This is a genomic window from Bacillus sp. BS1807G30, from assembly GCF_040047675.1.
GTDB lineage: Bacteria > Bacillota > Bacilli > Bacillales > Bacillaceae > Bacillus > Bacillus altitudinis.
Window position 1 is genome coordinate 863,456 of sequence record NZ_CP157353.1, and the last position, 57,671, is coordinate 921,126.

55 protein-coding genes and 1 tRNA gene are annotated in these 57,671 nt (G+C 40.7%); 45 read left to right on the forward strand and 11 right to left on the reverse strand.

Annotated elements, in window-relative coordinates; translation table 11 throughout:
• The first annotated feature begins 152 nt into the window (after window positions 1–152).
• From ABG082_RS04405 to ABG082_RS04465, 13 genes are all read left to right on the forward strand, one after another.
• Window positions 153–308 carry an FbpB family small basic protein gene (locus tag ABG082_RS04405; protein WP_008349111.1) on the forward strand — a complete coding sequence of 52 codons (156 nt, stop codon included), beginning with the start codon at window positions 153–155 and terminating at the stop codon, window positions 306–308.
• Between the two features lie 162 nt (window positions 309–470).
• Window positions 471–1,238 carry an ABC transporter ATP-binding protein gene (locus ABG082_RS04410; protein WP_148780308.1) on the forward strand — a complete coding sequence of 256 codons (768 nt, stop codon included), beginning with the start codon at window positions 471–473 and terminating at the stop codon, window positions 1,236–1,238.
• A gap of 14 nt (window positions 1,239–1,252) precedes the next feature.
• Window positions 1,253–2,242: an aliphatic sulfonate ABC transporter substrate-binding protein gene (locus ABG082_RS04415; protein WP_046527432.1), complete on the forward strand. Its 990-nt coding sequence runs from the start codon at window positions 1,253–1,255 to the stop codon at window positions 2,240–2,242.
• A 44-nt stretch (window positions 2,243–2,286) separates the two neighbouring features.
• The gene (locus ABG082_RS04420; protein ID WP_262368836.1) at window positions 2,287–3,075 is read left to right on the forward strand and encodes an ABC transporter permease; all 789 of its coding nucleotides are present in this window, start codon (window positions 2,287–2,289) and stop codon (window positions 3,073–3,075) included.
• A 14-nt stretch (window positions 3,076–3,089) separates the two neighbouring features.
• Window positions 3,090–4,232 carry an FMNH2-dependent alkanesulfonate monooxygenase gene (gene ssuD, locus ABG082_RS04425; RefSeq protein WP_249670335.1) on the forward strand — a complete coding sequence of 381 codons (1,143 nt, stop codon included), beginning with the start codon at window positions 3,090–3,092 and terminating at the stop codon, window positions 4,230–4,232.
• A 302-nt stretch (window positions 4,233–4,534) separates the two neighbouring features.
• Window positions 4,535–4,657, forward strand: a complete 123-nt coding sequence (locus ABG082_RS04430; RefSeq protein ID WP_348936595.1) for a hypothetical protein — start codon at window positions 4,535–4,537, stop codon at window positions 4,655–4,657.
• Window positions 4,658–4,773: 116 nt separating this feature from the next.
• On the forward strand, window positions 4,774–4,986 hold the full coding sequence (locus ABG082_RS04435; RefSeq protein WP_003211695.1) for a hypothetical protein: 213 nt from the start codon (window positions 4,774–4,776) through the stop codon (window positions 4,984–4,986).
• 115 nt (window positions 4,987–5,101) lie between these two features.
• Window positions 5,102–5,848, forward strand: coding sequence for an ABC transporter ATP-binding protein (locus ABG082_RS04440; protein ID WP_008349096.1), 747 nt, complete (start codon window positions 5,102–5,104; stop codon window positions 5,846–5,848).
• Window positions 5,826–7,292: a hypothetical protein gene (locus ABG082_RS04445; RefSeq protein ID WP_073415892.1), complete on the forward strand. Its 1,467-nt coding sequence runs from the start codon at window positions 5,826–5,828 to the stop codon at window positions 7,290–7,292. Before ABG082_RS04440 ends, ABG082_RS04445 begins: the two co-directional genes overlap by 23 nt.
• Window positions 7,276–8,181, forward strand: coding sequence for a PqqD family protein (locus ABG082_RS04450; protein ID WP_008349091.1), 906 nt, complete (start codon window positions 7,276–7,278; stop codon window positions 8,179–8,181). The genes ABG082_RS04445 and ABG082_RS04450 overlap by 17 nt, the downstream gene beginning before the upstream one ends.
• Entirely contained in the window at window positions 8,178–8,459 is a 282-nt protein-coding gene (locus ABG082_RS04455; RefSeq protein ID WP_008349089.1) for a hypothetical protein, read from the forward strand. Before ABG082_RS04450 ends, ABG082_RS04455 begins: the two co-directional genes overlap by 4 nt.
• A gap of 79 nt (window positions 8,460–8,538) precedes the next feature.
• On the forward strand, window positions 8,539–9,219 hold the full coding sequence (locus ABG082_RS04460; RefSeq protein ID WP_008349087.1) for a hypothetical protein: 681 nt from the start codon (window positions 8,539–8,541) through the stop codon (window positions 9,217–9,219).
• Between the two features lie 127 nt (window positions 9,220–9,346).
• Window positions 9,347–9,420 (forward strand) — tRNA-Gly (locus tag ABG082_RS04465).
• A 96-nt stretch (window positions 9,421–9,516) separates the two neighbouring features.
• Here ABG082_RS04465 and ABG082_RS04470 read toward each other — a convergent pair.
• Window positions 9,517–10,113, reverse strand: a complete 597-nt coding sequence (locus ABG082_RS04470; protein ID WP_008349086.1) for a hypothetical protein — start codon at window positions 10,111–10,113, stop codon at window positions 9,517–9,519.
• An 83-nt stretch (window positions 10,114–10,196) separates the two neighbouring features.
• Here ABG082_RS04470 and queG point away from each other — a divergent pair, with 83 nt between their 5' ends.
• The 9 genes from queG to ABG082_RS04515 all read left to right on the forward strand — a co-directional run bounded on the left by queG (window position 10,197) and on the right by ABG082_RS04515 (window position 20,038).
• Complete coding sequence (queG, locus tag ABG082_RS04475) at window positions 10,197–11,345, forward strand: tRNA epoxyqueuosine(34) reductase QueG (protein ID WP_348936818.1); 1,149 nt, start codon at window positions 10,197–10,199, stop codon at window positions 11,343–11,345.
• A 61-nt stretch (window positions 11,346–11,406) separates the two neighbouring features.
• On the forward strand, window positions 11,407–12,309 hold the full coding sequence (locus ABG082_RS04480; protein ID WP_348936596.1) for an amidase domain-containing protein: 903 nt from the start codon (window positions 11,407–11,409) through the stop codon (window positions 12,307–12,309).
• A gap of 43 nt (window positions 12,310–12,352) precedes the next feature.
• Window positions 12,353–12,826: a tRNA (uridine(34)/cytosine(34)/5-carboxymethylaminomethyluridine(34)-2'-O)-methyltransferase TrmL gene (trmL, locus tag ABG082_RS04485; protein ID WP_348936597.1), complete on the forward strand. Its 474-nt coding sequence runs from the start codon at window positions 12,353–12,355 to the stop codon at window positions 12,824–12,826.
• 442 nt (window positions 12,827–13,268) lie between these two features.
• On the forward strand, window positions 13,269–15,164 hold the full coding sequence (locus tag ABG082_RS04490; RefSeq protein WP_017360374.1) for a PrkA family serine protein kinase: 1,896 nt from the start codon (window positions 13,269–13,271) through the stop codon (window positions 15,162–15,164).
• A gap of 140 nt (window positions 15,165–15,304) precedes the next feature.
• A complete protein-coding gene (gene yhbH / locus ABG082_RS04495) occupies window positions 15,305–16,468 on the forward strand; it encodes a sporulation protein YhbH (protein WP_007497035.1) in 1,164 nt (387 codons plus the stop codon).
• 363 nt (window positions 16,469–16,831) lie between these two features.
• Window positions 16,832–17,464, forward strand: a complete 633-nt coding sequence (locus tag ABG082_RS04500; RefSeq protein WP_007497037.1) for an HlyD family efflux transporter periplasmic adaptor subunit — start codon at window positions 16,832–16,834, stop codon at window positions 17,462–17,464.
• Between the two features lie 39 nt (window positions 17,465–17,503).
• Window positions 17,504–19,123 carry a DHA2 family efflux MFS transporter permease subunit gene (locus ABG082_RS04505; protein ID WP_017366903.1) on the forward strand — a complete coding sequence of 540 codons (1,620 nt, stop codon included), beginning with the start codon at window positions 17,504–17,506 and terminating at the stop codon, window positions 19,121–19,123.
• 17 nt (window positions 19,124–19,140) lie between these two features.
• Window positions 19,141–19,665 carry a flavodoxin family protein gene (locus ABG082_RS04510; RefSeq protein ID WP_008358701.1) on the forward strand — a complete coding sequence of 175 codons (525 nt, stop codon included), beginning with the start codon at window positions 19,141–19,143 and terminating at the stop codon, window positions 19,663–19,665.
• A 13-nt stretch (window positions 19,666–19,678) separates the two neighbouring features.
• Entirely contained in the window at window positions 19,679–20,038 is a 360-nt protein-coding gene (locus ABG082_RS04515; protein WP_017360371.1) for a hypothetical protein, read from the forward strand.
• 112 nt (window positions 20,039–20,150) lie between these two features.
• Here the strand turns inward: ABG082_RS04515 and cspB are convergent, their stop codons facing one another.
• Window positions 20,151–20,351, reverse strand: a complete 201-nt coding sequence (gene cspB / locus ABG082_RS04520) for a cold shock-like protein CspB (RefSeq protein ID WP_008349061.1) — start codon at window positions 20,349–20,351, stop codon at window positions 20,151–20,153.
• 211 nt (window positions 20,352–20,562) lie between these two features.
• On the reverse strand, window positions 20,563–21,654 hold the full coding sequence (locus ABG082_RS04525) for a diguanylate cyclase (RefSeq protein ID WP_272511338.1): 1,092 nt from the start codon (window positions 21,652–21,654) through the stop codon (window positions 20,563–20,565).
• A gap of 94 nt (window positions 21,655–21,748) precedes the next feature.
• Between ABG082_RS04525 and ABG082_RS04530 the strand changes: the two genes are divergently transcribed.
• Window positions 21,749–22,129: a hypothetical protein gene (locus ABG082_RS04530; RefSeq protein WP_008349057.1), complete on the forward strand. Its 381-nt coding sequence runs from the start codon at window positions 21,749–21,751 to the stop codon at window positions 22,127–22,129.
• Window positions 22,130–22,164: 35 nt separating this feature from the next.
• Here ABG082_RS04530 and ABG082_RS04535 read toward each other — a convergent pair whose 3' ends face one another.
• Window positions 22,165–22,581, reverse strand: coding sequence for a hypothetical protein (locus ABG082_RS04535; RefSeq protein ID WP_019743740.1), 417 nt, complete (start codon window positions 22,579–22,581; stop codon window positions 22,165–22,167).
• Window positions 22,582–22,734: 153 nt separating this feature from the next.
• On the opposite strand from ABG082_RS04535, the gene ABG082_RS04540 reads away from it, so the two are divergent.
• The gene (locus ABG082_RS04540; RefSeq protein WP_008349054.1) at window positions 22,735–23,241 is read left to right on the forward strand and encodes a YhcN/YlaJ family sporulation lipoprotein; all 507 of its coding nucleotides are present in this window, start codon (window positions 22,735–22,737) and stop codon (window positions 23,239–23,241) included.
• A 156-nt stretch (window positions 23,242–23,397) separates the two neighbouring features.
• The gene (locus tag ABG082_RS04545) at window positions 23,398–24,273 is read left to right on the forward strand and encodes a hypothetical protein (RefSeq protein ID WP_348936598.1); all 876 of its coding nucleotides are present in this window, start codon (window positions 23,398–23,400) and stop codon (window positions 24,271–24,273) included.
• A 29-nt stretch (window positions 24,274–24,302) separates the two neighbouring features.
• On the opposite strand, the gene ABG082_RS04550 is transcribed toward ABG082_RS04545, so the two are convergent.
• The gene (locus tag ABG082_RS04550) at window positions 24,303–24,947 is read right to left on the reverse strand and encodes a spore coat protein (protein WP_008349050.1); all 645 of its coding nucleotides are present in this window, start codon (window positions 24,945–24,947) and stop codon (window positions 24,303–24,305) included.
• Window positions 24,948–25,091: 144 nt separating this feature from the next.
• Here ABG082_RS04550 and ABG082_RS04555 point away from each other — a divergent pair, with 144 nt between their 5' ends.
• The 3 genes from ABG082_RS04555 to ABG082_RS04565 all read left to right on the forward strand — a co-directional run bounded on the left by ABG082_RS04555 (window position 25,092) and on the right by ABG082_RS04565 (window position 32,042).
• Window positions 25,092–28,454, forward strand: a complete 3,363-nt coding sequence (locus ABG082_RS04555) for a CheR family methyltransferase (RefSeq protein ID WP_348936599.1) — start codon at window positions 25,092–25,094, stop codon at window positions 28,452–28,454.
• Window positions 28,455–28,536: 82 nt separating this feature from the next.
• Entirely contained in the window at window positions 28,537–31,443 is a 2,907-nt protein-coding gene (locus ABG082_RS04560; protein ID WP_348936600.1) for a 5'-nucleotidase C-terminal domain-containing protein, read from the forward strand.
• Between the two features lie 32 nt (window positions 31,444–31,475).
• Complete coding sequence (locus tag ABG082_RS04565) at window positions 31,476–32,042, forward strand: class D sortase (RefSeq protein ID WP_076821983.1); 567 nt, start codon at window positions 31,476–31,478, stop codon at window positions 32,040–32,042.
• 34 nt (window positions 32,043–32,076) lie between these two features.
• Here the strand turns inward: ABG082_RS04565 and ABG082_RS04570 are convergent, their stop codons facing one another.
• On the reverse strand, window positions 32,077–32,979 hold the full coding sequence (locus ABG082_RS04570) for an RluA family pseudouridine synthase (RefSeq protein ID WP_317328963.1): 903 nt from the start codon (window positions 32,977–32,979) through the stop codon (window positions 32,077–32,079).
• A 108-nt stretch (window positions 32,980–33,087) separates the two neighbouring features.
• On the opposite strand from ABG082_RS04570, the gene ABG082_RS04575 reads away from it, so the two are divergent.
• The 3 genes from ABG082_RS04575 to ABG082_RS04585 all read left to right on the forward strand — a co-directional run bounded on the left by ABG082_RS04575 (window position 33,088) and on the right by ABG082_RS04585 (window position 35,954).
• Window positions 33,088–33,429, forward strand: coding sequence for a DUF5365 family protein (locus ABG082_RS04575; RefSeq protein ID WP_073415961.1), 342 nt, complete (start codon window positions 33,088–33,090; stop codon window positions 33,427–33,429).
• Between the two features lie 306 nt (window positions 33,430–33,735).
• Window positions 33,736–34,401, forward strand: coding sequence for an HAD family hydrolase (locus tag ABG082_RS04580; RefSeq protein ID WP_348936601.1), 666 nt, complete (start codon window positions 33,736–33,738; stop codon window positions 34,399–34,401).
• 14 nt (window positions 34,402–34,415) lie between these two features.
• Window positions 34,416–35,954 carry a bifunctional GNAT family N-acetyltransferase/carbon-nitrogen hydrolase family protein gene (locus ABG082_RS04585; RefSeq protein ID WP_007497061.1) on the forward strand — a complete coding sequence of 513 codons (1,539 nt, stop codon included), beginning with the start codon at window positions 34,416–34,418 and terminating at the stop codon, window positions 35,952–35,954.
• 45 nt (window positions 35,955–35,999) lie between these two features.
• On the opposite strand, the gene ABG082_RS04590 is transcribed toward ABG082_RS04585, so the two are convergent.
• Window positions 36,000–36,416, reverse strand: a complete 417-nt coding sequence (locus ABG082_RS04590) for a hypothetical protein (RefSeq protein ID WP_007497062.1) — start codon at window positions 36,414–36,416, stop codon at window positions 36,000–36,002.
• Window positions 36,417–36,582: 166 nt separating this feature from the next.
• Between ABG082_RS04590 and ABG082_RS04595 the strand changes: the two genes are divergently transcribed.
• The 11 genes from ABG082_RS04595 to ABG082_RS04645 all read left to right on the forward strand — a co-directional run bounded on the left by ABG082_RS04595 (window position 36,583) and on the right by ABG082_RS04645 (window position 50,101).
• A complete protein-coding gene (locus ABG082_RS04595; RefSeq protein WP_008349030.1) occupies window positions 36,583–36,999 on the forward strand; it encodes a VOC family protein in 417 nt (138 codons plus the stop codon).
• An 85-nt stretch (window positions 37,000–37,084) separates the two neighbouring features.
• Complete coding sequence (locus tag ABG082_RS04600; protein WP_144610780.1) at window positions 37,085–38,002, forward strand: AEC family transporter; 918 nt, start codon at window positions 37,085–37,087, stop codon at window positions 38,000–38,002.
• A 28-nt stretch (window positions 38,003–38,030) separates the two neighbouring features.
• Entirely contained in the window at window positions 38,031–39,623 is a 1,593-nt protein-coding gene (locus ABG082_RS04605; RefSeq protein ID WP_348936602.1) for a PucR family transcriptional regulator ligand-binding domain-containing protein, read from the forward strand.
• A 240-nt stretch (window positions 39,624–39,863) separates the two neighbouring features.
• Complete coding sequence (locus ABG082_RS04610; protein ID WP_348936603.1) at window positions 39,864–41,201, forward strand: aspartate aminotransferase family protein; 1,338 nt, start codon at window positions 39,864–39,866, stop codon at window positions 41,199–41,201.
• A 163-nt stretch (window positions 41,202–41,364) separates the two neighbouring features.
• Entirely contained in the window at window positions 41,365–41,919 is a 555-nt protein-coding gene (locus tag ABG082_RS04615) for a glycerol-3-phosphate responsive antiterminator (protein WP_348936604.1), read from the forward strand.
• A gap of 219 nt (window positions 41,920–42,138) precedes the next feature.
• Window positions 42,139–42,954: an MIP/aquaporin family protein gene (locus ABG082_RS04620; protein WP_008349011.1), complete on the forward strand. Its 816-nt coding sequence runs from the start codon at window positions 42,139–42,141 to the stop codon at window positions 42,952–42,954.
• A 15-nt stretch (window positions 42,955–42,969) separates the two neighbouring features.
• On the forward strand, window positions 42,970–44,466 hold the full coding sequence (glpK, locus tag ABG082_RS04625; protein ID WP_007497075.1) for a glycerol kinase GlpK: 1,497 nt from the start codon (window positions 42,970–42,972) through the stop codon (window positions 44,464–44,466).
• 139 nt (window positions 44,467–44,605) lie between these two features.
• The gene (gene glpD / locus ABG082_RS04630; protein WP_348936605.1) at window positions 44,606–46,267 is read left to right on the forward strand and encodes a glycerol-3-phosphate dehydrogenase; all 1,662 of its coding nucleotides are present in this window, start codon (window positions 44,606–44,608) and stop codon (window positions 46,265–46,267) included.
• Between the two features lie 144 nt (window positions 46,268–46,411).
• Window positions 46,412–48,157 carry a phospho-sugar mutase gene (locus tag ABG082_RS04635; RefSeq protein ID WP_057079760.1) on the forward strand — a complete coding sequence of 582 codons (1,746 nt, stop codon included), beginning with the start codon at window positions 46,412–46,414 and terminating at the stop codon, window positions 48,155–48,157.
• Between the two features lie 151 nt (window positions 48,158–48,308).
• On the forward strand, window positions 48,309–49,454 hold the full coding sequence (locus ABG082_RS04640; protein ID WP_250027060.1) for a GAF domain-containing sensor histidine kinase: 1,146 nt from the start codon (window positions 48,309–48,311) through the stop codon (window positions 49,452–49,454).
• On the forward strand, window positions 49,451–50,101 hold the full coding sequence (locus tag ABG082_RS04645) for a response regulator transcription factor (RefSeq protein ID WP_052321031.1): 651 nt from the start codon (window positions 49,451–49,453) through the stop codon (window positions 50,099–50,101). The genes ABG082_RS04640 and ABG082_RS04645 overlap by 4 nt, the downstream gene beginning before the upstream one ends.
• A gap of 187 nt (window positions 50,102–50,288) precedes the next feature.
• Here the strand turns inward: ABG082_RS04645 and ABG082_RS04650 are convergent, their stop codons facing one another.
• On the reverse strand, window positions 50,289–50,537 hold the full coding sequence (locus ABG082_RS04650; protein WP_008349000.1) for a YhdB family protein: 249 nt from the start codon (window positions 50,535–50,537) through the stop codon (window positions 50,289–50,291).
• 128 nt (window positions 50,538–50,665) lie between these two features.
• Between ABG082_RS04650 and ABG082_RS04655 the strand changes: the two genes are divergently transcribed.
• Window positions 50,666–51,049, forward strand: coding sequence for a YqzG/YhdC family protein (locus ABG082_RS04655; protein ID WP_348936606.1), 384 nt, complete (start codon window positions 50,666–50,668; stop codon window positions 51,047–51,049).
• Between the two features lie 45 nt (window positions 51,050–51,094).
• Here ABG082_RS04655 and ABG082_RS04660 read toward each other — a convergent pair whose 3' ends face one another.
• Together ABG082_RS04660 and ABG082_RS04665 are read right to left on the reverse strand one after the other, a co-directional pair.
• On the reverse strand, window positions 51,095–52,570 hold the full coding sequence (locus ABG082_RS04660) for a catalase (protein ID WP_144684746.1): 1,476 nt from the start codon (window positions 52,568–52,570) through the stop codon (window positions 51,095–51,097).
• A 160-nt stretch (window positions 52,571–52,730) separates the two neighbouring features.
• On the reverse strand, window positions 52,731–53,162 hold the full coding sequence (locus ABG082_RS04665) for an Rrf2 family transcriptional regulator (RefSeq protein WP_041507532.1): 432 nt from the start codon (window positions 53,160–53,162) through the stop codon (window positions 52,731–52,733).
• A 183-nt stretch (window positions 53,163–53,345) separates the two neighbouring features.
• Here ABG082_RS04665 and ABG082_RS04670 point away from each other — a divergent pair, with 183 nt between their 5' ends.
• Window positions 53,346–54,545, forward strand: coding sequence for a globin domain-containing protein (locus ABG082_RS04670; RefSeq protein ID WP_348936607.1), 1,200 nt, complete (start codon window positions 53,346–53,348; stop codon window positions 54,543–54,545).
• A gap of 76 nt (window positions 54,546–54,621) precedes the next feature.
• Window positions 54,622–56,037, forward strand: coding sequence for a SpoVR family protein (locus ABG082_RS04675; RefSeq protein ID WP_017360348.1), 1,416 nt, complete (start codon window positions 54,622–54,624; stop codon window positions 56,035–56,037).
• A gap of 50 nt (window positions 56,038–56,087) precedes the next feature.
• Here ABG082_RS04675 and ABG082_RS04680 read toward each other — a convergent pair whose 3' ends face one another.
• Window positions 56,088–57,452 carry an alkaline phosphatase gene (locus ABG082_RS04680; protein WP_348936608.1) on the reverse strand — a complete coding sequence of 455 codons (1,365 nt, stop codon included), beginning with the start codon at window positions 57,450–57,452 and terminating at the stop codon, window positions 56,088–56,090.
• Window positions 57,453–57,671 lie beyond the last annotated feature (219 nt).

Here is a 57,671-nt window from a genome sequence, read left to right on the forward strand (position 1 = left end):
ACAATAAATATAGTTGACATGTCGGAATAGTATGTATTAACATAAGCATACTGAAAATACCAACAAGAATCGCTGATCGGTCAACCGAAGGCTCGTTCACTCAGGCATGAGTGAAGGGCCTTTTTTTATTTTAATCAGGAGGGAAGTTGAAGATGGAGAAAAAGAAAAAACGAAAAAAATACAGAAAACATATGGATATCACATTAGACATTTTGATTGAGCGTAACAAATATGAGATTTACAGCAATCAAGAACGAATAGAAGCCATTTACGATCGTATTGATGAAAAACATACAAGGTCGAAATAACCATTTTATAAAATGTAGTTGATTTATAGGAATAATATGATTTAGGATGGTGCTAACAACTCAATATGAAAAGCTGATCGGACAAAACGAAGGCTCTTATCTCTCTTTTGGGATAAGGGCCTTTCTGTGTATCTATCTGATGACAAGAGGAGTGAACTTGCATTGACTATTTCCATTGATATTGTGGATAAGTCTTTTTGGAAAGACAAACAAACCATTCAAGTGCTTGAAAACGTAAGGCTCACCATCGTTCCTGGTGAATTCGTGACGGTGATTGGTCCGAGCGGTTGCGGGAAAAGTACATTGCTGAAGATGATTGGAGGGCTTGATACAGATTATGATGGGCAGATCGTGATAGGAGAAAGGCGTGTGACAGAACCAGGAATGAAACAGGGCTTTATTTTTCAAGAGCATCGCTTATTTCCATGGTTGACGGTCGAAGAAAATATCGCTGCCAATTTCAATTTAAAACAAGCAGCTGTTCGCCGCAAAGTGGATGAATTAATTGACATTGTTCGGTTAAAAGGCTTTGAACACGCCTATCCACATGAGCTTTCAGGCGGGATGTCACAACGTGTTGCTATTGCAAGAGCACTCCTGCGTGATCCGGAGATTTTATTGCTTGATGAACCTTTTGGTGCGCTAGATGCATTTACACGGAAACACTTACAGGATGTGCTGCTGGATATTTGGCAGGAGAAAAGAACAACGATGGTGCTTATCACTCATGATATTGACGAATCCATTTATTTAGCCAATGAAATTGTGCTGTTACAAGCAAGACCCGGCCGAATTCATAAAATCCTTCCCGTGAACTTACCATTCCCGAGGAATAGAACGTCAACAGCTTTTCAGAGCTTAAGACAAAAGGTGCTTTCAGAATTTGAGAAAACAGATGAGCTGTTACTGACGAATGGCTCAGGAATTTAAGGAGGTCAAATCGAATGAAAAGGCAAAAAAGGATCGTTCTCTTTCTGGGTATCCTCCTTGTATTAGCTGGGTGTGGTCAAGCAGCGAATGGATCAGAAGACAAGCCGAAAGAGGTTCGGATTGGGATTCAGCAAAGTCTAAGCCCACTTCTTTTAGCAAAGGAAAAAGGGTGGTTTGAGCAATCATTTGAAAAAGAAGGTATGAAAGTCAAGTGGGTGGAGTTCCAAAGTGGTCCTCCCCAATTCGAAGGGCTCGCCGCCAATCAATTAGATTTTTCACAGGTTGGTAATTCACCTGTTATAGCTGGTCAGGCAGCAGGTATTGATTTTAAGGAAATTGGTTTATCTCAGGATGGGTTAAAGGCGAATGGGATTTTAGTGAATAAGAACAGTGAGATTCAAAAAGTAGAAGATTTAAAAGGGAAAAAAATCGCCGTTGCCAAAGGAAGCAGTGGTTTTGACTTTTTATACAAAGTATTAGATCAGGCAGGTTTATCTGCAAAGGATGTCCAGATCATTCAGCTTCAGCCGGATGAGGCAATATCTGCGTTTGAAAATGGGTCAGTTGATGCTTGGTCGATCTGGGAGCCGTTCTTATCACTTGAAACGATAGAAAAGGGAGCAAAGCTACTGGTTAATGGAGAAGCGACCGATTTATATTCACCTGGATTCACACTTGTCAGAACCAAGTTTGCCGATGAGTACCCTGAACTAGTGGTGCAATTTTTAAAAGTATATGACAAAGCGGTGAAATGGCAGAAAGATCATCAACAGGAAGCCATTACACTTTATGCTCGTTTGAAACAATTAGATCAGAAGGTGGTGACACAAGTATTAAACAATACAGAGCCGCTCAATGAGCCCATTTCTAAGAAGATCATAAACGCCCAGCAGCATACAGCTGATTTTCAATATCAAACAAAGGCGATACAGCGGAAGATTGATGTCAATCAGGTGGTAGATAATTCGTTTATTGAAAAAATGCTGAAAGAGGAGAAGAATTGATGAAAGCTGCATCTAACCCAGCCCTTGTGACTAAAACCGAGCGAATGAAGAAAAAAAGGAGAAAAGCTTCATCCTTCATCATGTTAAAAGGACTTGTATTACCTGCTTTACTCATTGCGATTTGGCAGGGAGCTGCTGCTTCCCAAATCGTTTCTTCTACTGTACTACCTGCACCCACTGTCATTGCGGAATCTTTTCGTGAGTTGATTCGTTCCGGTGAGCTGTTTGGCCATATTTACATCAGTCTCTACAGAGCAATATGCGGGTTTTTACTTGGGGGAGGTTTAGGACTTGCGATGGGTTTGTGTGTCGGTTTTTCTAGGAAAACCGAGCAGTATGTAGATCCGACCTTGCAAATGCTGAGAACAGTTCCTCATTTAGCGGTGACTCCTTTATTTATTCTTTGGTTTGGTTTTGATGAATCAGCGAAAATTTTATTGATTGCACTTGGGGCTTTTTTTCCAATCTATATCAATACCTTTCTAGGAATTCGCAGTGTAGATAACAAGCTGTTCGATGTGGCTCGCGCTTTAGAGTTTAATCTGTATCAAAATATCACAAAGCTCATTTTACCTGCTGCCCTTCCTCATATTCTTCTGGGCGTGAGGCTTTCATTAGGCATTGCCTGGCTTGGTTTAGTGGTGGCTGAATTGATGGGGTCGAGTAGTGGAGTTGGCTACATGATTATGGATGCAAGACAATTCTCGCAAACTGATAAAGTGTTTGTAGGGATTATCATCTTTGCGGTAGTTGGTAAGATGACTGATTCATTTGTACGGCTGTTAGAAAAGCGACTGCTCAAATGGCGCACAAGTTATCAAGGTGGAAAATAATAGGAGGCGATATGATGAATATTCTATGGTTTATTCCAACGCATGGGGATGGGCGTTATTTAGGATCATCGAAAGGGGCAAGACAGGCAGACTATCCGTATTTTAAACAAATTGCTCAAGCTGCCGATCAGCTTGGGTACACAGGGGTCTTGCTGCCTACTGGTAGATCTTGTGAAGATCCATGGCTGACAGCGGCCGCTTTAGCTGCAGAGACAACTCATTTAAAGTTTCTTGTGGCTCTTCGGCCAGGGTTGATGCAGCCGTCTGTTGCTGCTAGAATGACCTCCACATTTGATCGGCTTTCAGGCGGGAGACTGCTGATCAATGTTGTAGCGGGAGGAAGTAAAGAAGAACTTGAAGGAGACGGGCTATTCATTTCTCATGATGAACGCTATGAGGCAACAGAAGAATTTTTGACCATCTGGAAGCGGTTATTGAAAGGAGAGAATGTTCAGTTTCAAGGGAAGCATCTGCAAGCACAAAATGGACGTCTGCTATTTCCACCAGCTCAAACACCACATCCACCCGTTTTTTTTGGAGGATCATCAGAAGCAGGCATTCAAGCCGCTGCAAAACATACAGATGTTTATTTAACTTGGGGCGAGCCTCCTGCACAAGTAAAAGAGAAAATCGCACAAGTGAAAAAGCAGGCTGAAAAAGAAGGAAGAACGGTGAGGTTTGGTATTCGACTTCATGTGATCGTGAGGGAAACGGAAGATGAAGCTTGGCAAGCAGCGGAACATCTGATTCGTCATTTAGATCAAGAGACTATTGATGAGGCGCAAAAGACTTTACAAGGGATGGACTCAGTAGGGCAAAAACGAATGGTTGAATTACATCAAGGGAATAAAGAGAAGCTTGAAATTAGCCCTAATCTTTGGGCAGGCATTGGCTTAGTTAGAGGCGGGGCAGGAACAGCGCTCGTCGGGGACCCGCATACAGTAGCAGAACGTGTAATAGAATATCAGTCTCTAGGTATTGATACATTTATCTTTTCTGGTTATCCGCACTTAGAAGAATCTTATTATTTAGCAGAACTTGTTTTCCCGCTTCTCCCATTTAAAAGAAATGGTGATGCAGGACCACACGTTCCTGCTGGTGAAATTATTGGGAACAATTACTTTCCTGATACAGCCTCTGCTGCAAGTTCCTCATAAATGAAAGCAAAGCAGTCATACTTGTCGGGCTGCTTTGCTTTTTTTATAGAAAGAGAAGCAAGTAAAATGATATGTGCTGTGGAAGAAGGCAAGGGCTTTTTTCCCAACAGGTTTTCTTGTATATACATATTTTAAGAGACAAGAGAAGAAGGAAAATATGCTCACTCTTTTGTCGGAATTATCAGTTAATATGTCGTATTTGATGTGTTAACGACATATAATTAGGACTTTTATATCTGATATATCGGGGGAATTCTTTCTATCTCAAAAAAATGAAAGATTAAATAGAAGAGATGATGAAAATGAACTATTTGAAAAAAGGCAGAAAAAAGATGGTTCAATTGACATTATATGGGTTTGGTGGTTCTTACGTTGTGGTGAAAAATAGTAAAAAAGGGAGAATTTATACAGTTGAACATGAATAATTGAATAAAAAGTCACATTTTACACGAAAATATGTTCGGTCAAAAATGGGATCTTCTGTTGATGTTTGGAGTGTGACGCCTATGATACGATCATCATAAGCTGGGAGGTGAAAAGTATGACTTATGCAGCGCCGCAAGTTGACTATTCCACTATGGAACCTGCTATTATGGACCAAGCTTGGTTCTTAGTATTTGTTGCTGTCCTTCTTGGATTGGGAGCAACAGTTGTTCTAGGAGCAGCAGTTTGGTGTTTAGCAAACGGCAAGGGTAGCTTTACAGGAGCCGTTCAGTGGGAAAGTGGCTTAAAAGTCCAAATTGAATGTAAGTAGCTATACTTAGGATTCATCTTTTTACTTCTTAGATAAGACACCAGGGCTAAACCGTCTGTGGCGGGCGGTTTAGCCTGATCTGTTTTTAAAGAATATGCAGACACTTGGAGGTTATATGTTTACGATCGAGAATTTAACCAAGACGTATAAAAATAACGTGACTGCTGTCAATGATTTTCATTTGAAAATTGCCCCTCATCAAATCGTTGCTGTTGCTGGACCAAATGGATCCGGTAAAACAACGATGATTAACTGTGTACTCGGCATCATTAAGCATACAGAAGGAACCATTCATATCAAGGACGTCACAAATGATGATCCATCCTTTAAAAAACAAGTCGCCTATGTTCCAGATGATCTGCTGCTCCCTGAAGCATTGACTGGTGCTGAATATTTAGATTTTGTTTCTTCTATGTATGAATGTAAAACAATTCAAAGAAGAAATCAACTAATTGAATTGTTTGATATGGAATCAGCTTTATCAAGACCGATTGAAACCTATTCCCATGGAATGAAAAAAAAGACACAGCTGATTGCTGCCTTTATGCTTGAGAGTCAATTAGTGATCATGGATGAGCCCTTTAGAGGACTTGATATTGAAGCGGTTATAAACACAAAGAAACTAATGAAACGTTATGCCGAGCACCATGGTGCAATCTTGCTTTCAACGCATGATATGCTTTCAGCGGAAGAGCTGTGCCACAAGATCGCCATTATTTCTAAAGGAAATAAAATGGATGAAGGGACGGTTTCAGCCTTAAAAGAAAAGTATCAATCAAGCACATTGGAACAGGTGTTTCTGAAAGCTTCAATGTTAAGTGATAGGGGTGCACATTTTGATGAAATCATTAATCATTTCTAAAATGATGCTTAAAATGTGGCAGCAGGAGATGTATAAGCTCTTTGATACTCAAACGAAGCGAATCATTGTGGTCTTATTCTTTTTGTTTGCAGTCACAATGGGAGCCATCATCGGATACAGTTTTACGGGTGTCTTTATGAAGGCTTTCTTAAATGGAGATGAACGTTCACTTGGGTTGTTGGTTGTGTCGATGGCAATCAATGCATCCATTTTTACAAGCTTGTTATTTGTGCTGATCAAAGTCAGAACACCTGAACAAGACCGTTTTTCTATGCAGCTCAGCTGGTTTCCGCTGTCTACCTTTCAAAAAAGTCTTGGTTACTTCATTCCGATGGTGACAGTTGTAACAGGGCTTGTTTTATTTTTCATCGGGATTTTGCTTTTACCTAATTTTATTGCACAAGGGATCGGTATTTTCTTTATTCTTACATTCTTTTTGATGGTGCTGTTGCAATCGCTCTTTGTCTTAACACTGCTTCAGCTCATTTACAACGTGACTTATTTACTCGTACTAAAATTAAAATTACCGTTGCAAAAATTTGCAGCGATATTTGTTTTATTAGCGCTAGTTGTAGCCTATGGAATGACACATTTCGACATCAATCAAATACAGCAATCATATGTACAGTTTGATTATCATTTGATGTATTTTACAGCACCGTTTTTCTTAGCGGCACAAGGGATGTCTCCTGACGGGGTGAATTATGCGTTTTTGATCCTCTTCATCTTATTATCTGCGGGAGGCGCATTTATTTCTCTTGCTTTAATGCCAATTATGGCTGAGAAAAAAGCGTTAACCTTTCTGCACAAACTACCATTTTCATCTTCGAAAAAGTGGTCACTCATTGTAAAGGAAATAAAGTCACAAGTGAGAAATGAAGAAAATATTTTAAACTTTCTCATCCTCCTTATTGTCATTTTATTTGTCCGTTATCAGTTTGCCTTCCGCTTTGAAGGAGAAGCTTTTTTTGTCTTATGTGCGCTAGCTGGGTTAACAGCTTTTAATTCATTTGGCAATGACAAACGAATGCTTGGGATGTATAAAACGTTCGGTCTAAGGCCGTGGGAAGTGGCTCTTTATAAGTTCCTTGGGCTTTTGCTCGTTGGTGTGATCCAAATTGTTTTATTTATGATCACAACACTGACGCTCCCGGATCAGATCTGGATCGTGTTGATTGGCGCTGCTGTCTTGTGTAATGCAACGGCTCTCTTTTATGTGGTTGGTATTTTATTGCCCCTTGATCGAAATAATCCATACACAGGCATTTTCTCGTTTGGAGCGCTTATTTTAATCATGATTCCGATTGTTTTTATTGGAAACTATGTGATAGGGGAATCGAGTCAAATGCTTCAGTGGCTGCTTGTGGCAGGATTTGAATGTCTGCTCATCTTTGCCATATATAAAGGTTTTTCATGGAGGTATTCACATGATTCAACTTCTTAACAATAAGCTAAAGATTGAGCGGGTGCCGGCACTTGCACCATATGTGACTTTACAAAAAAGGCATTTGACTGATACGCAGTACGGAAGCTCACTTCCAATTAACGAAAGTGCATATCATATGTTAACGAAAGTGGATGGTCAAAGGACAGAGGCGAGTATTACGGCAGAGCTCGCCGATTTGTTTCAGGTCGATGAGTCTGTGATTGCCCGCGATTTTTATCAACTGATGATGGGGTTGAATCAGCATCACTTGCTGTCGATTCATTATCAATCGCCATATCGGACTGTCACAGCCTTCTGTCAATTTTTTAAGCAGTATCAAGTAAAGATGAAAGAGCGGTTTGACTGCACGGGTCATTCATTTCTTCACATATTGGGTACGGCTCTGCTGATGGTGACGCGCAAAATCATCTTTTTCTGGGTGCTTTTTATGATCATGGCGGGAATCGCCTTTTTATTTATTCCTGATCCATCGATTGCAGCCATTGCGATTTATTTTACGATTATTTATTTCGGATTAATTACTGGAACTGCCTTGCATGAGGCGGCGCATGGGTATGCACATCGGAAGTTCGCCGGCCGGGATGGCCCTCAAGGCTTTTTTGCGAGCGATATGATGTCTGTGAAATTTGTGAGGCCTGTTTTAGATCCGTTTCAGAAAAAACAGGTGTGGATTACACTGCTTGGTCCGCTTTTGCCGGGGCTCATTGGCGCAGCCGGAATCATTGTGACTGTTTTATTTCTAAAAGAAAATCCAATTTCGACAGGGTTTTTCATTTTTTCAATCACGTATTTTATTCAATTGCTCTACCTTCTTCCGTTTATGGGGGATGGTAAGTCTATTATGAAGCAGTTATTGCTTGGTGGAATGGGAGGACAACGATCATGAACGTTCAGGCAATGAAACAAGGTGCAATTGTTGGTAGTTTCCTAGGTTTCTTAGGTTTTCCGATGCTGACCATTGGTGTTCTGTTCTATCACTTATTTCAATCAAAAACAAATAATGAATTATTATTTAACAGTCTTGCTTTTGAGATGGAAGGTTCGTCTGCATTTACGTTCCAAATCAAACCAAACTTTTTTATTTATATGGTTGTCATTTTTGCTGTCAGTTTTCTCATTGTGGCATTCCTATCAGCCATGAAACAGAAAAAAGCGAAAGATTAGGAAAATTTTCCTAATCTTTTTTTGTATAATCAACTAAATTTTAGTATAATAAAGAATAAATGTATAAAAGGGGATATCAATGATTAAGAAATGGAGTATTCTTTTATTTACTGTTTTTCTATTAGCAGGATGCGGCGAGAAGGCTGCAGAAACAACAACGACAGAGAAAACGGTCTCAGAAAAACCTGCAACAGAGAAAAATAAGGAAACAGCAACTCACGATGAAGTAACTGTCGAACCTATGAAACTAACAAAAAATGAAAAAAGTCTTTTGGAAGCATTATCAGATAAGCCGTTTGAAGCGATGACAGTGAAAGGACTAAAAGGCAGTAATAAAAGTGTATCCTTGATCGGTATGCATTACAAAGATGGACAATTATTAAAAGAAGATACAAAAAAAATCACCATTGACCTTCATCAAAATGGCGTCGATAACAGTGTGAATTTTATCTATCAGCTAGAAGATGAAAAAGATGATCTGTTAAAAGTAACGTATAGCTTATGGAAAGATAAAGAGCAAAGCGAACTAACGAAACTCTCGACTAGCATGGATTTCAAACAGGACGTGGGAGGAAACACAACGATATCAGCTTCAGATCTTTTTCACATGTCTCCTGGAGAGAAAAAATTAATTTCTACTACCATCACAACTGGAATGAACCATGAGTTTTCTGGTTTAACAGGTTCTGAAAAGAATCTGAAAGAGGAATTAAAAGATGTAAAGCAGGCTTATTTGGTGTATTTGCAGCTAGACAAATAACTATCGTAATATATATGGAGAATATGAAATTTTTTGACGGAAAATCTTCATATTCTCTTGACGAATTGTTAAGAAAGTTGTAACATAATAAAAGTCAACGCAATGACGTTGTCTTTAAAAGATTGATGCGGGTGTAGTTTAGTGGTAAAACCTCAGCCTTCCAAGCTGATGTCGTGAGTTCGATTCTCATCACCCGCTCCAATACATAATTTTGTTTATAACGCAGTATTTCGTTTCATAGATAAACGAAGTGTTGCGTTTTTTATTATGTCAGTATAATGTAAAAAGCACTGTGACCTACAGTGCTTTTTCAATGAGTTCATATTTACTTTCTCCACCATGTATTTGTATAAACATCTTCGTCAAGGATTGTATAAGCGCTTCACTCTTTTCCCGGGAAATAGATGGTGGGAAGAGAATGATTTGAAGAATGCTTTTTGTGTCTTGAGAAATTTGAGCTTTACTTGCTTGAGAAAATAACCCTTTAAGCTCTGCGCCATCCTGCCATTCAATATGACCAGTTTCATTTTTGGATAATGAAAGAGGCCCTTTCAATTGATCGGCATCTAATGTAAGGATAGGCAAGAAATATTTTAGTGAAAAAAATATCGACAAATCCTGTACGGAATTGGTCGAGTCAATAAATTGTTCTTTTTGAATATCAGCAAGAAGCGGAAGAAAGGGGATACCTTCTAGAAGATTCGTCCATTCTTTAATCGCTGGTACTTCTTCCAAAGTTTGATCTTCATATTCAAAAAACAAAGATTCTTGAAACAGGCGCAGTCGGCCTTTTAACATTTGAGGGGATTTCCCTATCTCAATATGTGAATATTCAATCTGTCCAACATGGATAGACGGGCTTTGAGGTTGGGAGATTTCCATTTGTATCTTCACAGTGACTCACTCCAATCGGTCATGATACACTCGTATTATACTGAAATCAACTGAAGAAACAAAGAAAGGAGGTTTGCAAGGTGATTCATGTTGGACAATTAAAAGAAGAATTAATTCAATATGCGAACGAAATTGGTGTCGATAAAATTCGATTTGCAAGTGCTGATACATTTGATTCATTAAAGGACCGCCTCATCTTACATGAATCGTTAGGGTATTTGTCCGGTTTTGAAGAGCCTGATATCGAAAAACGAACAAATCCTGCTTTGCTGCTTCCAAAAGCAAAATCAATTGTCGCCATTGCGCTCGCATACCCTTCCAAAATGAAAGATGCTCCCCGAAGTACAAAGGATGCAAGAAGAGGGATTTTTTGCAGGGCTTCATGGGGAACTGATTATCATGTTGTGCTGAAAAAAAAGCTCGACATGCTTGAAGAATTTTTGCGCAGTAAACACGAAGATATACGGACAAAATCAATGGTGGACACAGGTGAATTGTCTGACCGTGCTGTAGCCGAACGTGCTGGCATTGGCTTTAGCGCAAAGAACTGTATGATTATCACACCAGAGTTCGGATCTTATGTCTATTTGGCTGAGATGATTACAAATGTTCCATTTGAACCGGATGAGAAAATAGAAGACCAGTGCGGAACTTGTAATAAATGTGTGGATTCATGCCCAACGGGTGCTCTTGTGAATCCAGGCCAGCTCAATTCTCAAAGGTGTATTTCGTTTTTAACACAGACAAAAGGGTTTTTACCTGACGAATTTCGCTCGAAAATAGGGAATCGGTTGTATGGATGTGATACGTGCCAAACGGTCTGCCCAATTAATAAAGGGAAAGACTTTCATCTACATCCTGAAATGGAGCCGGACCCTGAAATTGCAAAGCCGCTCTTAAAGCCACTGCTGACAATCAGCAATCGTGAGTTTAAAGAGAAGTATGGTCATGTTTCTGGATCATGGCGAGGGAAAAAGCTTATTCAGCGGAATGCCATTTTGGCACTTGCTCACTTTAAAGATACATCTGCTTTGCCAGATTTGGTTGACCTGATGCATAAAGATCCAAGACCGGTCATTCGAGGCACGGCTGCTTGGGCAATCGGTAAAATTGGCGATGGTCAGCAGCTTTCAGAACTCGAAAAAGCCCTTGGGCGGGAAAGTGATGAAGAAGCAAAACAAGAGATCATCAAAGGGATTGAATTGTTACAAACACCTTTAAATACTAAATAACCTCCCATTGAACATAGAATGAACCAAACAGAGATGTTAAAAAAAGTTTGGTGGTGTCTGTGTGAAACAATTATTAGAACAAACGTTAGAAGACAGGCTGGCATATTTATTAAATGGCAGTACGATCAAACAGCCGCAGCTGATGTCTGATGTGGACGCTGTGGAGCGAAAGAAAGAGCTGTTTGCAAGAAGACAAGTTGAGATTGTCAAGGCGAAAGCAAAAGCAAAACTTCTCGATTCAGCTATTCAAGATGATGGAGCTCAGCAAGTACAATATCTCGCTCACCTCACTTATGTCTGTAAGGATATAGACGATTCTTTTTATTTAGAGGAACAGGTTGAGAAAAGAGAAGCGTTTCTTTATAATGACATGCTTGTGAAAGATCGTATGATGTTAGAAGAACGACAAAAGGAAGATCAGGAGGATGAGCGCTTCCAAAATGAAGACCAATTTGGAAGAGCTTTTCACTATGACCGGCGTGCAGCTGTTCAATATGCTGAAACGTATTGGAATAAACGAAATCCAGCCTATAAAAATTTCGAAGATAACTGTACGAATTTTATTTCACAATGTCTAAAAGCAGGGAATGCGCCAACGAGAGGATATCCGAACCGTGGATCTGGCTGGTGGGTTCGTCCACATACATGGAGCTACAGCTGGACGGTGGCACATTCGATGAAAAATTATTTAGCGAATTCCAAAGCGGGGTTGAGAGCGAAGAAGCTCAAGGAGCCGCAAGAGCTTCAAATAGGTGATGTTATTTGCTACGATTTTGAGGGTGACGGTAGGTATAATCATACAACCATTGTCGTTGATCATGATAAAGGCGGAATGCCTCTAGTGAATGCACAAACGTATGACAGCCGTATGCGTTACTGGTCGTATGAAGATTCAACGGCTTATACACCTAGTATTCGTTATACGTTTTTTCACATTTTGGACGATGCTCCGAAGGATAGTTAATGGTATAATGTTGAGCGGAAAAGAAAATTAGAGGTGAACTTTTTTGGGACTTCATGTCGTTTTATATCAACCAGAAATTCCAGCTAATACTGGAAATATTGCGCGAACATGTGCAGCAACAAATACAACACTTCATCTGATTCGTCCGCTTGGTTTTTCGACAGATGATAAAATGCTGAAGCGTGCAGGACTCGATTATTGGAAATATGCCAATGTCGTCTATCATGAATCATTAGATGAATTGTTTGAGGCTCATCCGAAGGGGCAATTTTTCTATATCACAAAGTTTGGGCAAAAGCCGCATACAACGTTCGATTACTCGCAACTAGATGAAGACTACTTCTTCGTATTTGGCAGAGAGACAAGTGGATTGCCAAAAGATTTGATTGAACGGAATATGGATCGCTGTCTACGTTTACCAATGACAGAGCATGTTCGTTCACTGAATCTATCGAATACGGCAGCGATTCTTGTGTATGAGGCGCTTCGCCAGCAACAATACCGAGATTTGATATAAGAACATGATAAAAGCCGAGATCCCATCTCGCTTTCAGTGAATATGTAAGTGCTGAAAATATGAACGAAATGAAAAAGGATGTTCCGCTGATGGAACATCCTTTTTTTCATTTGCCAGGCTTGCCTTCGTAGCCAGCTGTGAAAATGGATACTAAAAACGTAATGATGACGCCCATCATAATGACCGTTCTCATATAAGCTCCCCCTTATCCCTTTGTTCCTTTGCTGCCGGTTTCATATGTTGCGAAGTTCGCCTTGAAAAGCAGGAGATGAAGATCATTTTTCTCCTGTTTTTCCTTTATTATGAAGGGTCTTGCGGATGGTTGTCAATTCAGTTTGCCAATTCGTCATTTTGAAGAACGAAAGCATGTAATAGGACGCCTCCGCATAGATTGTAAAACAGTATCTGATTTCTAGCTTCAATCTTGAAAGAGGAGGTTCATATGGATATTTTAAAGAAAATTGAACAGCACAGAGAAGAAGAGCAGCGACTGAAATGGGAAGGCACATTCAGCGAATATTTAGATATTATTAAAGAAAATCCACTTGTCGCTCAATCTGCTCATTCTCGCGTTTATCATATGATTAAGGACAGCGGGATTGAAGAGGAGAATGGGGTCAGAACCTACAAATTTTTTGATCAGGAGCTTTTTGGATTAGAGGAATCATTGGAAAGGCTAGTGGAAGAGTATTTTCACCCTGCGGCTAAACGTTTAGATGTCAGAAAGCGTATTTTATTGTTAATGGGTCCAGTCAGCGGCGGGAAATCGACGCTTGTCACAAGGCTGAAAAGAGGGCTGGAAGAGTATTCACTAACAGATCATGGCGCAGTCTATGCGATTAAAGGCTGCCCAATGCATGAAGATCCGCTTCATCTTATTCCGCAAAATCTGCGGGAGGATTTCTATAGAGAATACGGCATACGTGTGCAGGGGAATTTATCACCTTTGAACTTGATGAGGCTCGAAGAGGAATATGGCGGCCGCATTGAGGATGTGAGAGTGGAACGAATTTTTTTCTCAGAGGACAAACGGACCGGCATTGGTACCTTCAGCCCGTCTGATCCGAAATCTCAGGACATTGCCGACTTAACAGGAAGTATTGATTTTTCAACGATTGCTGAATTTGGTTCAGAGTCAGACCCGCGTGCGTACCGGTTTGATGGAGAGCTCAATAAAGCGAACCGTGGAATGATGGAATTTCAGGAGATGTTGAAGTGTGATGAGAAATTTCTATGGCATCTTCTTTCATTAACGCAGGAGGGAAATTTTAAGGCGGGGCGTTTTGCGTTGATTAGTGCGGATGAATTGATTGTTGCACATACGAATGAAACGGAGTACCGGTCATTTATTTCGAATAAAAAGAACGAGGCTTTACACTCAAGAATTATTGTGATGCCGATCCCTTATAATTTAAAGGTGACAGAGGAAGAACGTATTTATCATAAGATGATTTCAGAAAGTGATGTCTCAGATGTTCATATTGCACCGCATACGCTAAAGGTGGCTGCGATGTTCTCTATTTTGACAAGGCTGAAAGAGCCGAAGCGGTCTGATATCGATTTGGTGAAAAAAATGCGACTGTATGATGGGGAAAGTGTCGAAGGTTTCCAATCTGTTGATATTGATGAGATGAAAAAGGAATTTCATGACGAAGGAATGAGCGGAATTGACCCGAGATATGTCATTAACCGCATTTCATCCACCATTATTCGAAAGAACATGGAATCCATCAATGCACTGGATGTCCTCCGTTCCTTAAAAGAAGGACTCGATCAGCATCCATCGATCTCAAGTGAAGATCGGGAACGTTATTTGAATTTTATTTCTGTCGCACGAAAAGAGTATGACGATATGGCGAAGAAGGAAGTTCAAAAGGCATTTGTGTATTCCTATGAGGAGTCTGCGAAAACTCTCATGGATAATTACTTAGATAATGTTGAGGCGTACTGCAATAAAAACAAACTGCGTGATCCGTTAACAGGTGAAGAAATGAATCCTGACGAAAAGCTCATGCGTTCAATTGAGGAACAGATCGGCATTTCTGAAAACGCCAAAAAGGCATTCAGAGAAGAAATCCTTATTCGGATTTCAGCTTATGCAAGAAAGGGCAAACGCTTTGATTATAATTCTCATGAGAGATTAAGAGAAGCCATTCAGAAGAAGCTCTTTGCCGATTTGAAAGATGTCGTGAAAATTACGACATCGACGAAAACGCCGGATGAGCAGCAGTTGAAGAAGGTCAATGAAGTAGTGGCGCGATTGATTGATGAGCATGGCTATAATTCCACAAGTGCAAATGAACTCTTAAAATATGTAGGTAGTCTTCTGAATCGTTAATAAATGAAGGAGGCATTATTGGAGCAAACCAACACCAGTAATGTCTTTTTTAGAAATCGTCGTCATTTCGACGTCGGCCAGCATACGATAATGGAATCGATGGTTACAAGAATTGTCCAAAAAGGTGAGGAGGGGGATGGATGTCCCGGCAAGAAAAAAGTCAGTTTATTGTGTCTCAGGAAGACTGGTCCCTCCATCGAAAAGGCTTTGATGACCAGCAGCGTCATCAGAAAAAAGTCAAAGAGGCGATTAAAAACAATTTGCCGGATCTTGTCACAGAGGAAAGCATCATCATGTCTAATGGCAAAGATGTGGTCAAAATTCCAATCCGTTCTTTAGATGAATATAAAATTCGGTACAACTATGATAAGAATAAGCATGTAGGTCAGGGGGATGGAGACAGCCAGGTTGGCGATGTGGTCGCTCGGGATGGATCTGACAGTAAGCAAGGGCAGGGAAAAGGGCAAGGTGCTGGAGATCAAGCCGGTGATGATTATTACGAAGCAGAAGTCTCATTAATGGATTTAGAGGAAGCGCTGTTTCGTGAGCTGGAGCTACCAAATCTTAAACAAAAGGAACTTGATGATATCGTTGTCGAGGAAATTGAGTTTAATGATATTCGCAAAACGGGGTTAACCGGTAATATCCATAAAAAACGAACAATGCTGTCAGCATTTAAACGAAATGCCATGACAGGAAGCCCTTCCTTTTATCCCATTTATCCAGAGGATATTAAATATAAGACGTGGAATGAAGTCACCAAACCAGAATCGAAAGCGGTTGTCCTAGCGATGATGGATACGAGCGGAAGTATGGGGCTTTGGGAAAAATATATGGCGAGAAGCTTTTTCTTTTGGATGACACGTTTCTTGCGGACAAAGTATGAGACAGTCGAGATCGAATTCATTGCCCACCATACAGAGGCGAAGGTCGTAGATGAGGAGCACTTCTTTTCTCGGGGAGAGAGCGGGGGAACCATTTGTTCTTCTGTCTATCGAAAGGCACTAGAGCTCATAGACGAACGATATCCTCCGTCACGATATAATATTTATCCTTTCCATTTTTCTGATGGTGACAATTTGACCTCTGATAATGCACGGTGCGTGAAGCTCGTTTCTGAAATTATGAAAAAAGCCAATTTATTTTGTTATGGTGAAGTGAATCAATATAATCGGCATTCTACGTTAATGTCAGCATATAAACATATTCAGGATGAGAAATTTAAGCATTATATTTTGAAGCAAAAATCAGACGTTTTTCTCGCATTAAAAAAATTTTTTCAGCAGGAAGAAGTTCTTTCTTAAAGAGAACATTCAAAAAAACCTTTCAGCATAAGGGCTGAAAGGTTTTTTGTGTGGAGAAGGAAGGGATCACCAGAAAAAAAGTAAAACTTTCTCTTTGACATTTCAATTTTCATTTATTAATATTTAATCTTGTTAAATATAAGTTTTTCAAAAAAAGATGCCGATCGTCTTTTCTTCTTTTTCTGCTTTTTGCTCATAAGTGAACAATAAGTATAAATGGGCTGCACACCATTTTCAGCAGAGTAGAAAAAGGGGAAACAGGCAGCTCTATGAGCTTGTTTCATAATCTGTCAGATGATGGGCATTCTAAGTTTGCTAAAGCAGATGACACTATATTTTTATACATGAAAGGAGAAACAAAACATGAACAGAGGGCGTTTATTGCTAACAAATATTATTGGCCTTATTGTGATTCTTGCCATTATTGCCGGAGGTGCTTATTACTACTACGAAAGCACAAACTTCGTAAAAACAGATGAAGCAAAAGTGACAGGTGACATGTACCAAATTACAGCGCCAGCAGCTGGACAAATCAAAGGCTGGGACATCAATGAAGGTGACGAAGTGCAAAAAGACAGCACAGTTGCAAAAGTTGAAGGAGAAGCAAAAACAAACATTAAAGCAGTGGCTGATGGCACATTAGTCAAAAAAGAAGTACAAAACAACCAACAAGTGCAGCCTGGGACAGTTCTTGGTGAAACGATTGACCTAAGCAAGCTTTACATTACAGCGAATATTAAAGAAACAGACATTAAGAACATTGAAAAAGGCGACAAAGTGGACATCGTTGTAGACGGCGATCCTGATACAACATTTGAAGGAACAGTTGAACAAATTGGTTATGCAACAAACTCAACATTCAATATGCTGCCAGCAACAAACTCAAGTGGTAACTACACGAAAGTGACACAAAAAGTAGCAGTGAAAATTTCAATTAAAAATCCATCTGACAAAGTACTTCCAGGTATGAATGCTTCTGTCAAAATTTCATCTTAATGATGACTGATATCAAAAAATGAAAGGAGGTTGTCTGAGATGGCAAATCAACCTGCAGCGACAAAACAGGGAGCAGGCTCCTTGTCTTTACTGATCATTTTAATGGCCGGTTTGTTCGTAGCGATTTTAAACCAAACGCTTTTGAACGTAGCCATGCCCCATTTAATGACTGAATTTAATGTGAGTGCGACGACAATTCAGTGGCTTACAACAGGTTACATGCTTGTCAACGGTGTGCTCATTCCGTTATCTGCGTTTTTAATCACACGTTTTGGCCAGCGCAGCTTATTCCTCGTGGCGATGATTTCATTTACACTAGGGACTTTTATTTGCGGTATTGCGCCAAACTTTTCTACGATGCTGATTGGTCGTTTGATTCAGGCAGTCGGTGGCGGTATCTTACAGCCGCTCGTCATGACAACAATCCTTTTTATTTTCCCTCCAGAAAACAGAGGGAAAGGAATGGGGATTTTTGGTCTTGCGATGATGTTTGCGCCAGCTGTTGGACCAACGTTATCTGGTTATATTATTGAACACTATTCATGGCGTATTATGTTTTATGGACTTGTACCAATCGGTGCGATTGTCATTATCGCGGCTTTCTTTATGTTTAAAAATATTGTAGAGCCTAAAAAAATCAAGCTGGACAGCCTTGGTGCGATTCTGTCGATCGTTGGTTTTGCTTCGCTTCTATACGGAGTGAGCGAAGCGGGAAGCGATGGCTGGACAGATCCAATTGTTCTATCTACGATTATTGTTGGTGCGATTGCGATCATTCTCTTTATTTTCCAACAGCTAAAAGCGGATAATCCGATGCTTGATTTCCGCGTGTTTAAATACAGCATTTTCTCATTATCAAGTGTTATTAACATTATTATTACCGTTGCCTTATACACTGGGATGTTTTTACTTCCGATCTATTTGCAGAACCTCGTTGGGTTTACTGCACTGCAATCGGGGTTATTAATGCTTCCAGGGGCACTTGCGATGCTGATTATGTCTCCAATTTCAGGGATCTTGTTTGATAAATTTGGACCTCGTCCACTTGCCATTGTGGGGATGCTGATTACGGTTGTCACCACATACGAGTTTACAAGGCTAACGATTGATACATCTTATAGTCACATTGTGCTCATGTATGCAGTACGTGCCTTTGGTATGTCACTCTTAATGATGCCAGTCATGACTGCTGGGATGAACCAATTACCGCAGCATTTAAACAGTCATGGTACAGCGATGTCAAATACACTGAGACAAATCAGTGGTTCGATCGGTACGAGTTTGATCACGACGATTTATACAAATCGCACGACATTCCATTATTCCAATATGGCAGATCAAACGAATACAGCTGATCCGTTCTTTATGAATTCATTCCAGGCGGCTGTCTCTAATGTGATGCACCATATGGGCATGACAGCAGAAGCTGCTCAAAAATATGTGTCTACCCAGCTCTTTACGAAAGCACAAGTTGATTCAAATGTGATGGGCATCAATGATGCTTACATGTGGGTGACATTATTCTGTGCAGCTGGTGTGATTCTTAGCTTATTCCTGCGAGATGTACGTAAGGATAAAAAGCGAAAAGAAAAGCAGGATAAGAAACAAGAAATGACATTGCTTCCAGCACCTAAGGAAGCAAACCAAGATGCAAGATAAGTGTGGAGGGACCGTACATGAAAATTTATGTCGTATACGATAGTGAAGGTGACCATACAAAAGCACTTGCAGAAGCGATTGCAGCTGGCGCAGGTGAAACAGAGCAAGCTGAAGTGTTCATTGATCATGTGAAAGATGCGGATATCCGCAAGCTTGATCAAATGGATGCAATCATTTGGGGCTGCCCTGGTCACTTTGGTACCATTAGTTCTGGATTAAAGACATGGATTGACCGTCTTGGGTATTTATGGGCAGAAGGAAAACTCATCGATAAAGTCGGTGCCGTTTTCTGTACCACTGCGACAACACATGGCGGATTAGAAATGACGATGCACAATTTGATTACGCCGATGTTCCATCAAGGGATGCTTGTGGTCGGCCTTCCTGGAAATGTTCCAGAAAATGCGTTATACGGCTCTTATTATGGAGCAGGTGTGACGTGCCCGATTGATTCTGATGAAGTGATTTCTGCAGAAGGCATTGAGCTAGGGAAAGCATTAGGAAGACGTGTAGCATCAGTCACTGCGTCATTTAAGCGATAAGGAGAGGGTTCTTTTGGCGACGATTATTGTAGCGTTAGTAGCTGCTGTTCTAGTCATTATCGGATTAGTAGCGTTCAATGTCAGACACGCTTCGGCCGAGAAGGAAGAGATCAAAGAAGATGTATCGAATCATCCTGACGTGCCGCATAGCGAGCCAGAAGTTGCGGCGAGACCTGTAGAGCCTGAAGTGGAAGAAAAAGCGTCAGAGCCTTCTCAGACAGATGATGCTCCGTCAGGTGATGATTTCTATAGACAGGCGCTTCAAAAGTTTAAACAGCCAGAACCACCTGTCAAAGAAGAAGAACCAGAGACGAAAATGAATGATGATATGTATCGTTCTGCTTTACAGAAACTAAAGCAGAAGGACAAATAAAAAGAGAACCTCTTGTCAGGTTCTCTTTTTTTATTACACAAAAAAACCGCCGGCATAAGCCGAGCGGTTTTCCTTCACTCTATAAAGTGCTAAAAGAGCAGATGCTCTTAAATTACGCTTTGTTAACGTTAGCAGCTTGTGGTCCACGGTTACCTTCAACGATTTCGAAAGAAACTGATTGACCTTCTTCTAAAGTTTTGAAGCCTTCGCCTTGGATAGCAGAGAAGTGAACGAATACATCGTCTTGACCTTCTACTTCGATGAATCCGAAACCTTTTTCAGAGTTGAACCATTTTACTTTACCTTCTAACATGAAATTTCCTCCTAAAGCGATCTTAACGCTTAAATTCACTATTCTTGCTCTTACACAAACTTCAAAGACGAAAACTCTTTCAAAACTTTCTTCTTAAAGATGATACGAACAAAAATAATTACCTTTACTTTACCAGTGTTTGCGGGAAAAAACAACTGTTATACGAAAACTTTTTTAAAAATAATTAGCGCTAACAAATTGAGGAAAAAGCCTATGTTAAGTGTTCTCTTTTACGTCCAGAAAAGCTCACTTGGTTTCTGCCTGACTGCTTCGCTTTATAGAGCTCCTGGTCTGCAATAATCGGTAATTGTTTCATGTTTTCACTTGTTCCTGCATCATAAGCACAGCCAATTGACACCGTAATGTGAATCGATGTTCCGTTTTGTAAATAAATTGGGTGATCCGCCATTTTTTTTCGTAAACGTTCCGCAATTTGCCATGTTTTTTCAACGGAACAATTCGGTAAAAGCACAGCAAATTCTTCACCGCCGATCCGCCCAATATAATCAGAGCTTCTTGTGTTCTTAATCAGCCTTGTTCCGATTTCTTTTAAAACGATATCTCCCTCATGATGTCCATACTGATCATTGATGGTTTTGAAATAATCGATGTCTAGGTAAATCAAGGACATTTGATGGATAGGTTGCTTTAAGTTCAGAGAAAAAGCATCACTTAATATTTCATCGAATTTCCGTTTATTTAAAACACCAGTTAAAAAGTCATAATGAGCTTGGAATTTATACAAATTTAACATCTGATACGCTTTTGTTTGATGCTCAATGACATAAAAGTTAAATAAACCGGCAATATACGAGAAAATCCAATAGGCAGCATGCAGTTCAAACGATCTTTCATTGACGATGGAGATAAATAAACTAGTCGCTATGACGTTGCTCATGGTAATAGATAACAGCATTTTTACGACGTGATTGATATGACGCTCAGCAATTAAAAAGGAAGCTGTGGCGATAAATATCATGGAAAAAATATTAATGAAAGAAGCGACATTGGCTTCGATTAATAATCTGCCAATAATGATCACACAGGCTGCAATGAACGTTTGTGCAATGCCTCCATAAAATGCCGTTAAAATAAGGGGGATATGTCTTAAATCGATGATGGCTGGTCCTGCTTTAATAGAGAAAAACATTAAGAGGACACCGAGTAACCCAGAAATGATTCCTTTAAAAATTTGTCTGAGCAAGGTGTCTTCCTTTTTTAAAAAATTCTCTTTAAACACAAGCATCAATAAATAATGGAAAGTGACAAGAATTGTTAAATTAATAAAGAGGTCTCTTAGCAAAATAAAATCACCTTTTTAAAATTACTAAAATTTGTTGCAAAAGAAAAGGGGAAACAAGATAATTAATAAAAATTTCACTTATGAGGGGTTTAAAATGAGGAGAAAACAATTTCCAGATCGAACGGACTGGCTTTCTTTTTTTGAGACGTGGCCTGATGAAGGATTTGAACGAGATATGCCCATTGAATATCAAGATCTAACGTTTCGGTTTGAGAATGAGGAAGAGCGATTTGTGGTGACGATGTCTCTTGGAGTACAAGAATTTTCTTTGAAGGCTGTTCGAAAAAAGGACGCATCCGTTTTAGGAGTATATGCCTTTAAAACTGTGCGACATGTAGAAATAAAAAAGGATCGGCAGCATGAAAAAGAGCTGTTGATACTATTAGATGGTGTGGAACGGTTTGTTATCACGATCGAAATCACCTTCTTACCTTCCTTCTGCATCATGGTGAAAGAGCATTTTTCAGGAGAATAAACAGGAGCCTTTCTGAAAAAAGGCTCCTGTTTTAGTTATTTGTGCTCGATGTCATTGAGCACTTGCTGAATGGATTCATCATCCATTACATTCATGACACTTTCATCAATGTGAAGAGACTGGGCGTAAGACTCTCTCGGCGGCTGATGAGTTTGATATGTTTTTGATGATGTTTGATGCTGATTTGTTTCATTTGGCTGGACAGCGGTGAATGCCTGCTTGATCATTTGACCTACTTCAGCCGTGCCTTTTGAGTCTTTACGTGAATGCGAATGGGACTCATGGCGAGATGGCTCATGATGGTGTTGATCTTTGCCTTTCATCATTGAGGACAAATTCATTTGAGTCATGCTGCTTAGTCTTCTCCGTAATAGTGGTGAAAATAATGCAATGATGGCTGTTGATGCTGCGATCATTGCACCAGTACTCATACCTTTTCTCTTTTTAAACAAACGAATCCCTCCATTTGATCGTGATGATACTTCTTCATCATGTTTAGGATGACCAATCAAGGCTGATTTATGAATTCATTGCTGAAATAGAGGATGTGTGCATAAAAAGTCTGCTGGATGAAAAACCTATGAGCAAAAGGAGGGAATCAATTGATGAATAAGAAATGGATGCTATCTTTATTACTCGTTCCAACATTGATCACTGCTGGGTGTGGAATGAACAACCAAGGCGATGAACGAAGAGGAACAATGAAACGACAGTATGAAAATGTCACATATAAGAACGACAACATGAGACAGGATCAACCAAATGTGCAAACACCTCAGAAGGTGAAAGTGGCAGATAAGGCATCAGAGCTTGTTGCCAACATGTCTGAAGTGAAAACAGCGAACGTACTTGTCACAGGGAAAAATGCATTTGTTGCTGTCGTGCTTGAAGGCAATAAAAGCGGAGATGTAACAGACGATTTGAAAAAGAAAATTTCAGACAAAGTCAAATCGACGGATCAACAAATTGATAATGTGTATGTATCTGCTAATCCAGACTTTGTCGATCGTATGGCAGGGTACGGAAAACGTATTAGAAGTGGAGAGCCAATTTCAGGATTCTTCGACGAGTTTACTGAAACGGTTCGACGTGTCTTCCCTGAATCAAAATAGCTACGACAAAAGCCGTATGTCATATGCGGCTTTTTTGTTTGGAACCGCACCTTGCGCACCTGAATGCATAAAGTAAAAAATATATCACCTCTTGTTGATCTTTGTTTTTTCATAGAAAGAGAAAGAGGTTGCAGGATGAATTCAGGTGGGGAGTAAATGAAAGCAAAACCGTCATTAATTCATAAAAAACTTGTAAGCGGAATGATTGCAGCAGGTTTGATTTTTTATGCGTTCACTGCGTACTTGATTTATGTAGCGTTCCAGCTGGCAGGGCAATATCTAGAGGAGCATTCTTCGCCTAAAACGGTCTTAACGGAAGGACTCAATAAGCAAGTCTATGAACATATTCGAATCTACTATGCAGAGGATGAGGGCGCCTTTGTCGATCTGACCATAGAAGCGCTTGAGCAGGCAAAGAAGAGAACGATGTCAGTGTTTCATTATGAAGCTGATAAACCGTTAGATATCATTTATTTTGATGATAAAGAGACGATTGAGCAATTTGCTGGCATCAAGCATATTACAGGTTTTTATTCTGATGTTGATCATATGATTGGATTATACCCAGATAAACGGGAAGAATTGTTGAAGAAAGAGACACTGCCTTTATACTTTTTCAACACGTTATTCATTCATGAGTATGCCCATTTCGTTTTCTATGAAAAGGTGCATGCATATAAGGTATCTCCAGTCGTCTTTCCCCTTTGGTTCCATGAAGGGACAGCAGAATGGACGGCCTATGATGTGCTGAATGCCACGTCTGAACGGTTTGACGTCATTCCTTTCAAATCTCTTTATTCTGATCAAGACTGGCAAGAATCTCGCACGACGTATGAGACAGATGTTTATTTACAAAGCTACTATATGATCTATGAGCTTGTGCAGCTTTATGGACGAGATGTCATACATGAGATCATGGAGGAAACAGCGAAAACTAGTCGTTTTGATAGAGGGTTTGAACAAGCGACAGGACAACGTCTCACAGATTTTGAAGAGCAATTTAAACTGAATTATCAAAGAAAAAACGGCTGACCTGTAAATAGGTCGGCCGTTGTTTTTATTTAATGAAGCGGTTTTTGCTGATTGGCTTTGCTTGGCGGCATCTGCACTTGTCCTTGCATAGGGGCAAATGTAGACGTCATCGCCTGCATATCTTGAGCTGTAAGCTGTGGAACTTGATAATAGCTATGTTTGTTTTGATATAAGAAAATTTCATATGCCATTTCAATAAAGTTCGGAATTTGCGCTGCAAGCACACGTCGCACCACAGGGTTTGTGACCTCTAATGCAGTCATTGAGAGTAATCCAGCATGAGATTTCACGAGACCAAGCATATGTCCTGTAATTCCCGCATCTTTTACATCTTGTAATGACTGATTTGGCTTTTTAGGCTGAGATGGTTTTATTCCGTATGTCACCTGCGTCTGTTCTTTCATCATATAAGTAGATGTTTCTTCACTAGGCTTTTGACCAGTAGAAAAGCAATCTACCGTGACGTTGTACTGGGACAATACAAATTGATATTGTCGATCTAAAATGTCGGATAATGCGGGATCTTGGATAAATTGCCGAAAGATCATGTATTGATCCAAAATATTAATGGTCCCTGCCAATACCTCATGTAAATCAAATAACTCATGCCCGCCATGATTGAATTGGGGCTGCTGGGCATGTCCTTGAACGTTTGTCTGCTGATCGTTTTGCATAAAGAATCCTCCTTCTGTTTATACAGTCTGTTTTAATGTGAGGAAGTTTTCCTCCTTTCATGCAAAAAACATTATTTACAATTAGAGGGTTTTCTTCCTTTTTGTCGAAAAAATGTATCAGACGAATGAACATGGGGGTACCAGATGCAGGACAAAATCATTAATCGTTTGATAGAAGACGAACATGTGCAGGCACCAGTGATTGGCATCGGTGTTTCGCCGTTTGAACAGCATCATCTTGAGGCTTTTTTTCAATCATTTCCGCAGGAATTAAATGCCTCTTTTATTGTTGTGCAAAATCATGTGACAGGCGATTGTGTAACTGATTTGGAAGCACTTGTTTTACCGATTGGCTACCGAGCAAAGCCGATTAAGCATGGTGAGAAAGTCATGAAAAATACGATTTATTTTTGTCCGCAGCATGCAGCTGTGACATTGACAGAAGACAAACGGCTACACATAACAGAGCAGCATCCTACGAACAAGGCGTGTGCTGTGAATTCGTTGTTTCAGTCACTTGCCAATGTGCAAAAGGAAGAGGCCTATGCGATCTTTTTTCAAAAAGGCTATTGTGTAGGAAGTGGTTTGCTTCAAATCGTTGAGCAAGGCGGTACAGCCTTATCGTGCAGTGAGACAAATAGTGGGTTTGATCGTATGTATCATCAAACATTTCAAGACCCTTCTGCACTTGCGTCATATATAGCCAACATCATCAACGTTCCGCATACAGATATTGCAGACCCTGTTTTGATCAGAATGATTGAACGTCTTGAAATGCATAAAGGAATTGCTTTTTCAACCTATGAGAAGCGCAGGCTGCTCTCTGTCATTCAAAAAAGAATGAGGAGTGCGAACCAATCGATCTCCTTATTGTCCGAGTACGATCGTTTATTAGAGAGAGAACCAGATGAGCTTGATCGCCTGCATGTACAGCTTTTAAGCGGAACGACTTCCTTTTTTAGAGATATGGAAGCCTTTCGAGTATGTGAACATCACATCATTCCGTCGATCATTGAAAACACAATGAAAAATGGGAAATCTCGATGCCGCATTTGGATTGCAGGATGTTCTACAGGTGAAGAAGCCTATTCTTTTGCGATGTTATTTTTAGAAGAAATGAAACGAAGACAAGTGTCCATTGAACTTCAAGTGTTTGCAACAGACATCAACCGGAAAGCCATCCAAAGTGCAAGCAAAGGTGTTTATTCGCTTGAGTCTATGGCACGGATGCCAGAAAAATGGAGGGCGCGATATTTCGAAAAAAAAGGTGACGCTTTTATTGTGAAGCAGTCGCTTAGAAAACATATTGTCTTTGCTCCTCACAATTTATTGATTGATTCACCTTTTATCCACCTCGATTTTATCAGTTGCCGAAATGTTCTGATGTACTTCCAGCCAGAAGTACAAAAACGAGTCTTATCTCGATTCCAATATGCACTAAAGGATCAAGGGATGTTGATATTAGGACCGAATGAAAAGGTACCCAATATCCCTCGTTTATTTCATTTGTTAAATGAAAAGTGGAACATTTACACCCACTCAAACGTTCCTAAATACAATGCAGGTCGTACGGAGTTAAAAGAACGAGCTGTCCAATATATGAAAGAAGTAGAGCAGGAGTATGATGCATGTTTCATCATAGACGATTGCGAGCAAATTCTCGCGATATCAAACGGTGCCTATTCTTTCTTAGCGCATGCAGAAGTCTCAGATGAATTATGTGAATATGTAACCCCTGATTATATGAAAGAGATACTAAGTCAAAGCTTTCAAAAGGTGTGGACTGAAGAGACTGAGGTTGACTTTCAACATGTCCTCATTTCGGAAAATGGAAGAAAGCAGTATGCTGATTTTACAGTGAAACATTTTGATCGCCGTTTTAAAGGAGTATACGTCATTCTCATTCGGATGAGTGAGAGAGGAAAAAATCAAAAGAACGGCAGGGACAAAGGGATGTCAGAGCAGAATTCGGTTTATCAACAGCGAATTGTCGATTTAGAAAATGAGCTCAATGAGGTCAAACAAAAGGAGCAAGAAGCAAGGGCTCAATTAAAAGAAAAAAACAAGCAAATAGAAGTGCGCGAGAAAACAAACGAGCATTTTATTAATATCATAAACAACTTAAAGGTGACAAGAGAAGAACTGTACCGGCCGTCTGTGAAGCCAGAACTTGCCACGTTGTTTGTGGACCGGGAAATGAATATTCGCTATCACACTCCTACAGCTGCCTCTTTATTTACTTCAGCTCAAACCCGGCACCAGCAAACTTTTCAGTCGATGGTGAAGAAGCTATCGAAGGAAATGCTCTATCAGGATATTCAATCTGTCATTTCAGATAGGCGCGTGATCGAACGTGAAATTGAAACGAACGAAGGAGAACAATTCACGGTTCATATGACGCCTTTCTATGATCAAGATCGCGAGGGAGCAGTGATGACCTGGATCAAGATGACCGAAATGACGAAATTGAAGCAGGCTCTTCATCTTGCGGTGACAGCACTTGATAACAGCCATATTCATATTGTGGTTGCAACAGGAGAAGGTGTCATTCAGTGTGTCAACCAGCGCTTTTGTCAGTTTGTACAGCAGCATGAATATGACTTGATCGGAAAAGATATTTTTTCTGTCTATTATGCGTTGTGTCAATGTGATGATCTAGCGAAACAATGGGACGTGTGTTTAAGAGAAGGCAGCTGGACAGGTGAGTTGTATTTTCAGGACTTATCAGGGCGTGAGCGATGGGAAAGAGTCTCTTTACACCGAATCGATGACCCTGACAAAATGCAGTCTACTGTCATGCGGATTTCAGAGGATATTACAAGTCAAAAACAGTCTGAGAAAATGCTGATGAAGTCTGAAATGCTGTCAGCAGTTGGACAGCTGGCAGCTGGTATTGCCCATGAGATACGTAACCCACTTACGTCGTTAAAAGGCTTTTTACAGCTAATGATTCAAAGTAAAAAGTATCAGAAGGATTATGCCGATGTGATGATGTCAGAGTTTAATCGGCTTGAGTCTATTATTAACGAGTTCCTTGTGCTCTCTAGAAGCAAATCTGTTAAATTTGAACCGGTGAATGTGAATCTTCTGCTCGAAGAAGTCATTATGGTCGTTGAATCTCAGGCGGTCTTAAAAGGAGTGTCGATTCAAAAGAATCTGGCTCCCTCTCTGCCTCATATTCAAGGCATTCCAAATGAACTAAAACAAGTGTTCCTTAACATTCTTAAAAATGGAATTGAAGCGATGGATGGAGTAACAGGTGTGATCCAAGTGACTTCATTATTGAAAAACGACCAAATGATGCTGATATTTGAAGACCAAGGAAAGGGCATACCAGAAGATGAGATTGGGAAATTAGGTGAACCTTTTTACACAACGAAAGAAAAAGGCACGGGTCTTGGATTAATGATGACCATTAAGATTATTGAAAGCCATGGCGGTACCATTCGTTTTGAGAGCAAAAGCTTTGAAGGGACACGTGTGATTATTACGTTTCCAAGTAATTGAGATAAGTTTTACACGAAATCCATCCAGTCTCAATATTTGCTTTGTACACTAGAAGAGATGAAGTTCAAAGGGGAGAAATCTAATGAAACGTATACAATCCATTCGAATGGTCTGTTGTTTGATTTTGGTGATATTTAGCCTGCAATCTTTACTGCCTAGTATCATGACAGCTGAGCCGTTTAGTGTTTCTGAGAAGAAGGACACTTTGTGGAAACAAACAAAGCCGATGAACATAAAAAAAGCTCGCAAACTGATAGGAGAAACGGTGACGGTGAGCGGTATCGTAACAGCAGATCAATCCGCTATAGGGAATGGGAAACTATCAACATATATTCAAGACAAAACAGCTGGTCTCAATATTTATTCTGCGCAGCCTAAAAACTTCCCAGAACTAAAAGCTGGCATGAAGGTCACGGTGACAGGCAAGATCACGACTTATAAAGGGCTCATTGAAATTGTGCCAGATCAAGACCATCTGAAGATTGATGCTGTGAATCAACCATTGCCTTCGCCAAAAAAAGTTTCAGTGAAACAATTGGAAACGGATCAGGCAGGTAAATATGAAGGAAGATTAGTGAAGGTAAAAGGCTATGTAGAACAGGCGCCAGATCAGCCGGCTGGCGGTGGATACAATGTGGCCATCATCGATAAAAAATATCATAGCACAGTCCTTAGAGTCATGGTTGATACGGGTGCCATTGATCAAGTGAAGACCGGAAAATGGTATGAGTTTACTGGCGTTTTAAGCAGATACGATACGCTGCAAGTACTTCCAAGACACAAAACCGATGTCAAATTGCTGAAGCACCAGCCAAAGCCGCCAAAAATCAAAAAAGAATATGAGGCAACGGTAGATCGTGTTGTGGATGGAGATACCATTCATTTGAAGAAGCCTGTGCTCGGCACAACAAAGGTACGCTTCGTGAATATGGACACACCAGAAACCTACCACAATCCAAAAAATGAATTAGATCAAAACCAGCTACGTTTTGGACAAAAAGCGACGGATTATTTAAAAACCCTTCTTTCAAGTGGTGATCGAGTCACATTAAAGATTGGCCCGGAAGCAAAGGATGGATATGGACGTCTTTTAGCTCAAGTCAAAACCAAAAAAGGGCTGAATACGAACCTAGAGCTTGTGAAAAAAGGATATGCCCCTACTTATTTCATTTGGCCTGTTGGAGATGAAAAAGAGTATCTGATGTTCCAGCAAGCAGTGAAAGATGCCAAGGAAAAAGGGCTTGGTATTTGGAATGAAGAAGATCCTCTGCTAGAACAGCCGTTTGAATTTAGAGCACGCGAGCAGAAAAAAGGGCTCACACGTTATGTGGGTGATTCATCTGCAAAAACCTACGTATCATCTGACAGCTGGAATGAGATCGATGTGGATAAACGTATCTTTTTTGCTTCTAAAGAAGAAGCAGAGCAGGCTGGATATCAGGCGTCAGAATCATCCAGTGAAGTCCCATTAACCATTTTAAGCATGAATGATTTGCATGGTAAAATTGATCAGCAATATGAGCTGGATGTAAAAGGTGATGGCAGTAAAGGAACGTATGGACGGATGGATTATGTGGCGGCTTATATGAAACAAAAGCAGGCTGCGCAAAAAAATACGATAACAGTTCATGCAGGAGATATGATAGGCGGAAGCTCGCCAATATCTTCTCTTTTACAAGATGAACCAACCGTTGAACTAATGGAGAACATCGGCTTTGATGTTGGGACAGTTGGCAACCATGAGTTTGATGAAGGTGTGGATGAACTATTGCGCATCTTAAAAGGTGGAGATCACCCGAAAGGCACAAAAGGATACGATGGGCAGAATTTCCCGCTTGTTTGTGCAAACTGTGAATACAAGGATACTGGCAAACCACTTTTACCAGCCTATGAAATCATGGATGTCGAAGGAATTCCTGTAGCTTTTATCGGGGTTGTGACAACATCAGCGGCAGGTATGGTCATGCCAGAAGGAATTAAAGACATTCAATTTACTGATGAAGTCCAAGCTGTCAATGAAGCAACGAAAGAATTAAAGCAAAAAGGGATTAAAGCGATAGCGGTTCTGGCTCATATGACCGCCTCTCAAAATGGTGATACCATTACTGGAGAAAGCGCAAGGCTCGCCAAAGAAGGTGATGACGAAATTGATGTCATTTTCGCTGGCCATAATCACGAAGTGGTCAATGGAGAAGTGAATGGAAAATTAATTGTCCAAGCCTTTGAATATGGAAAGGCGATTGGAGAAGTCAATGTCACACTTGACAGGAAAACAAAAGATATTGTCAAAAAGAGTGCAAACATCCAGTATGTAGACCAGGCTGGTATTGAAAAGGATAAGGAAGCAGCGGACATTTTAGCTCATTACGGAAAAGAAGTGGAGCCGATTATTAGTGCGGTTGTTGGAGAAGCAGGGGTCAAGATGGAAGGTGGCTATTCCAATGATGGTGATACACCACTTGGCAACCTTATTGCGGATGGCATGAGATATTCAATGAAAAGTGACTTTGCCATGATGAATGGCGGCGGCATCAGACAAAATCTCGAAAAAGGACCAATTACTTGGGGAGATCTCTTTAATATTCAGCCATTCGGAAATGTGTTAGTGAAGCTGGACATCAAGGGGAAAGACTTAGTTGATATCATTGAAGCTCAAATATCTCCTCAATTTGGACCGGATTATAGCATTTCAGGCTTTTCTTATTCGTACGATCCGTTAACATATAAAGTAGTCGACTTAAAACTGCCTGATGGTTCTTCCGTTGTTTTCGACAAAACGTATACACTCACAGTGAATAATTTCATGGCGACTGCCACTGGAAGTAAGTATGCGCCGATTGGACGGCTAGGGAAGAATCCGGAGACAGGTCCAGAAGATTTAGAAGCAACAGTCGCTTTTGTAAAGAGCTTCGAGGGAGCTTCTATTGTGTATCAAAAAGAGGGCCGAATTCAACAAGCGAAACAAGAAGAAAAGGCAGCAGCAAGCTAAAGAATCATCACCAAGGGCGAAGGAGTTAAAGCATGAAAAAATGGCTTGCAGTGATTGTCATGTCAGCGGGGATTGTGCTGCTTGGCTGGGGAATTTGGCAAATCGCTTCTACTCACTTACAAACAGCACAATCATTAGAGGAAGCAAAGAAGGTCGTAAAAACTGATCAAGGAATGACAAAGAAAAAGTTTGCACCTGAAATGGGGAAAGCCTCTGGCATCCTGACCATTCCGAAATTAAAAGCCGATTTGCCGATTGTTGAAGGGACAGATGCGGACGACCTTGCCAAAGGAGTCGGTCATTATAAAGGCAGTTATTATCCTGATCAAAATGGACAAATCGTTTTGTCGGGACACAGGGACACGGTCTTCCGCCGGACTGGTGAACTGGATATTGGGGATCAGCTGAAAATCACTGTACCGTATGGTGAGTTTGTTTATGAAATCAAGCATACGAAAATTGTGGATCAGCATGATACATCCATTATTACTTTACAAAATAAAAAAGAAGAGCTTGTGTTAACCACTTGCTATCCATTTCATTTTGTCGGCAACGCACCAGAGCGGTACATTATTTATGCGAAAAGAGCATCTGTCTAACGTCAAAAGAGCCTGTATGATCAGGCTCTTTTTTCTACATATTGTCCATTAATTCAGCCATATCAGGTGGGAGCGGTGCTTCTATCGTCAGCTTTTCACCTGTGAATGGATGGTTCATGTCTACTTGTTTGGCATGAAGGGCGCATCTGTTTATCAGGTCACGCTTCCCGCCATATAATGTATCGCCAGCTAAAGGATGCCCGAGACTGCTAAGATGAACCCGAATTTGATGTGTTCTGCCTGTTTCTAATTGCAGCTTGACGGCCGTCATCTGTAAACGTTTATTGAGATGGAAGACCTCATAATGAGTCTTGGCGCTTTGACCAGTAGGAGAAACTCTCCTTCTGACGGCATGGTGTTTATCACGTCCAATGGCAGCTTGGATCGTTCCTTTCTTTTTCTTAAACAGTCCTTGTGCGATGGCAAGATACGTTCTGTTAATCGCTTTTTTTGAAAGCATTTGATCGAGTACAGCATGTGCCAACCTGTGTTTGGCAAAAATGACGGTGCCGCTTGTATCTTGATCCAGCCTATGTATATGTCTGACCCGCTTTTCTTCTCCATTTGCTTGAAAATGGAAAGCGACTAGGTTCGCCAGCGTACCTGTTTGTCCTTTTTCATTTGGGTGGGTCGGCCTTCCAGCAGGCTTTTGGACAACTAATAAATGCTCGTCTTCAAAGAGTACCTCTAATTCACCGTATTCTGGCGTCACATCACTTTCTTCCGTCTCAAATAAATCAATGATGATCTGATCACCTGTACTCACTTTTGCAGCATGGTGGGCAGTTTTTTGATTGAGACGGACTTTTTGGTGCTCCATCCAAAAATGGATAATCGGCTTAGAGGCAGACACTTCGTCTTTTAAAAATTGACTTAAGGAAATGCCATTTTGCTGCTCTCCTACTTTTAGGGAGAGCGTGTGTCCTTTTATGATCATGATATTCGTCCTCTCTTTGGGTATATATAGGAAACACTTACCTTAGCGAATGACTTTTTTTCTGTGCTATTCTGAATGGAGTAATAACGACAGAGAGGTAGATGCCACGTGAGATTAATGAAAGCTGCGACAGACCTTCAGGAGCAGGAAATTGAAGAAATATCAAAGGAAATTGAAGATCTTTTATCCCATTCCGTAAATGGAGAAGAGCAGGAAAAACAACTCCCGCTTACATTTATTGATGGTGTGTATAACGGGACAATGGATGATGCTTTTCGTATCTTATCAGGTCTTCAGTTATTACATACCATTATTTTAAAGCCGAAGCGTCATATCACAAAACGAGATCGTGAGTTATTTGAACTCAACCGTGAACAAGTTAATGCGTGCGGCTTTTCTTTCCCGTTTGATTTAGATGATTTTGCAGGCCGTCACCTTCAAAATGCGTAAAAGTTGGTGTGAACTTCCTTGTTAACTTACAAGGTCGTCGCACATACTATTTTTAAGGGAACGGAGAAACCTTCAAGATCTGTAATACCAATTCCGCTCTTTTTCAACAATGTCTATTCTCCACGAATCGGAGCGCTTGGATCTCTTGCAGAAAGAATCGAACATGACAGGAGCCTGACAAAACGATGCAGGCTCCTTTTATACATAATCATTTTAGCAGACATTCATCTTTGAAAGTCAATTTTATTCACGATATGATAGCAGTATGGAAGATATTTCAGACTTTCGGAAAAAGGAGTGGCCTCTTTGGTAAAGGCGATTATATTTGATTTTGATGGATTAATTTTAGATACAGAAACACATGAATATGAGGTTCTGCAGGAAATGTTTGCTGAGCATGAATCGGAGCTGCCTCTGTCTGTATGGGGAAATGTGATTGGAACGCAGGCAGGTTTTAAGCCTTTTAAATATTTGGAAGAGCAGTTAGGGAAGACATTAGATCATGAGGCGCTTACAGCGGACCGGCGTTCACGTTTTCAAAAGAGAATGAAGGACGAAGCAGCAAGACCTGGTGTAGAAGCTTATTTAGAAGCGGCAAAGGAGCTTGGAATTAAGATTGGACTTGCTTCCAGCTCAGATTATAAATGGGTGTCTGATCACTTGAAACAAATTGGACTTTTCGATTACTTTGAATGTATCCGCACGTCAGACGATGTGGAAGAAGTGAAGCCTAACCCAGAACTTTATTTGCAAACCGCACAATGCTTAGGCGTTGAGCCAAAAGATTGCGTGGCATTTGAAGACTCTGTGAATGGGTCAATCGCTGCCAAACGAGCGGGTATGAAATGTGTCATCGTACCAAATAAAGTGACGAGCACACTGCAGTTTGAAGAATATGACGCGAGATTAGAATCCATGGCTGAAATCGAATTGCTCCAGCTATTCCATCAGCTTGAAAAAGAGGATCAGTAAGGGGGCAATACATCATGGCAGAAAAACTAGATTTAACGCGATTTGAAAAAAGAATGGTGATTCGAAATATTAGAGAAGAAGATATCGACCGAATCATCGCATTGCAAGAGGTATGCTTTCCAGGCATGGACCCTTGGAAAAAAGAGCACCTTGAAAGCCACCTTGAACATTTCCCAGAAGGTCAGTTCTGTGCGGAATTCGAGGGGGAAATTATCGGCTCATGTTCAAGTTTATTAATTAACTTTGATGAATACGATGATCGTCACACATGGCAGGACATCACAGATGATGGATATATCACAAACCATAATCCAGATGGGATGAATATGTACGGAATTGAAGTAATGGTCAGTCCTGAGTACCGCCGGATGAAAATCGGTCATCGTTTATATGAAGCAAGAAAAGACTTAGCGAGAAGATTAAATTTAAAAAGCATCATCATTGGCGGACGTATCCCGAATTATCATAAATATCAAGAGGAAATGACTCCTCGCCAATATGTAGAGCAAGTCATGCTGCACCAAATTTATGATCCAGTGCTATCTTTTCAGCTGTTAAATGAATTTAGCCTGATGCGGATCAATCCGAATTACTTGCCGGATGATAAAGCTTCCAGTACGTACGCAACGCTAATGGAATGGAACAATGTCGATTATCGCCCGCAGTCGAAAAGATATTATAAATCGGCGTTCCCAGTGCGAATTTGTGTCATTCAATATGCAATGAAGCAAATTCATTCCTTCGAAGAGTTTATGAATCAAGTGGAGTATTACGTGGATGTGGCATCAGATGCGTCAGCTGACTTTGCCGTTTTCCCGGAAATCTTTACAACCCAGCTTATGTCATATTTAGAAGAGAGATCACCAAGTCTAGCAGTGCAGCGGATCACAGAATATACTGAGGACTACATCAATTTGTTTACAGATCTCTCGGTCAAGTACAACATTAATATCATCGGTGGTTCTCATTTCGTTGAAGAGGAAGGGAAAATCTATAATATTGCCTATTTATTTAGACGTGATGGAACGATTGAAAAGCAATATAAGCTGCATATCACGCCGAATGAAAGAAAATGGTGGGGGATTTCAGCTGGTGACCAAGTCCGGGTATTTGATACGGACTGCGGTAAAATTGCGATCCAAATTTGCTACGATATTGAATTCCCTGAGCTTGCTCGAATTGCAGCTGACAAAGGAGCGAAAATTATTTTCACTCCATTCTGTACAGAAGACCGTCAAGGTTATTTACGAGTGCGTTACTGTGCGCAGGCGAGAGCGGTTGAAAATCAGATATATACGGTCATTTCTGGAACGGTCGGAAACCTTCCGCAAACAGAAAACATGGATGTCCAATATGCACAATCAGCAATCTTTGCACCATCTGATTTTGAATTCGCAAGAGATGGCATTGTAGGTGAGTGCAACCCGAATATTGAAATGGTAGTTGTCGGTGATGTCGACTTAGAAATATTAAGAAGGCAGCGTCAAGATGGGACGGTTCGTCAGCTAAAAGACCGAAGAAGAGACGTGTACCATATTGAATATAAGAAATAACCAAAACAAGCGCCCCGCAGTTATGCGAGGCGCTTTTCTGTATGTTTACATTTTCTTTAATGCCACTGTAGCAAAATGGGCAATGCTTTTGGCAGCTAAAAATGGAACGTCTGATTTAACAAGAGATTGATAAATCGTTTTTTCTACTTGTTTCCATGTAAGATCAGACTCTTCTAAAAGATTTTTTAAATCAGGTCCTACATGCTGGTTGAAAAACTGTTCAAATTGTTCACGTTTTTCTTGTCCGGCAATCACTTCTAATTTTTGTAGCCATTTTTCTTGTTTTTGGAAAGATTGTTCAATGTTTTGTTTAATGGTGTCTGTTGTTGAAGGAAGCTGAAAATCACTTTCTGCTGTCACCTGCTTCGTTTGAATAGATGCAGCATCAGCTGTCTGTGTAATAGGTGAAGCGAATAAAAGGACAGTGGTGGAGAGCATCAAAGATTTTGCGATTGTTTTCATTAAGAAAACCTCCTAGTTCATTTAGTATTGTGCACGATATTCATTATACATTTTTGTTAAAAAAAGGTAATGAGACTTACCGCTTATTTTTTCATGCGACAAAGGGATGCCAAATGAAAAGACGAATATACTGAATGGAAATGATGTTTTACAAAGGGAGAGGGATATGGGGCGACAATCTAAACATCTGTATATCAATTTGCCGGTTAAGCATGTGAATGAGTCAAAGGCTTTCTTTGAACAGCTGGGGTTTGACTTTCAACAAGAACTGACGAATGAACATGCTGCTTGTTTTGTGATGAATGAGACGATCACAGTCATGCTGTTATCACTTAAGCATTTCCAATCCATTTCAGAGAAGGAATTGGTAGATGCCAGAAATGGCGCAGAGGTCATTATCTCTTTACAGGTCGAGACGAGGGAAGAGGTTGATGAGCTTGTGGAGCGTGCGATTGCAGCTGGTGGTTCACCGTTTAAAGAAAAACAAGACCATGATTTCATGTATGGCTGGAGCTTTCAGGATCGTGATGGTCATTTATGGGAAGTGTTTTATATGGATGAGGAGAGAAGCGACCTTTCATAAGGAAGCTTCTTTTTTATTGATGATCAGTGGTATGATAAGAGGGTAGAAAAAATAAGGAATTCATCTAGAGAAAAGTAGGTGCTTCATGGAATTTTTACTTGTCTTAATGCCAGTGTTCGGCATATTCCTTATAGGGTATATTGGGCAGAAGACAATTGGTTTTGATATACATACGCTTTCATCAATGTCTTTATATTTAATGTCACCATTTCTTGCATTTGAAACCTTTTATCAAAATAAAGTATCGATGGACTATGTGTACTTATCTATATTTGTCGTAGGGCTTTGTCTTTCACTTGTTTTATGTGTCTTCATTTTATCTCGAATTTACGGGTATTCGAATGAAACGTATTGTGCCATGATTTTGTCATCAGCATTTATGAATAATGGAAATTACGGCACGCCTGTTGTCCTTCTTGTTTTTGGAGCAGCTGGTTTAGATATTGCGATTGTGCTAATGGTCCTTCAGCAGCTCGTCATGAGTACGATCGGCATGTATTATGCAGCAAAAGGTGGAGAGGACGCGGGAGACTTGAAGGTCGTTCTAAAAAAAGTGCTGCGTATGCCAGTTGCTTACGGGGCTCTTCTTGGTCTATTATTTCAGCTCATTGACTTTTCATTACCTAAAGAGCTTATGACAGGTGTTCAGCTTGTCGGGGATGCAGCGATACCAACGATTATGCTAATTTTAGGTATGCAGCTCGCAGTGATTTCTTTTAAACAAGTGGATTATCGTAATATTTCCTATGCGGTGCTGCTGAAGCTGTTTATCTCACCACTCATCGCATTCGGCTTTACGCTTATTTTACCGGTAGATGATTTGGTGAAACAAATTATGATTTTAGTTGCAGCGATGCCGACTGCGGCGAATACCACGCTGATGGCTGTGCAATTTCGAACGAAGCCTGAGTTTGTCTCAAGCACGACGTTTCTCAGTACGATTTTAAGTATTGTGACTTTACCTGTTTTATTATGGATTTTATCCATGCACCCTCTGGGATAGGGGACGGCAAACAAAGGGGGACTTATGAATGAATGTAGATGTTCATTTTCAAGTAAGTGATGTGTTAAAAACGAAGCATTTTACGCATGCGAAAGTGTTAGCTGGGGAAAAGGGATTGTTTCGGCAGGTAAAATGGGTACATGTACTTGAAGTGCCTGCTGTAGAGGATTTGTTAAACGGAGGCGAGCTGATCTTAACGACGGCCGCAGGCTTCCATGATCAATTGGAAGTCTTTCAGGCGTTTTTAAGGCAGTTGATTGACTCAGGTGCGGCTGGATTATGTATTGAATTTGTACCGCTCCGGTTTGATGTACCGGAAGAACTGATTATTTATGCAGAAGAACGTGATTTTCCGCTAATTCTGTTTACAAAAGAAGTGAAGTTCGTCAATATTACACAGCATCTCCATACGATGATGATTGAACGTCAGTATCAGATGATGGCAGATTTAGAAGCCTTGTCGTCAAAGCTGAATGAGCTTTTACTAACTCCTCATCCGCAGATGGATATTTTGGATCAAGTGTATCAGCACGTGAGAGGGATACTACTGCTGATCCCTGTTCAAGGTGAGCCGATTATTTTATGTGATTCTTCCAAACAAACAGAAGAGCTTGTGATGAATTATTTGCAATATGCTTCATTACCAAAAGGATATGAAGTGACGCAAAAACAAGTCCTTGCACTCAAACAAACCTTTGCAGACCTCGTCCTCATTCATCAATCGAACACGCTCTCGGAATTTGAACTGCTTGTGATGGATAAAGGAGCGAATGCCCTTGCCCAGCAAACATTAAGAGAGCTGTATACAGAAGAGCTGAAGAAGACAAAAGAGAATGAATGGCTGCAAAAATGGTTTCATGAAGAGCATACAGAAAGAGAAATCATAGAACACCTTGAGGAAACAGAAGGACTGAAAAAACCGACCGGCTGTGTGGTGATGCTCTTTCAAAAAAACCACCAAATAGAAGAAATCGCAGGGAATCTTTATTTTCTTGTCTCTTGCCGCTCTATTTTTCAGCGTGCTGGTTTCCATTTGATTGTGTACGAGCATCAAGGACAAACCTTATTTATTTTATTGAATACAAGAAAAGTTGAGGACTGGAAAGAGCGTGCAGAAAAAGCGGCAAACGACATCACGCAATTATATGACCGTGAGAAGCCCGGCGAGGCAGTCATCAATTATGGAATCGGTTCATATTGTGAGCAATTTCAGCACATGAGAAAAAGTTTTCAAGCAGCGAAAGAAGTGTTGCATTTAAAGAAAGTGATGCCGCAGCGGATAGAAAGCCCATTTTATCAAGATTTACATATGCTTCGATTGATGCCTGTCATGAAAGAAAGCGGGTTATTAGAATGCATGGTGAAAGAGTATTTGGAGCCGGTGATTCTATATGATAAACAAAATAGCGGCAGGCTCTATCAGACGCTGAATATCTTTTTACAGACAAACGGTTCTAAAAAAGAAACCGCAAGCCAGCTCTATATTGTGAGGCAGACGCTTTATCACAGATTGGATAAGCTTCATGCTTTACTTGGTGAGGATATGATGCAAGCGCCAAAACGTCAAGCGCTTGAATTTGCGATCCTTGCTTATGAATTTTTACAGGGGAATCGCCATTAACGGTATATGTTAGATTTGCCAAGGGATCAAGTAGAGTGTCTCATGGTTCTTTTCAATCAGTTGACGATCTGTCTAATGTAATGTGTCTGGCCCCTTTTTTATAATGAGAGTAACGACACGGGCGGTCTTGTTTCAGTTTCATATGCCTCACTTTTTATCCATATAATGAATGGAGAGGTCATATGCAGGACCGGTTTAAGCTTCTTTGATGATGAAAACGGATACATGGGGGCGTGGGAGATGAAAACACATAACGCACAAGATCTTCAGGCGAAAGATGATCAGTTCATTTGGCATCATATGAAAGGGACAAACAAAGAAAATGAAAGTATGGTGATTCATAAGGCAGAAGGCGCATGGGTGACAGATATTCATGGAAATCGCTATTTAGACGGGATGTCAGGACTATGGTGTGTAAATGCCGGATATGGACGTAAAGAGCTTGCAGAAGCGGCGTATCAGCAATTAAATACGATGCCTTACTACCCACTGACGCAAAGCCATGTGCCAGCGATTCAGCTGGCTGAGAAGCTCAATGAATGGCTAGACGGGGACTATGTGATCTTCTTTTCTAACAGTGGTTCTGAAGCGAATGAAGCGGCATTTAAGATTGCCAAACAATATCATGCGCAAAAGGGAGAGAGTACACGCACAAAATTTATTTCCCGATATCGATCGTATCATGGCAACACAGCAGCAGCTCTAGCCGCAACGGGTCAAGCGCAGCGTAAGTACAAATATGAACCGTTAGGTCAGGGGTTCATCCATGTCGCACCGCCTGATATGTACCGGCATCCTGAAGATCAAGAGAGCTTGGCAAGTGCTGATGCAATCGATCAAGCGATGACGTGGGAATTAAGTGAGACCATTGCTGGCGTCATCATGGAGCCGATGATTACAGGAGGCGGTATCTTAATGCCGCCAAAAGGATATTTGAAGAAGGTGAAAGAAATCTGTGAAGATCATGGGGCGCTCCTCATTGTGGATGAAGTAATATGCGGCTTTGGCCGGACAGGAAAGCGGTTTGGATTTATGCATGAGGAAGTGAAGCCAGATATCATCACCATGGCAAAAGGGATCACAAGTGGATATTTACCGCTATCTGCAACGTGCGTGAAACGAGACATTTATGAAGCGTATGCAGGAGAAGATACGTATGACAGGCTACGGCATGTGAATACATTTGGCGGTCACCCTGCTTCCTGTGCGGTTGCGCTTGCTAACCTAGAGATCATGGAAAACGAGCAATTAGTGGAGCGGTCAGGCAAGCTTGGCCAAGACATGCTCGAACGTTTGCAAGAGTTAAAAGAGCATCCATTTGTCGGTGATGTGAGAGGAAAAGGTCTGCTGTTTGGGATTGAGCTAGTGCAGGATCAGGCGTCAAAAAAGCCAGCTGATCCAAGTGTAGTCGGTCAATTGATTGCAGAATGTAAAAAGCGGGGATTGATCATCGGGAAAAATGGCGATACAGTGGCTGGCTATAATAACGTGGCACAGCTCGCACCACCGCTAAATATCACTGATGAAGACGCCTCATTCATTATTCATACTTTAAAAGAAAGCATGGCGCAATTATAGCAGAGAGGTTTCTCTGCTTTTTTCTATGCCCTGAAAGGATCAGGTTTTAATCGATCTGCTAGGCTGAATGGTCAATGGGCACACTAGGTGTATTGAAAAAAACATGCGATTCTATTACTGTAAGGAGAAGATAGAACCAATACACACGAGAAGGAGACGGCATATGAGTTTTCATGATCAACCCATTCTACCTGCTGTTCGCAATATGAAGCAATTTGAGGAATTTTTAAAAAGTCCATTTACATATGGGGTCTTACTTGATGTTCACTTAGGGCGGCTTAAGGGCATCATGAATGAGGCGAATGCGCATCATAAAAAAATGTTTGTCCATGTCGATCTCATTCACGGAATCAAACATGATGAGTACGGAACGGAATTTATTTGTCAGGAAATGAAACCGGCAGGTATTATTTCTACTAGGTCTTCTGTCATAGTAAAAGCCAAGCAGAAAAAGGTGTATGCCATCCAGCGAATGTTTTTACTTGATACAAGTGCGATGGAAAAAAGCATGGAGTTTGTTGGGAAACATCGTCCAGATTTTATTGAAGTATTGCCGGGTGTCGTGCCAGATTTAATTACAGAAGTGCGCGAAAGAGCTGGAATACCAATATTTGCAGGAGGATTTATCCGAACAAAAGAAGATGTAGAACGGGCGCTTGCAGCAGGGGCGACAGCTGTCACCACATCGAATACAGAGCTTTGGAAAGCATTCCAATAGTGAAAAAGATAAAATGTGAAAATTGATTGACAACGTTTTCATCCTCTGATACTATAGCACTAAGTTAATATCATGTGATGGAGAAACGGAGATCCACAACGACACTTTACTAGGTGACAAATGACCCTGATGTAAAGTATGTTTGTTGTGGATCTTTTTTTCTGTATCTTTTCTACACATTTATAGGGGATGGCAACTGAACCAGAGGAGGAATTTTTCATGACACCATTTTGGGGTGAAGTCGTTGGTACAATGCTTCTGATTATTTTTGGAGGCGGTGTGTGTGCGGCAGTCAGTTTAAAGAAATCGCTCGCTTATCAGTCCGGTTGGATTGTAATCGCTTTCGGATGGGGATTTGCAGTAGCGATTGCAGCTTATGCCACTGGAGGAATCAGCGGTGCACATTTAAACCCGGCGCTGACAATAGGTCTTGCATTAGAAGGAAGTTTTCCTTGGGCTGATGTTCCAATGTATATTGTCGGTCAAATGCTTGGCGCATTACTCGGAGCTATTATTGTCTTCTTACATTACTTACCACACTGGAAAGCGACAGACGATCCAGGTGCAAAACTAGGCGTATTCTCAACTGGTCCTGCGATTCCGCATACTTTTGCAAACGTGCTCAGTGAAGTCATCGGTACATTTGTATTGGTGGTAGGAATTTTAGCGATTGGTGCAAATAAATTTGCAGACGGAGTTAATCCGCTGATTGTTGGTTTCTTAATTGTCGCAATTGGTCTTTCATTAGGTGGTACAACTGGTTACGCAATTAACCCTGCACGTGATTTAGGTCCAAGAATCGCACATGCCATTCTGCCGATTCCAGGTAAAGGTCCATCAAATTGGAAATATGCTTGGGTTCCTGTTGTTGGTCCAATTTTGGGCGGTGCATTTGGCGGTGTTTTCTATAATGCAGCCTTTAAAGCGAACGTCACACCAGCCTTTTGGATTGTAAGCGTTATTTTAGTTGTGGTATTGTTAGGACTCTATGTCTCTACGAAAAACCAGACAAATGCTGTCAATGAAAGTATGTAAGGGGAGGAAAACACCATGGCAAAAGAAAAATATATTCTCGCATTAGATCAAGGGACAACAAGCTCAAGAGCGATCTTATTTGATCAAGAAGGTAAAATTGCACATACAGCTCAGAAGGAATTCAATCAATATTTTCCGAACCCAGGCTGGGTAGAACACAATGCAAATGAAATTTGGAGCTCTGTTCTATCAGTTATTTCAACTGCTTTAATCGAATCAGGAATTGAAGCAGATCAAATCGCCGGTATCGGAATTACGAACCAGCGTGAGACAGCTGTCGTTTGGGATAAACATACAGGCGCACCCGTTTACAATGCAATTGTTTGGCAGTCTAGACAAACATCGGGTATATGTGATGAGCTAAAAGCGCAAGGGCACGATGAAACGTTTAGAAATAAAACCGGTCTTCTGATTGATGCTTATTTCTCAGGCACTAAAGTGAAATGGATTTTAGACAATGTCGAAGGTGCTCGTGAGAAAGCAGAAAATGGTGACTTACTGTTTGGCACAATCGATACATGGCTCATTTGGAAAATGACTGGCGGGCAATCACACGTGACAGATTATTCGAATGCATCAAGAACGTTAATGTTCAATATTTACGATCTGAAATGGGATGAAGAACTCCTTGATATCTTAGGTGTTCCAGCTTCCATGCTGCCAGACGTCAAACCATCATCACACATTTATGGTGAAACAACAGACTATCATTTCTTCGGTAAAAATATTCCGATTGCAGGAGCGGCGGGAGATCAGCAGTCTGCGTTATTCGGTCAGGCTTGCTTTGAAGAAGGAATGGCGAAGAACACATATGGTACAGGATGTTTCATGTTGATGAATACAGGGGAAAAAGCAATTAAGTCGGATCATGGATTGTTAACGACGATTGCATGGGGCATTGACGGCAAAGTTGAATATGCTTTAGAAGGAAGTATTTTCGTTGCTGGCTCAGCGATCCAGTGGCTGCGTGATGGACTTAGAATGTTTAAAGACTCAAAAGACAGTGAAGCTTATGCTGAGCGCGTTGAGTCAACAGACGGCGTATATGTCGTACCAGCATTCGTTGGTTTAGGTACACCATATTGGGATAGTGATGTCCGAGGCGCTGTATTCGGTTTAACACGCGGTACTTCTAAAGAGCACTTTGTTCGTGCAACGTTAGAATCACTTGCTTATCAAACGAAAGATGTTTTAGATGCGATGGAAAAAGATTCAAACATCTCACTTAAAACATTGCGTGTCGATGGCGGAGCTGTAAAGAATGATTTCTTAATGGGCTTCCAAAGTGATTTGCTCGATGTACCAGTAGAACGTCCAGAAATTAATGAAACGACGGCACTCGGTGCGGCCTATCTTGCGGGAATAGCAGTTGGCTTCTGGAACGACCGTTCAGACATTGCAAAACAATGGAACCTTGACAAGCGCTTTGAACCTAAAATGGAAGAAGACAGCCGTGACTCGTTATACAGCGGGTGGAAAAAGGCTGTAAAAGCAGCTCAAGCTTTCAAATAAACAAAAAGTATGGTATACTTCAAGTAAGTTAATAGAACGGTTGGAGAACTGGAGAGACCGCAAGCACCGAAGTGTAGAAATACGCTTTGGGTGTTTGCGGTCTCTTTTTCTTTACCGTACAACATGGGAGGAACAAGAGATGACTTTTTCTAGCTTAGAAAGAGAACAAATGCTTCAGGACATGACAAAAAAACCATATGATGTGTTTATCATTGGTGGGGGTATTACAGGCGCAGGTACGGCACTTGATGCGGCTTCACGCGGAATGCGTGTCGGTCTTGCGGAAATGCAGGATTTCGCAGCAGGTACGTCTAGCCGCTCAACGAAACTAGTGCACGGTGGACTTCGTTATTTAAAACAATTTGAAGTGAAAATGGTCGCAGAGGTCGGTAAAGAGCGTGCCATCGTATACGAAAACGGTCCTCATGTGACAACGCCAGAATGGATGCTTCTTCCGATGCATAAAGGTGGGACATTCGGTAAGTTTTCAACTTCAATTGGACTTAGAGTATATGACTTTTTAGCTGGCGTTAAGCATAGTGAACGCAGAAGTATGCTAAGTGCGAAAGAAACACTTGCAAAAGAACCACTTGTGAAAAAGGATGGCTTAAAAGGCGGGGGCTACTATGTTGAATACCGTACAGATGATGCACGCCTGACAATTGAAGTCATGAAAGAGGCTGTGAAATTCGGGGCAGAAGCGGTCAACTATGCGAAAGTAAAAGAATTTATTTATGATAAAGGCAAAGTTGTCGGTGTTGTCATTGAAGATGTCACAAAACAGAAAACATACGATGTATATGCGAAAAAAATCGTCAATGCGACTGGTCCATGGGTCGATCAGCTAAGAGACAAGGATCACTCAAAAGAGGGGAAACATTTACAGCATACAAAAGGAATTCACTTAGTATTTGATCAATCTGTTTTCCCATTAAAACAAGCAATCTACTTTGACACACCTGATAAACGAATGGTCTTTGCGATTCCAAGAGAAGGAAAAACATACGTGGGAACAACAGATACCGTTTACAAAAAACAGCTGGAACATCCGCGTATGACAAAAGCAGATCGTGATTACGTGATCAAAGCCATTCAATATATGTTCCCAGATCTTCATATTACAGAGAAAGACGTTGAATCTAACTGGGCTGGTCTTCGTCCACTCATTCATGAAGAAGGGAAAGATCCTTCAGAAATTTCTCGTAAGGATGAGGTATGGACATCATCTTCAGGCTTAATCACGATTGCCGGCGGTAAATTAACAGGTTACCGTAAAATGGCTGAACACATTGTGAATCTTGTACGTGATGGACTTAAAGAGGAAACTGGAAAAGATTTCGGACCATGTAAAACGAAACATATGCCAATTTCAGGTGGGCATGTAGGCGGTTCGAAAAATATGGCATCCTTTGTTCAAGCGAAAACGGCAGAAGGAGCATCCGTTGGTTTGACAGAACCGGTTGCACAAAAATTAGCTGAGAAATATGGCTCAAACGTCAGCAATGTCTTCAAGCGTGTAGAGCAGCTTCAAGGGGAAGCAGACAAACGAAATATTCCCGCATATGTGTTGGCTGAACTTGTCTATGCGATCGAAGAAGAATTGGCTGTTACACCTGTTGATTTCTTCTTGAGAAGAACAGGCAGCCTATTATTTAATATCAATTGGGCAAAAACGTATGCACAGCCTGTTGTTGACTATATGGCAGATCGTTTTGGCTGGGATGAAGCGACAAAACAGAAACATCAAACTGAATTAGACCGACTATTCCATGAAGCAGTCGTACCGCTTGATGCTGAATAAGTAAAAAGCCGATCGTGTATCGGCTTTTTTTATTTTGTTCATCGTTTTTTCATATGTTCATGATATAACATGACATAAAGGATAATTCCATATAAAATAACAGTAGATATTAATTTATTGATGTTAAGAACTGGGAGGACGACCATGAGTTGGATTACGAATTATGAGCGTTGGATCAATGAGAAGCACCTGGATACTGAACTAAGGGAATGGCTGGAGGCACATCAAGATGATCATCAAGCACTTGAAGACTGTTTCTACAAAAACCTTGAGTTTGGTACTGGAGGAATGCGCGGAGAAATTGGTGCTGGAACGAACCGAATGAATGTTTACACTGTTCGAAAAGCATCCGCTGGTCTTGCTGCGTATATTGCAGCACATGGAGAGGATGCAAAAAAAAGAGGCGTCGCCATTGCCTATGATTCACGCCATAAATCTCCTGAATTTGCGATGGAAGCGGCCAAAACACTTGCTTCACATGGCATTCAAACATACGTATTTGATGAACTGCGTCCGACACCAGAACTCTCTTTTGCAGTTCGAGAACTGAATGCCTTTGCAGGGATTGTTGTGACAGCAAGTCACAATCCGCCGGAATATAATGGCTATAAAGTATATGGAGAAGATGGAGGCCAAATGCCCCCATTTGAAGCAGATCAAGTCATTAAAGAAGTAGATGCCATCGAAAATGAATTAGCCATTTCAGTGGAATCAGAAGAAGTATTGAAGCAAAATGGTTTGATCCGCATGATTGGTGAAGAAATCGATCAAGCGTATATGGAAAAATTAAAAACCATTCGTGTGCACCCTGAGCTTGCAAAAGAAGTCGATGTCAAAGTGGTGTTTACCCCGCTTCATGGAACGGCGAATAAACCTGTCCGAAACGGACTTCAGGCCTTTGGTTATGAGCATGTGACGGTTGTACCTGAACAGGAAAAACCAGATCCACAATTCTCGACGGTCACGTCTCCAAATCCAGAGGAGCATGCCGCTTTTGAATACGCCATCAAGCTTGGCGAAAAGCAAAATGCTGATATGTTGATTGCGACAGATCCAGATGCAGATCGATTAGGTATCGCTGTGAAAAATCATGATGGTGAATTTACCGTTTTGACCGGCAACCAAACAGGCGCCTTACTACTTCATTATTTATTATCTGAAAAACAAAAACTAGGTCAACTGCCGCCTCGCCCCGTTGTGATGAAAACGATTGTGACAAGCGAGCTTGGGCGTGCTGTTGCCTCAGCATTTGGAGCTGACACGATTGATACGCTCACTGGCTTTAAATTTATCGGAGAAAAAATCAAGCAGTTTGAAGAAAGCGGAGAATACACGTTTCAATTCGGCTATGAAGAAAGCTATGGCTATTTGATCGGTGATTTTGCACGAGATAAAGATGCAGTTCAAGCTGCGCTATTAGCAGTTGAAGTCGCAGCCTTTTATAAGAAACAAGGGAAGTCATTATATGATGCGCTTGTTGATATTTTTAAGGAATTTGGATTTTACAGAGAAGGGTTAAAGTCATTAACCTTAAAGGGGAAAGTAGGAGCGGAGCAGATTTCTGCTATTCTTCATACCTTTAGATCAAACCCACCAGCTTCTATCGCCGGTCAGCGCATTACGGTCATTGAGGATTATCAATCAAGTCAAAGGCACCTTGTGGCTGAAAAGAAAGAAGAAACGATTCATCTGCCGACATCAAACGTCCTGAAATATTTCCTTGAAGATGGCTCATGGTTTTGTTTACGACCTTCTGGTACGGAGCCTAAAGTCAAATTTTATATTGCAGTCAAAGGCACATCGTTAACTGACAGCGAAGAAAAGCTGAAACACTTATCAGAAGAAGTCATGAAAGTCGTCTATGACATTGTGGAAGAAACAGCTAAATAAAACATCACAAAGCCATCATGTCATGCATGATGGCTTTTTCTCAGTCAAAAGGATGAGAAAAAATCATCCTTTTTGAGAAAGAGCCGCACAGATGCTCATGGTATAATCAACATATTGATCAGAGAGGCAGTAAAAGCCGGGGGTACACACGATGGGAGATTACCAAGAAAAAGTCAAAACATTAAAAACGTTAAAAGAAATTGCTGAAAAGCTAAATGAAGGGATGGAAATGAAGGAAACGCTTCATGAAGTGCTTCATATGCTTATGGAAGTGACAGGCTTTCAAACAGCATGGATTTATTTTATAGAAGAAGACGGATCGTATGAACTAATGGCAGAAGTATGCTTACCTGAAGCACTGGCAAAGGATCGAAAGCAATTGATGTGTCAAAACGATTGCTATTGCATCAACCGCTACACAAAAGGCTCACTGCAATCAGCGACCAATATCATCAATTGTAAACGGATTGAAACGGCGATTGAGCAAAAGCTTGGAGATACAGAAGGAATTACCCATCATGCAACCGTTCCTCTCCAAGCATGTAAGCGTACGTTTGGCTTATTAAATGTGGCGGCAAAAGGGAAGGTCACATTTACACAGGAGGAGCTGAATCTGCTTGAAAGTATTGCACTGCAAATTGGTACGGCTATTCAGCGTATGAAGCTTGTGCAAAATGAGCAGCAGCATGCACTGCTAGAAGAACGAAACCGGCTTGCGCAGGATTTACATGATTCTGTGAATCAAATGCTGTTTTCCGTGAGTTTGACTGCAAAGGCAGCGCGTCAAATGACAAGTGATCAAAAATTAGGTGAAATGATTGATTTTATTCAGCATTTATCACAAGATGCCCTCATTGAAATGCGATCACTCATCTGGCAGTTAAGACCAAAAGGGCTTGAAAAAGGATTTACGACAGCGATTGAAGAGTATGCACAGCTTTTAGGTCTAAATTGTTCATTGTCTTTATCAGGCTGTATGGAAATAGATCATTCAAAGCACGAAACCTTATTTCGTGTATGCCAAGAAGCTCTAAATAATTGCCAAAAGCATGCGGGCGTTGAGAAAGTAGAGGTCAAACTGGAGCAATCAGGAGATACGTTTGGTATGAAAATCATCGATCAGGGAAAGGGATTTCAGTATGATGAACAAATGAGTCTTCCTTCACTTGGATTGAAAGGGATGGCTAAACGTATTCGTAGAGCAGGAGGTACATTTTGTATCAATTCTGAGCTAGGTAAGGGAACCACAATTCATGTGAAAGTCCCATTTTCTCAAGAAAGGAAGGGGTTGTCATGAGGGTAGTCATTGCAGATGATCATCATATTGTCAGAAAAGGGCTGGTCTTTTTCTTGCAAACTCAGCCAGATGTAGACATCGTCGGTGAGGCATCCAATGGGGAAGAGGCACTGCAGGTAGTCAGGCAAACGAATCCTGATATTGTCTTGATGGACCTTTCTATGCCTGTGATGAATGGAATTGAGGCAACAAAGCAAATGACACTCGACATGCCGGAAGTCCGCATTGTTATCCTGACAAGCTATGCAGATAAGGACTATGTCATCCCTGCTATTCAAGCGGGAGCGAAGGCTTATCAGCTCAAAGATGTAGCACCTGAAAAGCTTCTCACGACAATGATTGAGGTGCAAAATGGTACGTATCAATTAGACGGTCATATTACGACGTTTCTCATCCAGCATCTAACTGAACCTAAAGAGCAGAAATGGGCATTGATGAACGAACTGACCAATAGAGAACGTGATGTCTTATTTGAAATCGCAAAAGGGAAAAGTAACAAAGAAATCGCCTCGTCGCTTTTTATTTCTGAAAAGACTGTGAAAACACATGTGTCTCATGTGTTATCAAAGTTAGAGCTGGCAGATCGAACTCAGGCCGCTCTATATGCGGTAGATTATCAAAAAAATCAGCCGAAAGAGCTGTTGTAAAAGAAGAGCATATACAGTCTATATGAATGGTGGACATTCCAAAAGACTTCATGAGTATTTCTCATGAAGTCTTTTCTTTTTTATGAAAGACGGTTAGTAAAAGGCTGAAAAGAAAACAAAGAGCTAAAATAAAGTTCATTCTAGCCCTATGTCAACAATCTGAAAGGCAGAAAATCACCCTTTTCCTTTATGTGTACATCGGTTCAGCATATGCTTCAGCAACGGCAGCCTCTGAAGCATGGTCGATATACTGCAGGAGTCCATATAAACATTTTTCAACATCTGCATCGTTCCGGTTAAATTGATACGCATGTAAGAAATGCTCAATACGTTTCGAGAGCAAATCATCTTGCGTACGGACCATAAGAATAAGTAAATTATCCCATTGCGAGCGATGCGTATAATAAAGTGCCTTATCATAATCTGCCACATTCATTAAACCTTCTCCTTTCCCTTGAGAAGTCCTCATTAGTTTGCTCGGATCAGGTCGACTTTTTCAGGGGAAAAGTTGGTGTCTGCATAAACAGGGTACCGGGAATTATAGGCTGAATAAATGCTTCATGTATGAAAAAGTACCAACCAGCAAAACCTAAACAAAATAGACATGAAAGTGAGAATATTGATATCATGCACCCGAAATTATGGATGCTTTTTGCAGCAGGAATTATTTTATTCGGCAGTCTCATGGTTCATCCATCTTCACAAGCAGCCGTGCAGCCGGCAGAGAATTGGGAAAGACTTGCGTATACTGCCTTGCAAGATGAATATGAAGGCGCCGCTTTAAACGATTATCATTACATTGGACGTACACAAGTGAATGAAGATCAAACAAAAGATGTGTTTCGCGTGACCGTGAAGGAAGGCTCCACACGATTTGCAGCACATGCAGAAATTTATTTTCATCCGGTGACGGGGCATTTGATTAGTATTAACGTATTTCGGCTATAAAAAAGCACCTCTTTTAAAAAGAGGTGCTCCAGCTGAAAAGAAGATTTATTTCATGCTTCCTTGAAGATATGAGCGAATATCCACACCGAGTGAATCCGCTAAACGCTGTCCGTAATCTTCATCTGCACGATAGAAGTTACAGATCGCAAGTAATTTCGTTTTTTCATTTACGTCTTTCAAGTCAGCTGTCAGGTTCTTGATCAATGCTTGTTTCTCTTCTTCAGAGTAGCTTCGATATTTTTCTCCAGCTTGTTTGAAATCATTTGGTTTTTCAATTTTTTGTCTCACTATACGGTCACCATGAAGAACTGGTTCACTTTCTTTGTAGTGAGGGTTTTCTTTTGGCTGATCGTCATAACGGTTTGGTTCATAGTTAATATGACCGCTTGGACGAGTTGTTGTCATAAAGCCATCCTGTTGGTTATTGTGAACAGGCGCATAAGGACAGTTAACTGGGATGCGCATGTAGTTTGCACCTAGGCGGTGACGCTGCGTGTCAGGATAAGAGAACAGACGACCTTGAAGCAGTTTGTCTTCAGATGCTTCAATTCCTGGTACTAGGGCACTTGGCGTGAAAGCAGATTGTTCTGTTTCAGCAAAGAAATTTTCTGGATTGCGGTTCAGTGTCATGCGGCCCACTTTTTGCAGCGGATAATCTTCCTCGCTCCACGTCTTCGTCGGATCACATGGATCATAATCTAGTTCATCATAATCACTGAGCGGCATAAGCTGAACGTAAAGATCCCATGCTGGATAATTTCCTTTTTCAATACGATCATACAAGTCTCTTGTCGCATGCTGGAAGTCGTTTGCTTGAATTTCTGCAGCTTCTTCCATCGATAAATTGCGAATGCCTTCTGATGGTCTCCAGTGGTATTTCACATATTTTGTTTCTCCGTATTTGTTTACCCATCTAAACGTATGAACACCAGAACCGCGCATTTCAGCGTAGTTCGCAGGAATACCTTCGTCAGAGAAGAGCCATGTGAGCATGTGAGTAGATTCAGGTGTTAACGTCATAAAATCCCAATAACGGTCAGGATCTTGAATGTTGGTTACAGGATCTGGCTTGAGAGAGTGAACCATGTCAGGGAATTTAAGTGCATCACGAATGAAGAAGATCGGCAAGTTGTTCCCAACTAGATCATAGTTGCCTTCTTCTGTATAAAATTTGACAGCGAAGCCGCGAGGGTCACGTAATGTTTCAGGCGAACCTTTAGGGTGAATAACCGTTGAGAAACGGACAAAAACGTCTGTTTGTTTTCCTTCTTCACTTAAGAAGGCTGCTCTTGTATGTTTCTCCATGCTATTTTCTACTTCAAATACACCATAAGCGCCGGCGCCTCTTGCATGTACGACACGCTCTGGAATACGTTCACGGTCAAAGTGTGCAAGTTTTTCAATCAAATGGTAATCATCAAGAAATGAAGGCCCCCTGTGACCAGCAGTTCTTGAGTTTTGATTATCGCCAACTGGCACGCCTTGATTCGTTGTCAAATTTTTATGATTAGAATTTGTCATTCTTTTTCTCCTCCTGTAAACAAAAAATGGTTTCTAGCAATCTATATACCCTAATTATATTGAATCAAACATGATAGTCAATATTTATTTATAATAATTTTAAATAAATTATTATTACAAGGAGGTAAAGAAAAAGACGAAAGAAATAAATTCTTTCGCCTTAGAGCAGAAGCTCTCTTAGAGCATCTTTGTTTTGTGTTAAATCATTTAATGTGTATTGGTCAAGAACGCGTAAATAAGCAGTGAGTGCTTCATGAAGTACATGCTTTAATGAACAAATCGGGGAGATAATACAGCTGTTTTTCTTCGGATCAAAGCATTCAACCATGACTAAATCATCCTCTGTATAGCGGACAACCTCACCAATATTAATGCTTTCTGGGCTTTTCCCCAGCCTAATCCCACCATTTCTTCCGCGGATCGTTTCTACATAACCACGTTTTCCAAGATGGTAAATGACCTTTGTCAGGTGATTTTTCGAAATGCCATAAATATCGGCAATCTGCTGAATATTTGACAGTTCATTGTTTTCTCTCGAAGCTAAATAAATGAGTACCCTTAATGAGAAATCTGTATAATTCGTAAGTTTCATTTGGACGACCTCTAAACCTAATAGAGTTTTGTATCATCGTAACACATTTTAGACAAAAACTGTTCGAGAAAGTACTAAATGTGACAACATTTAAAACATGCATTTTAAATATTGCTTTTATAAGCTGTCATCCATTACGATAAAGATGTATTTAAAATACATCTTTTGAAAGAAGGAATAACGATGTTATCCACAGATCAAATGAATGCCATTAAACAATCAGCCCCTCTTCTAAAAGCTGAGGGAACAAAACTTGTGACTGTTTTTTATCAAAATATGATTAGACAGCACCCAGAGCTACTCAATCAGTTTAATAAAACAAATCTCATGAATGGAAGTCAGCCAGAGGCGCTTGCCGCAACACTCTATCAAGCTGCACTGCACATTGATCGCTTGGCAGACTTGCTTCCTGCTGTGAAACAAATTGCCCATAAGCATGTCAGTGTCATGGTGAAAAAAGAGCAGTACCCAATCGTCGGATATCACCTTCTTGAAGCAATGAAAGAGGTATTTGGGTTATCAGAGGAAGATGACACATTGTCGGCTTGGAAGGCTGCATATGACATCATTGCGAATATATTCATCACCATTGAGGCAGAAATGAAGGCTGAAAATGTGAAACAACCTGGCGGATGGACTGATGTCAAACCGTTTATGATTAAGAAAAAGAAACAAGAATCTCCATCACTCATTTCCTTTTATTTAGTACCAGAGGATGAATCGGAGCTGCCAATGTATGATGCTGGTCAATACATCACGGTGCAAGCAAATATGCCGGGTGAAGCTTATGTATGTAGCAGACAATACAGCTTATCGGACCAATATCACCCATCTTATTACCGCATCACAGTGAAACGAGATGGGCATGTCTCCACATTCCTGCATGATGAAATGAGAGAAGGCGATATTCTTCAAGTGAGTATGCCGCAGGGAATGTTCTGCTTGCAAGATGACACCAAAGAACCCGTTTATTTGATTAGTGCCGGTTCTGGTGTCACACCAATGATTGGTTTAGTGAAAACAGCGTCGCATAACAATCAGCCATTCACGATGATTCATGCAGACAGACTAGAGGATGTAATCGCTTTCGAACAAGAGTTTGAACACGTTCTCACTTCATCTCCAGAGGGGCGTATTATCCTTTGTAACGAACAATTTGAAAAGAGTGGAAAGAGTGAGCTGGTTGAGAAGGCGGCTTCCCGTATTGACCAGCCATTCCTCCAATCAGTCATTGGTGAAGGGAAAGGCCAATTTTATGTTTGCGGTTCCCCAGCATTTACACAAGAGATGATCCTTAGTTTAAAAGCGATGGACATCCCGGAAGAGAATATCCATTATGAATCGTTCGGCGGGCAGTCCATGAAAGAGATGGAAGTCGTCTAAACAACTGGCTGAACATCATGTTTTATTAAGTACGCTCATATAGTAGGGATAAGTCCGATGAGGAGGGATGGTTTCCTTGAGCGTATCTGAAAAGCGTCTTTTACAACGAGCCATTGATGAAATTACAGAAATTGCAGAAGGATTTGGTCTAGATTTTTATCCGATGAGGTATGAAATCTGTCCCGCGGAGATTATTTATACATTCGGTGCATATGGCATGCCAACACGATTTAGCCACTGGAGCTTTGGAAAGCAATTTCACAAAATGAAGCTTCATTATGATTTAGGATTAAGCAAAATTTATGAGCTTGTGATTAATTCAAATCCTTGCTATGCCTTTCTCCTTGATAACAATTCGCTTGTTCAAAATAAACTAATTGTGGCTCATGTCTTGGCACACTGCGATTTCTTTAAAAACAACTGCCGTTTCCAAAACACAAAACGAGATATGGTGGAAAGTATGTCAGCGGCAGCAGAGCGAATTAAAGAATATGAACATATCCACGGTACAAAAGAAGTCGAGTCCTTTTTAGATGCTGTATTGGCATTGCAGGAGCATATTGATCCGTCGCTTGTTCGTTCAAAATTAAGCTGGAATCTTGACGATGAAGATGAATATGAAGAGGACAAACCAAAACGTCAAACGCCATATGATGATTTGTGGGGAATGGATGAACCGAAAACACGTGAGAAAAAGAAAACGATCAAGCAATTCCCCCCAAAGCCAGAAAAAGATATTTTGCTCTTTATCGAGGCACACTCCCGGGAGCTAGAGCCTTGGCAGCGGGATGTGCTGACGATGCTGAGAGAGGAAATGCTCTATTTTTGGCCACAGCTAGAAACGAAAATCATGAATGAAGGCTGGGCATCGTATTGGCACCAGCGGATTATGCGTGAACTTGATTTAGATTCAAGTGAATCGATTGAATTTGCCAAATTAAATGCAGGTGTCGTGCAGCCATCTAAGACAGGAATCAATCCTTACTATTTAGGGCTGAAGATTTTTGAAGATATTGAAGAGCGCTACGATCATCCATGCGAGGAATTAAAAAAAGCCGGAGTGACGGAAGGGTCCGGTCGCAGCAAAATGTTTGAAGTGCGAGAAATTGAATCAGACATTTCTTTTATTCGAAATTACTTAACGAAAGACCTTGTGATGAGAGAAGATTTGTACTTGTTTCAAAAGCAGGGGAGAGACTATAAAGTCATTGATAAAGAATGGAAGGCAGTCCGTGATCAGCTAGTCAGCATGAGGGTCAATGGCGGCTTTCCGTATTTGACAGTCATCGATGGCGACTATTTAAAAAACAACGAACTCTATATTAAACATTGGTATGAAGGCATTGAGCTTGATCTCAAATACTTAGAAAAGGTGCTTCCATATTTGTATCAGCTATGGGGAAGAAGTGTGCACATCGAGTCAGTTCTTGAAGGAAAAGAAGTGATGTTTTCATACGATGGAAAAGGGGTTCATAGGAAGTATCTCGCTTAATGATCAAAAAAGATGTCTACGACTAGACATCTTTTTTTGTGATTAGCACTTTATTGGTTTTTCAGCAGTTTGAAAATGTGTTTCGCTTGATCTGTATTTTCCATGAGCCCTTTTAGCTGTTCGCTTGTTGGTCCATAAGCATAAAATGGTACTTCATCCCCTGTATGACCTGATGTGGTCCAGCCTGTATGAGACCTTGTATTGATGACTTTTTCGATGGCATCATCAATTTGAACAGGATCTTTTGTTTCAGCTGCCTTTTGAATAGAGGCGATTTCCTCTTTTGTGAATCCAAGGTCGATGTATTGTTTGAGCGCAGTCTCGACCGTCATACCCCCTGCAATTTTATTTCCAATAAAATCAGGTGTCTTCTTTGCTGCTTTGACAGGCTGATAATCCCAGCTGCCCGAGCCGTCTGCCCCGAAGGAAAGGCCGCCAGTTGAATGATCTGCTGTCGTGATGACTAACGTGTTTTTATCCTTTTTTGCGAAACGAATGGCTTCTTCAAATGCTTTTTCAAAATCTTTCATCTCACTCATCGCACTGACAATATCGTGGTCATGTCCAGCCCAGTCAATTTGACTGCCTTCAACCATGAGGAAAAATCCTTTTTTGTTTTTAGACAGCTGTTTGATGGCTGAGGATGTCATGTCTTGCAAGGAAGGGGTCGTTTTATCACGATCAATTGCTTTATCGAGACCACCGTCAGCAAAAATGCCTAACAATTTTTGCTGTTTGTTTTTTTGTAAGTCAGCTTTATTGGTTACGTAACGATAGCCTGCTTTTTGAAATTCTTTCGTCAAATCACGATCTTTGCGGACAAAATCGATCAGTCCTCCGCCAAGCATGACATCGACTGTATGCTGTTTGCCAATTTTCTCATCGAAGAAATCATCAGCAATGGCTGCTGTGTTTTTTCTAGAAACATCGTGGGCGGCATACGCAGCAGGTGTCGCATTAGTTAATTCAGATGTGACGACGAGACCAGTAGACTTTCCTTTGCGTTTTGCTTCTTCTAATACTGTTTTTAGTTTTTTGCCATTTTTGTTTACACCAATGGCGTTGTTGTATGTCTTTTGACCAGTTGCCATGGCTGTACCAGCTGCTGCTGAATCAGTAATGTTACTTTTAGAATCATCAGGGTATGTTTTATGCATGCCAGTGAGGTAAGGGTCAAACGCTGTTTGCTTGGAAAGGTCACCGTTATGTTTAAATGAGCGGTAAGTTGAAAGGTAAGGTGTTCCCATGCCATCTCCAATGAGCACGATCACATTTTGTACGTCATTTTTTGGTTTCTTTTTAGCCTCAGCTTTGTCAGCCTGTCCAAATTCAATTCCTGAAAAAATACCAATCGATAACATTGATGCAGCTGCGATTGCAGCTATTTTCGTTTTCGAGCTTTTCAACACACTCATTCATTTTGCCTCCTCATTGTTTATGTATCGCTCTCTTACGTTTACAATGGTAGAGCAGAAGTGTGGATTCCAAATGACAACACCGTAAAGTTCACTTTAAAATTGTAAAGGTCCACTTTACATAGAATGAACCAAAAAGAGAAATGAATGTATGATTTATCTATGACAAGATGCATTTGTTTTGTCATGATTGTGTAATAAAAATGAAATAAAAAGAAC

Excerpts from the sequence above, each read along its gene's own strand:
- ABG082_RS04405 (WP_008349111.1), top strand. The coding sequence starts at position 153 with ATGGAGAAAAAGAAAAAACGAAAAAAATACAGAAAACATATGGATATC.
- ABG082_RS04415 (WP_046527432.1), top strand. The coding sequence starts at position 1,253 with ATGAAAAGGCAAAAAAGGATCGTTCTCTTTCTGGGTATCCTCCTTGTA.
- ABG082_RS04420 (WP_262368836.1), top strand. The coding sequence starts at position 2,287 with ATGAAGAAAAAAAGGAGAAAAGCTTCATCCTTCATCATGTTAAAAGGA.
- ssuD (WP_249670335.1), top strand. The coding sequence starts at position 3,090 with ATGAATATTCTATGGTTTATTCCAACGCATGGGGATGGGCGTTATTTA.
- ABG082_RS04430 (WP_348936595.1), top strand. The coding sequence starts at position 4,535 with ATGAACTATTTGAAAAAAGGCAGAAAAAAGATGGTTCAATTGACATTA.
- ABG082_RS04435 (WP_003211695.1), top strand. The coding sequence starts at position 4,774 with ATGACTTATGCAGCGCCGCAAGTTGACTATTCCACTATGGAACCTGCT.
- ABG082_RS04440 (WP_008349096.1), top strand. The coding sequence starts at position 5,102 with ATGTTTACGATCGAGAATTTAACCAAGACGTATAAAAATAACGTGACT.
- ABG082_RS04445 (WP_073415892.1), top strand. The coding sequence starts at position 5,826 with ATGAAATCATTAATCATTTCTAAAATGATGCTTAAAATGTGGCAGCAG.
- ABG082_RS04450 (WP_008349091.1), top strand. The coding sequence starts at position 7,276 with ATGATTCAACTTCTTAACAATAAGCTAAAGATTGAGCGGGTGCCGGCA.
- ABG082_RS04455 (WP_008349089.1), top strand. The coding sequence starts at position 8,178 with ATGAACGTTCAGGCAATGAAACAAGGTGCAATTGTTGGTAGTTTCCTA.
- ABG082_RS04460 (WP_008349087.1), top strand. The coding sequence starts at position 8,539 with ATGATTAAGAAATGGAGTATTCTTTTATTTACTGTTTTTCTATTAGCA.
- ABG082_RS04490 (WP_017360374.1), top strand. The coding sequence starts at position 13,269 with ATGGATATTTTAAAGAAAATTGAACAGCACAGAGAAGAAGAGCAGCGA.
- yhbH (WP_007497035.1), top strand. The coding sequence starts at position 15,305 with ATGTCCCGGCAAGAAAAAAGTCAGTTTATTGTGTCTCAGGAAGACTGG.
- ABG082_RS04500 (WP_007497037.1), top strand. The coding sequence starts at position 16,832 with ATGAACAGAGGGCGTTTATTGCTAACAAATATTATTGGCCTTATTGTG.
- ABG082_RS04505 (WP_017366903.1), top strand. The coding sequence starts at position 17,504 with ATGGCAAATCAACCTGCAGCGACAAAACAGGGAGCAGGCTCCTTGTCT.
- ABG082_RS04510 (WP_008358701.1), top strand. The coding sequence starts at position 19,141 with ATGAAAATTTATGTCGTATACGATAGTGAAGGTGACCATACAAAAGCA.
- cspB (WP_008349061.1), bottom strand. The coding sequence starts at position 20,351 with ATGTTAGAAGGTAAAGTAAAATGGTTCAACTCTGAAAAAGGTTTCGGA.
- ABG082_RS04530 (WP_008349057.1), top strand. The coding sequence starts at position 21,749 with ATGAGGAGAAAACAATTTCCAGATCGAACGGACTGGCTTTCTTTTTTT.
- ABG082_RS04540 (WP_008349054.1), top strand. The coding sequence starts at position 22,735 with ATGAATAAGAAATGGATGCTATCTTTATTACTCGTTCCAACATTGATC.
- ABG082_RS04545 (WP_348936598.1), top strand. The coding sequence starts at position 23,398 with ATGAAAGCAAAACCGTCATTAATTCATAAAAAACTTGTAAGCGGAATG.
- ABG082_RS04550 (WP_008349050.1), bottom strand. The coding sequence starts at position 24,947 with ATGCAAAACGATCAGCAGACAAACGTTCAAGGACATGCCCAGCAGCCC.
- ABG082_RS04555 (WP_348936599.1), top strand. The coding sequence starts at position 25,092 with ATGCAGGACAAAATCATTAATCGTTTGATAGAAGACGAACATGTGCAG.
- ABG082_RS04560 (WP_348936600.1), top strand. The coding sequence starts at position 28,537 with ATGAAACGTATACAATCCATTCGAATGGTCTGTTGTTTGATTTTGGTG.
- ABG082_RS04565 (WP_076821983.1), top strand. The coding sequence starts at position 31,476 with ATGAAAAAATGGCTTGCAGTGATTGTCATGTCAGCGGGGATTGTGCTG.
- ABG082_RS04570 (WP_317328963.1), bottom strand. The coding sequence starts at position 32,979 with ATGATCATAAAAGGACACACGCTCTCCCTAAAAGTAGGAGAGCAGCAA.
- ABG082_RS04585 (WP_007497061.1), top strand. The coding sequence starts at position 34,416 with ATGGCAGAAAAACTAGATTTAACGCGATTTGAAAAAAGAATGGTGATT.
- ABG082_RS04590 (WP_007497062.1), bottom strand. The coding sequence starts at position 36,416 with ATGAAAACAATCGCAAAATCTTTGATGCTCTCCACCACTGTCCTTTTA.
- ABG082_RS04595 (WP_008349030.1), top strand. The coding sequence starts at position 36,583 with ATGGGGCGACAATCTAAACATCTGTATATCAATTTGCCGGTTAAGCAT.
- ABG082_RS04600 (WP_144610780.1), top strand. The coding sequence starts at position 37,085 with ATGGAATTTTTACTTGTCTTAATGCCAGTGTTCGGCATATTCCTTATA.
- ABG082_RS04605 (WP_348936602.1), top strand. The coding sequence starts at position 38,031 with ATGAATGTAGATGTTCATTTTCAAGTAAGTGATGTGTTAAAAACGAAG.
- ABG082_RS04610 (WP_348936603.1), top strand. The coding sequence starts at position 39,864 with ATGAAAACACATAACGCACAAGATCTTCAGGCGAAAGATGATCAGTTC.
- ABG082_RS04615 (WP_348936604.1), top strand. The coding sequence starts at position 41,365 with ATGAGTTTTCATGATCAACCCATTCTACCTGCTGTTCGCAATATGAAG.
- ABG082_RS04620 (WP_008349011.1), top strand. The coding sequence starts at position 42,139 with ATGACACCATTTTGGGGTGAAGTCGTTGGTACAATGCTTCTGATTATT.
- glpK (WP_007497075.1), top strand. The coding sequence starts at position 42,970 with ATGGCAAAAGAAAAATATATTCTCGCATTAGATCAAGGGACAACAAGC.
- glpD (WP_348936605.1), top strand. The coding sequence starts at position 44,606 with ATGACTTTTTCTAGCTTAGAAAGAGAACAAATGCTTCAGGACATGACA.
- ABG082_RS04635 (WP_057079760.1), top strand. The coding sequence starts at position 46,412 with ATGAGTTGGATTACGAATTATGAGCGTTGGATCAATGAGAAGCACCTG.
- ABG082_RS04640 (WP_250027060.1), top strand. The coding sequence starts at position 48,309 with ATGGGAGATTACCAAGAAAAAGTCAAAACATTAAAAACGTTAAAAGAA.
- ABG082_RS04645 (WP_052321031.1), top strand. The coding sequence starts at position 49,451 with ATGAGGGTAGTCATTGCAGATGATCATCATATTGTCAGAAAAGGGCTG.
- ABG082_RS04650 (WP_008349000.1), bottom strand. The coding sequence starts at position 50,537 with ATGAATGTGGCAGATTATGATAAGGCACTTTATTATACGCATCGCTCG.
- ABG082_RS04655 (WP_348936606.1), top strand. The coding sequence starts at position 50,666 with ATGAAAAAGTACCAACCAGCAAAACCTAAACAAAATAGACATGAAAGT.
- ABG082_RS04660 (WP_144684746.1), bottom strand. The coding sequence starts at position 52,570 with ATGACAAATTCTAATCATAAAAATTTGACAACGAATCAAGGCGTGCCA.
- ABG082_RS04665 (WP_041507532.1), bottom strand. The coding sequence starts at position 53,162 with ATGAAACTTACGAATTATACAGATTTCTCATTAAGGGTACTCATTTAT.
- ABG082_RS04670 (WP_348936607.1), top strand. The coding sequence starts at position 53,346 with ATGTTATCCACAGATCAAATGAATGCCATTAAACAATCAGCCCCTCTT.
- ABG082_RS04680 (WP_348936608.1), bottom strand. The coding sequence starts at position 57,452 with ATGAGTGTGTTGAAAAGCTCGAAAACGAAAATAGCTGCAATCGCAGCT.